Source organism: Arthrobacter sp. APC 3897 (genome assembly GCF_030407495.1).
In the GTDB taxonomy this organism is placed as follows: Bacteria; Actinomycetota; Actinomycetes; order Actinomycetales; family Micrococcaceae; genus Arthrobacter_B.
Genome location: NZ_JASDDG010000027.1, coordinates 1 through 57,671, shown reverse-complemented (window position 1 = coordinate 57,671; position 57,671 = coordinate 1). Strand labels below are relative to the sequence as shown.

The 57,671-nt window shown below is 65.6% G+C and carries 53 protein-coding genes and 1 riboswitch (1 of these 54 running past the window's edge); of the genes, 34 read left to right on the top strand and 19 right to left on the bottom strand.

The annotated features are described in order from the left end of the window. Together argE and QMA10_RS13520 are read left to right on the top strand one after the other, a co-directional pair. Positions 1-170: the 3' portion of an acetylornithine deacetylase gene (gene argE, locus QMA10_RS13525; RefSeq protein ID WP_290169127.1), read on the top strand. It extends 1,003 nt beyond the left edge of the window; 170 of the gene's 1,173 nt are visible here — the last part of the coding sequence; the start codon falls outside the window, past its left edge; the stop codon is at positions 168-170. A gap of 38 nt (positions 171-208) precedes the next feature. After that, on the top strand, positions 209-1,483 hold the full coding sequence (locus QMA10_RS13520) for an MFS transporter (protein WP_290169126.1): 1,275 nt from the start codon (positions 209-211) through the stop codon (positions 1,481-1,483). Positions 1,484-1,594: 111 nt separating this feature from the next. Here QMA10_RS13520 and QMA10_RS13515 read toward each other — a convergent pair whose 3' ends face one another. The 5 genes from QMA10_RS13515 to QMA10_RS13495 all read right to left on the bottom strand — a co-directional run bounded on the left by QMA10_RS13515 (position 1,595) and on the right by QMA10_RS13495 (position 6,091). Then, a complete protein-coding gene (locus QMA10_RS13515; protein ID WP_290169124.1) occupies positions 1,595-2,935 on the bottom strand; it encodes an APC family permease in 1,341 nt (446 codons plus the stop codon). 214 nt (positions 2,936-3,149) lie between these two features. After that, a complete protein-coding gene (locus tag QMA10_RS13510) occupies positions 3,150-3,848 on the bottom strand; it encodes a GNAT family N-acetyltransferase (protein WP_290169123.1) in 699 nt (232 codons plus the stop codon). After that, positions 3,827-4,474, bottom strand: a complete 648-nt coding sequence (locus QMA10_RS13505; protein WP_290169121.1) for an MBL fold metallo-hydrolase — start codon at positions 4,472-4,474, stop codon at positions 3,827-3,829. The genes QMA10_RS13510 and QMA10_RS13505 overlap by 22 nt, the downstream gene beginning before the upstream one ends. Then, complete coding sequence (locus QMA10_RS13500) at positions 4,475-5,560, bottom strand: S-(hydroxymethyl)mycothiol dehydrogenase (protein WP_290169119.1); 1,086 nt, start codon at positions 5,558-5,560, stop codon at positions 4,475-4,477. It lies immediately after the preceding gene. Positions 5,561-5,818: 258 nt separating this feature from the next. Continuing rightward, positions 5,819-6,091 (bottom strand): mycoredoxin, encoded by a 273-nt coding sequence (locus QMA10_RS13495; protein WP_227890054.1) that lies wholly within the window; start codon positions 6,089-6,091, stop codon positions 5,819-5,821. A 128-nt stretch (positions 6,092-6,219) separates the two neighbouring features. Between QMA10_RS13495 and QMA10_RS13490 the strand changes: the two genes are divergently transcribed. Further along, on the top strand, positions 6,220-7,017 hold the full coding sequence (locus tag QMA10_RS13490; protein ID WP_290169116.1) for an SOS response-associated peptidase: 798 nt from the start codon (positions 6,220-6,222) through the stop codon (positions 7,015-7,017). Here QMA10_RS13490 and QMA10_RS13485 read toward each other — a convergent pair. Beyond that, positions 7,014-7,496 (bottom strand): VOC family protein, encoded by a 483-nt coding sequence (locus tag QMA10_RS13485; RefSeq protein ID WP_290169114.1) that lies wholly within the window; start codon positions 7,494-7,496, stop codon positions 7,014-7,016. The two genes, QMA10_RS13490 and QMA10_RS13485, sit on opposite strands and share 4 nt — an antisense overlap. Before the next feature lie 134 nt (positions 7,497-7,630). Here QMA10_RS13485 and QMA10_RS13480 point away from each other — a divergent pair, with 134 nt between their 5' ends. The 12 genes from QMA10_RS13480 to pdxS all read left to right on the top strand — a co-directional run bounded on the left by QMA10_RS13480 (position 7,631) and on the right by pdxS (position 23,505). Continuing rightward, the gene (locus QMA10_RS13480; protein WP_290169113.1) at positions 7,631-9,934 is read left to right on the top strand and encodes an efflux RND transporter permease subunit; all 2,304 of its coding nucleotides are present in this window, start codon (positions 7,631-7,633) and stop codon (positions 9,932-9,934) included. A 4-nt stretch (positions 9,935-9,938) separates the two neighbouring features. Further along, positions 9,939-10,280, top strand: a complete 342-nt coding sequence (locus QMA10_RS13475) for a chorismate mutase (RefSeq protein WP_290169112.1) — start codon at positions 9,939-9,941, stop codon at positions 10,278-10,280. Between the two features lie 181 nt (positions 10,281-10,461). Then, complete coding sequence (locus tag QMA10_RS13470) at positions 10,462-10,977, top strand: DUF1269 domain-containing protein (RefSeq protein WP_290169110.1); 516 nt, start codon at positions 10,462-10,464, stop codon at positions 10,975-10,977. Positions 10,978-11,101: 124 nt separating this feature from the next. Beyond that, on the top strand, positions 11,102-11,665 hold the full coding sequence (locus QMA10_RS13465) for a DUF2087 domain-containing protein (protein WP_290169109.1): 564 nt from the start codon (positions 11,102-11,104) through the stop codon (positions 11,663-11,665). A 136-nt stretch (positions 11,666-11,801) separates the two neighbouring features. Continuing rightward, positions 11,802-13,499 carry an MDR family MFS transporter gene (locus QMA10_RS13460; RefSeq protein WP_290169108.1) on the top strand — a complete coding sequence of 566 codons (1,698 nt, stop codon included), beginning with the start codon at positions 11,802-11,804 and terminating at the stop codon, positions 13,497-13,499. A gap of 45 nt (positions 13,500-13,544) precedes the next feature. After that, positions 13,545-15,113, top strand: coding sequence for an MDR family MFS transporter (locus QMA10_RS13455; RefSeq protein ID WP_290169106.1), 1,569 nt, complete (start codon positions 13,545-13,547; stop codon positions 15,111-15,113). A 170-nt stretch (positions 15,114-15,283) separates the two neighbouring features. Next, complete coding sequence (locus QMA10_RS13450) at positions 15,284-15,595, top strand: DUF6504 family protein (RefSeq protein ID WP_290169104.1); 312 nt, start codon at positions 15,284-15,286, stop codon at positions 15,593-15,595. Positions 15,596-15,607: 12 nt separating this feature from the next. After that, positions 15,608-19,066: a DNA polymerase III subunit alpha gene (gene dnaE / locus QMA10_RS13445; protein ID WP_290169102.1), complete on the top strand. Its 3,459-nt coding sequence runs from the start codon at positions 15,608-15,610 to the stop codon at positions 19,064-19,066. 78 nt (positions 19,067-19,144) lie between these two features. Further along, a complete protein-coding gene (thrS, locus tag QMA10_RS13440; RefSeq protein ID WP_290169099.1) occupies positions 19,145-21,157 on the top strand; it encodes a threonine--tRNA ligase in 2,013 nt (670 codons plus the stop codon). 22 nt (positions 21,158-21,179) lie between these two features. Further along, the gene (locus QMA10_RS13435) at positions 21,180-21,791 is read left to right on the top strand and encodes an HIT domain-containing protein (protein WP_290169097.1); all 612 of its coding nucleotides are present in this window, start codon (positions 21,180-21,182) and stop codon (positions 21,789-21,791) included. A 3-nt stretch (positions 21,792-21,794) separates the two neighbouring features. Further along, positions 21,795-22,400 carry a phosphatidylinositol phosphate synthase gene (pgsA, locus tag QMA10_RS13430; RefSeq protein ID WP_290169095.1) on the top strand — a complete coding sequence of 202 codons (606 nt, stop codon included), beginning with the start codon at positions 21,795-21,797 and terminating at the stop codon, positions 22,398-22,400. Positions 22,401-22,563: 163 nt separating this feature from the next. Then, positions 22,564-23,505 (top strand): pyridoxal 5'-phosphate synthase lyase subunit PdxS, encoded by a 942-nt coding sequence (gene pdxS, locus QMA10_RS13425; protein WP_290169094.1) that lies wholly within the window; start codon positions 22,564-22,566, stop codon positions 23,503-23,505. A gap of 49 nt (positions 23,506-23,554) precedes the next feature. Here pdxS and QMA10_RS13420 read toward each other — a convergent pair whose 3' ends face one another. The 3 genes from QMA10_RS13420 to QMA10_RS13410 form a co-directional block, all read right to left on the bottom strand. Beyond that, complete coding sequence (locus tag QMA10_RS13420) at positions 23,555-24,337, bottom strand: GNAT family N-acetyltransferase (protein ID WP_290169093.1); 783 nt, start codon at positions 24,335-24,337, stop codon at positions 23,555-23,557. A gap of 6 nt (positions 24,338-24,343) precedes the next feature. After that, positions 24,344-26,362, bottom strand: a complete 2,019-nt coding sequence (locus QMA10_RS13415) for a M3 family metallopeptidase (protein ID WP_290169091.1) — start codon at positions 26,360-26,362, stop codon at positions 24,344-24,346. Between the two features lie 96 nt (positions 26,363-26,458). Further along, entirely contained in the window at positions 26,459-26,737 is a 279-nt protein-coding gene (locus QMA10_RS13410) for a hypothetical protein (RefSeq protein ID WP_290169089.1), read from the bottom strand. A 28-nt stretch (positions 26,738-26,765) separates the two neighbouring features. Here QMA10_RS13410 and QMA10_RS13405 point away from each other — a divergent pair, with 28 nt between their 5' ends. The 3 genes from QMA10_RS13405 (at position 26,766) to QMA10_RS13395 (ending at position 28,798) form a co-directional block, all read left to right on the top strand. Beyond that, positions 26,766-27,803, top strand: a complete 1,038-nt coding sequence (locus QMA10_RS13405) for a CapA family protein (RefSeq protein ID WP_290169087.1) — start codon at positions 26,766-26,768, stop codon at positions 27,801-27,803. A gap of 225 nt (positions 27,804-28,028) precedes the next feature. Then, positions 28,029-28,508, top strand: coding sequence for a hypothetical protein (locus QMA10_RS13400; protein ID WP_290169086.1), 480 nt, complete (start codon positions 28,029-28,031; stop codon positions 28,506-28,508). Between the two features lie 92 nt (positions 28,509-28,600). Continuing rightward, complete coding sequence (locus QMA10_RS13395; RefSeq protein WP_290169085.1) at positions 28,601-28,798, top strand: hypothetical protein; 198 nt, start codon at positions 28,601-28,603, stop codon at positions 28,796-28,798. A gap of 29 nt (positions 28,799-28,827) precedes the next feature. Here QMA10_RS13395 and QMA10_RS13390 read toward each other — a convergent pair whose 3' ends face one another. Then, positions 28,828-29,598, bottom strand: coding sequence for a glutamine amidotransferase (locus QMA10_RS13390; RefSeq protein ID WP_290169084.1), 771 nt, complete (start codon positions 29,596-29,598; stop codon positions 28,828-28,830). After that, positions 29,595-30,866 (bottom strand): Mur ligase family protein, encoded by a 1,272-nt coding sequence (locus QMA10_RS13385; RefSeq protein WP_290169082.1) that lies wholly within the window; start codon positions 30,864-30,866, stop codon positions 29,595-29,597. Before QMA10_RS13385 ends, QMA10_RS13390 begins: the two co-directional genes overlap by 4 nt. 83 nt (positions 30,867-30,949) lie before the next feature. On the opposite strand from QMA10_RS13385, the gene pdxT reads away from it, so the two are divergent. From pdxT to QMA10_RS13340, 9 genes are all read left to right on the top strand, one after another. Then, positions 30,950-31,633 carry a pyridoxal 5'-phosphate synthase glutaminase subunit PdxT gene (gene pdxT / locus QMA10_RS13380; RefSeq protein ID WP_290169080.1) on the top strand — a complete coding sequence of 228 codons (684 nt, stop codon included), beginning with the start codon at positions 30,950-30,952 and terminating at the stop codon, positions 31,631-31,633. Continuing rightward, a complete protein-coding gene (locus tag QMA10_RS13375; protein WP_290169078.1) occupies positions 31,634-32,389 on the top strand; it encodes a YebC/PmpR family DNA-binding transcriptional regulator in 756 nt (251 codons plus the stop codon). Between the two features lie 7 nt (positions 32,390-32,396). Then, on the top strand, positions 32,397-33,002 hold the full coding sequence (gene ruvC, locus QMA10_RS13370; protein ID WP_290169077.1) for a crossover junction endodeoxyribonuclease RuvC: 606 nt from the start codon (positions 32,397-32,399) through the stop codon (positions 33,000-33,002). An 84-nt stretch (positions 33,003-33,086) separates the two neighbouring features. Then, positions 33,087-33,716, top strand: coding sequence for a Holliday junction branch migration protein RuvA (gene ruvA, locus QMA10_RS13365; RefSeq protein WP_290169076.1), 630 nt, complete (start codon positions 33,087-33,089; stop codon positions 33,714-33,716). A gap of 1 nt (position 33,717) precedes the next feature. Beyond that, a complete protein-coding gene (gene ruvB / locus QMA10_RS13360) occupies positions 33,718-34,809 on the top strand; it encodes a Holliday junction branch migration DNA helicase RuvB (protein WP_290169075.1) in 1,092 nt (363 codons plus the stop codon). Between the two features lie 210 nt (positions 34,810-35,019). Continuing rightward, the gene (gene yajC / locus QMA10_RS13355; protein WP_290169074.1) at positions 35,020-35,502 is read left to right on the top strand and encodes a preprotein translocase subunit YajC; all 483 of its coding nucleotides are present in this window, start codon (positions 35,020-35,022) and stop codon (positions 35,500-35,502) included. 92 nt (positions 35,503-35,594) lie between these two features. Next, on the top strand, positions 35,595-37,310 hold the full coding sequence (gene secD, locus QMA10_RS13350) for a protein translocase subunit SecD (protein ID WP_290169072.1): 1,716 nt from the start codon (positions 35,595-35,597) through the stop codon (positions 37,308-37,310). Positions 37,311-37,312: 2 nt separating this feature from the next. Further along, positions 37,313-38,356, top strand: coding sequence for a protein translocase subunit SecF (gene secF, locus QMA10_RS13345; RefSeq protein WP_290169071.1), 1,044 nt, complete (start codon positions 37,313-37,315; stop codon positions 38,354-38,356). Between the two features lie 570 nt (positions 38,357-38,926). Next, positions 38,927-41,095 (top strand): bifunctional (p)ppGpp synthetase/guanosine-3',5'-bis(diphosphate) 3'-pyrophosphohydrolase, encoded by a 2,169-nt coding sequence (locus tag QMA10_RS13340; RefSeq protein ID WP_290169139.1) that lies wholly within the window; start codon positions 38,927-38,929, stop codon positions 41,093-41,095. Here QMA10_RS13340 and QMA10_RS13335 read toward each other — a convergent pair. The 3 genes from QMA10_RS13335 to QMA10_RS13325 form a co-directional block, all read right to left on the bottom strand. Continuing rightward, complete coding sequence (locus QMA10_RS13335) at positions 41,062-41,742, bottom strand: hypothetical protein (protein WP_290169069.1); 681 nt, start codon at positions 41,740-41,742, stop codon at positions 41,062-41,064. The two genes, QMA10_RS13340 and QMA10_RS13335, sit on opposite strands and share 34 nt — an antisense overlap. A gap of 87 nt (positions 41,743-41,829) precedes the next feature. Then, a complete protein-coding gene (locus QMA10_RS13330; RefSeq protein WP_290169068.1) occupies positions 41,830-43,260 on the bottom strand; it encodes a DUF349 domain-containing protein in 1,431 nt (476 codons plus the stop codon). Between the two features lie 51 nt (positions 43,261-43,311). Then, complete coding sequence (locus QMA10_RS13325) at positions 43,312-44,094, bottom strand: peptidylprolyl isomerase (RefSeq protein ID WP_290169066.1); 783 nt, start codon at positions 44,092-44,094, stop codon at positions 43,312-43,314. Between the two features lie 189 nt (positions 44,095-44,283). Between QMA10_RS13325 and hisS the strand changes: the two genes are divergently transcribed. Further along, complete coding sequence (gene hisS / locus QMA10_RS13320) at positions 44,284-45,624, top strand: histidine--tRNA ligase (RefSeq protein WP_290169064.1); 1,341 nt, start codon at positions 44,284-44,286, stop codon at positions 45,622-45,624. Here the strand turns inward: hisS and QMA10_RS13315 are convergent. Together QMA10_RS13315 and QMA10_RS13310 are read right to left on the bottom strand one after the other, a co-directional pair. Further along, positions 45,621-46,352: a response regulator transcription factor gene (locus QMA10_RS13315; RefSeq protein ID WP_290169063.1), complete on the bottom strand. Its 732-nt coding sequence runs from the start codon at positions 46,350-46,352 to the stop codon at positions 45,621-45,623. The genes hisS and QMA10_RS13315 overlap by 4 nt on opposite strands. Then, positions 46,349-47,668: a histidine kinase gene (locus QMA10_RS13310; RefSeq protein WP_290169061.1), complete on the bottom strand. Its 1,320-nt coding sequence runs from the start codon at positions 47,666-47,668 to the stop codon at positions 46,349-46,351. Before QMA10_RS13310 ends, QMA10_RS13315 begins: the two co-directional genes overlap by 4 nt. A 134-nt stretch (positions 47,669-47,802) precedes the next feature. Here QMA10_RS13310 and QMA10_RS13305 point away from each other — a divergent pair, with 134 nt between their 5' ends. Then, positions 47,803-48,381 carry a hypothetical protein gene (locus QMA10_RS13305; RefSeq protein WP_290169059.1) on the top strand — a complete coding sequence of 193 codons (579 nt, stop codon included), beginning with the start codon at positions 47,803-47,805 and terminating at the stop codon, positions 48,379-48,381. 47 nt (positions 48,382-48,428) lie between these two features. Further along, on the top strand, positions 48,429-49,442 hold the full coding sequence (locus QMA10_RS13300) for an adenosine deaminase (RefSeq protein WP_290169056.1): 1,014 nt from the start codon (positions 48,429-48,431) through the stop codon (positions 49,440-49,442). A 6-nt stretch (positions 49,443-49,448) separates the two neighbouring features. On the opposite strand, the gene QMA10_RS13295 is transcribed toward QMA10_RS13300, so the two are convergent. Continuing rightward, positions 49,449-50,753 (bottom strand): amino acid permease, encoded by a 1,305-nt coding sequence (locus QMA10_RS13295; protein WP_290169055.1) that lies wholly within the window; start codon positions 50,751-50,753, stop codon positions 49,449-49,451. A 166-nt stretch (positions 50,754-50,919) separates the two neighbouring features. On the opposite strand from QMA10_RS13295, the gene aspS reads away from it, so the two are divergent. After that, on the top strand, positions 50,920-52,704 hold the full coding sequence (gene aspS / locus QMA10_RS13290) for an aspartate--tRNA ligase (RefSeq protein WP_290169054.1): 1,785 nt from the start codon (positions 50,920-50,922) through the stop codon (positions 52,702-52,704). Between the two features lie 280 nt (positions 52,705-52,984). Here aspS and QMA10_RS13285 read toward each other — a convergent pair whose 3' ends face one another. Continuing rightward, positions 52,985-53,491, bottom strand: a complete 507-nt coding sequence (locus tag QMA10_RS13285; protein ID WP_290169053.1) for a flavin reductase family protein — start codon at positions 53,489-53,491, stop codon at positions 52,985-52,987. 54 nt (positions 53,492-53,545) lie between these two features. Then, positions 53,546-53,663, bottom strand: a riboswitch (SAM riboswitch). A gap of 104 nt (positions 53,664-53,767) precedes the next feature. On the opposite strand from QMA10_RS13285, the gene QMA10_RS13280 reads away from it, so the two are divergent. Continuing rightward, the gene (locus tag QMA10_RS13280; protein WP_290169052.1) at positions 53,768-54,604 is read left to right on the top strand and encodes a PhzF family phenazine biosynthesis protein; all 837 of its coding nucleotides are present in this window, start codon (positions 53,768-53,770) and stop codon (positions 54,602-54,604) included. 10 nt (positions 54,605-54,614) lie between these two features. After that, entirely contained in the window at positions 54,615-55,715 is a 1,101-nt protein-coding gene (locus QMA10_RS13275; RefSeq protein ID WP_290169050.1) for a nitronate monooxygenase, read from the top strand. 61 nt (positions 55,716-55,776) lie between these two features. Here QMA10_RS13275 and QMA10_RS13270 read toward each other — a convergent pair whose 3' ends face one another. Next, a complete protein-coding gene (locus tag QMA10_RS13270; RefSeq protein WP_290169047.1) occupies positions 55,777-56,412 on the bottom strand; it encodes an acVLRF1 family peptidyl-tRNA hydrolase in 636 nt (211 codons plus the stop codon). 130 nt (positions 56,413-56,542) lie between these two features. Between QMA10_RS13270 and QMA10_RS13265 the strand changes: the two genes are divergently transcribed. Beyond that, positions 56,543-57,671 (top strand): replication-associated recombination protein A (locus tag QMA10_RS13265; protein WP_290169137.1); only part of this gene is annotated, 1,129 nt, incomplete at its 3' end.

Below are 57,671 nucleotides of genomic sequence, written 5' to 3'. Positions count from 1 at the left end.
TGACCTACGGCACCGAGGCCGGACTGTTCTCCAATGCGGGCATTCCCACGGTGGTTTGCGGTCCCGGCGACATTGCCCAGGCGCATGCACCTGACGAATTCATTGCCTTGGAGCAGATTGCCGCGTGCGAAGCATTCATCGACAATCTTGTGGAATCACTCACCGCCTAGTCTGCCAACCCTCAGCCCACGCCCGCTTGGAGCCTCTTATGAGCGAAGCAACAACGATTACTCCGAAGCAATTCAAAGATGCCAGGAAGGCGGTGATCAGCAGCTCGATTGGTGCCGCCCTTGAATGGTTCGACATCATCGTCTACGCAACCTTCGCAACCGTCATTGCCAGGAACTTCTACCCGGATTCAGACCCGGTCTTTGCGCTGATTCTCACGTTTGCCACTTTTGCGATTTCCTACCTCATCCGCCCGCTGGGCGGCCTGGTGCTCGGTAGCTACGCGGACCGCAAGGGACGCAAGAGTGCACTCTCACTGACCCTGCTGCTGATGATGGTCGGCACGCTGATCATGGCACTGGCACCCACCTACGCCCAGGTTGGCATGTGGGCCGGGATCATTATCCTGCTCTCACGCCTCATCCAGGGCTTCTCCGCAGGCGGCGAATTCGGCACTGCTACTGCATTCCTGATCGAGACGGCACCGCACAAGAAAGCGTTTTATTCGTCCTGGCAGGTGGCAAGCCAGGGTGCCTCAATGCTGCTGGCCTCAGCTTTCGGCTTCGCGCTGACCGAAGGACTCTCCGAAGAGGCGCTGAACAGCTGGGGCTGGCGCGTGCCGTTTTTCGTCGGCCTGCTCATCGGTCCGGTGGGACTCTACATCCGCGCCAGGCTCTCGGAGACCGACGCATTCATCCACAGTGAAAAGGAATCCTCTCCGGTCAAGACTTTGATCGTGAACCATTACGGGCGCCTGCTTGCCGGTTCGGCCGTCATTGGTGTGGCGACAATCTCCGTTTACATGATTCTCTACATGCCCACGTTTGCCGTGACAAACCTGGAAATCCCCGCAACTGCGGCGTACCTCGGCGGCGTGGTTGCCGGTGTGGTTACCCTCGTGGGCGTGCCGTTTGTTGGCCATCTGGCGGACCGGGTGGGACCCGCAAAGGTGATGACCTATGCGGCAGTCGGTGCGCTGCTCCTGGCGTGGCCGCTGTTCCAGCTCCTGGTCACCAATCCAACGGTGCCGACACTTGTCATGGTCATCGGCATACTCGGTGTGATCATGGCGTTCTACTTCGGACCGCTTCCCGCCCTGCTCTCCTCAATGTTTCCGGCAGCGGTTCGGGGAACCGGGCTGGCAGTCACCTATAACGTCGGCGTCACACTGCTGGGGGGCATTGCACCGCTGGTGCTGACCTGGCTGCTGAGTGCCACCGGGTCCTTGAGCGCACCGGGATTGTACTACATGGCCATCGCCGTCATTTCGCTTGTTGGCCTGTACTTCGTGCGAACACGTTACATCCGGCACTAAGCGTCGGGGGATGGTTCGCCAATCCCCGAAAGGCCCCGTTTGTCTGCCCAGGAGCAGGGAAACGGGGCCTTTGCCGTAGTCGGCTCGGGGTACACGGCAATGACGCCCGGCTCAGCGGGCGTCCACCCGCTCCTGGTGCTTGCGCCCGGCCCGGGCCGCGAGGAACAGCAGGGATCCGATCACTACATACACGGCCGCACTGAGCCAGATGGTTGCGGATTGCTGGGTGAGAAGTGCGACGCTCGCAATGATGGCCAGGACCGGCAGGGCCCGCGGGGCTGCGAAGTGGCTGTGCTCGACTTTGTCCTTCTTGAGGACGAGAACGCTGATGTTGGCAGAGAGGAACACCAGGAGCAGGAGCAGCACCGTGGTTTCTGCCAGCGTGGCGAGATTTCCGGTAAGGGTCAGGATTATCGTCAATCCGGCAATGACAACGATGGAGACCCATGGCGTTTGGCGGCCCGGCAGCACACGGCTGAAGGCCCGGGGGAGCAGCTCTGCTTCTGCCAGTCCGTAGCCGACACGGCTGGCCATGACCATAAACAGCAGAGCTCCGTTGGAGATGGCGATCAGGGCGATGATGCTGAAGACTCCCGGCGGGATTCCGACACCGCTGGCGGCGACAACATCGAGCAGAGGACCGGTGGATTCGGCGAGGTCAGCCGGCGGCAGGACGATCACCGCCCCGATGGCGATGAGGAGATAGACGACGCCCGCGGTGCTGATGGCGCCGAACAAAGCGCGGGGGTAGGCCTTGGACGGGTTGCGTACTTCTTCGGCCATGTTGGCTGCGGCCTCGAAGCCGAGGAATGAGAAGAAAGCCACGATCGATGCGGCGAAGGCACCCTGGAGGGGCGGCACATCCGGTGCAAACTCAAGCAGGCGGGACGGCTCCCCGTTGCCGGAGGTAAAGACGATGGCCGCGACGACGATGACGATGACGAGACCGGTTACCTCGATAATGGAGGCGACGAGGTTCGCCCCAAGGGACTCACGCACGCCGCGAAGGTTGATCAGTGTCAGCAGAATGATGAACACGATTGCTGCGGGGGCGGCCGGAACATCGATGATCGCCGTCAGATAATCGCCTGCGAAAGCGTTCGCGAGGGCAGCGGCTGTGGTGATGCCCGAGGCCATCATCAGGAAGCCGACGAGGAATGACACATAAGGGATGCCGAAAGCACGGTCGGCGTAACGCGCGGCACCGCCGGCGTGGGGATATTTGGTGATCAGCTCCGCGTACGTCGCGGCAGTGAGCAAGGCGACGACAAGCGCAATCAGCAGGGGTATCCAGATCGCGCCGCCAACATCAGCGGCCATGGTACCGACCAGGGTATAGATGCCGGCGCCGAGGGTGTCGCCCACGATGAACGCGAACAACAGCGGCGCACCGATTGCACGCTTCAATCCGGTGGGTGTTTTCGATGCGGTGGTGCCGGGTTCGTTGGTCACGGCACTATTTGAGTCCCTTTGCTGTCCCAGCACAACTACTTGGAGTGGAATTCGGGTACCAAAATCGTCGAGGTTGGCAGAGGAATACCATCCACAGAGTCCGCCGGACGGAAATTGTGGGAGAAATCAGCCGCTCCGCTTCGCTGCGCTTTAGGCAGGCGGTTACATAATTGCCGAGCTGTTCAACGCCCCCGGCTGCCCACAACCGGGGCGGTCAGCGGGTCAGCGCCAAAACCTGAGCATCGGACAACGTCCGGTCGGCGTAGAGCAACATCACCGAAGCGGGATCAGGGTCATGGTTATCCGGTCCCTCCCACTCTTTCCGAAGCCCCGCTCTTTCGACGGCGCGCCGGGAACGGGTGTTGTGCTTCGCGACGACGGCGGTGACGGGCAACCCGGGGCGGGACGCCCCGGCATATTCGATACCTGCCGCCGCAACTTCCCTGGCGTAGCCGCACCCCCAGCTCCGGGGGCGCAGGCTAAAGGACAGATTCCACGCGGTGTCTGCCAGAAGCCGGCATCCTCCGATTCCCACCAGCTCGCCGGCGGAACCGCATTCGGAGCTCTCCAGCACCCAGAGTCCGTGCCCGTGCTGCTGCCACTCCGAAATCCTGCGTTCAAGGACCGCTTGGGTATGGGCAATGGAGCTGTGGGCGAGTGTTGGGTCGCATTCAATGAGGCGGGGATCCGAATACATTCGGAACAACCCATCCAGGTCGCCGGGAACAGGCCGACGCAGGATCAACCGGCCGCTGGGGGTTTTTATTTGCTGTTCGATAACGGCTCGACTCCTAAGAGCGGCCCCATGAAACGCCGGCAGCGCCCGGGCCGGGACGGAATTCGGGGGCTGATGCTCCTCGGAAGGATAACACCAGCCCCCGGGGCAGCGGATTAATGGCCGCGGGCGATCCATTCCTCCAGATGCGGCGCCTCGGCACCGATCGTGGTGGAATCACCGTGCCCGGTCAGCACCCGGGTCTCCGACGGCAGGGTCAGGAGCTGCTCACGGATGGACTTGATGATGGTGGGGAAATCGCTGTATGAGCGTCCCGTGGCGCCGGGTCCGCCGCTGAACAGCGTGTCACCGCTGAACACCACAGGTGAGCCGTCGCCGGGTGCGTCGGCTGCCAGCAGGAAGCACACGGAACCGGGGGAGTGCCCCGGAGTGTGCAGGGCCTGCAGGGTAATGCCGGCCACCTCGAAGATGTCGCCGTCCTCGATGTCGTCGTCGGGTCCCTCGTCAGGGAACACCGCGTCCCAGAGCATCCGGTCCGCGGGGTGCATGAACACAGGGGCGCTGAAGCGGTCCCGGGCCTCGCCCACGGCGCGGATGTGGTCATCGTGTCCGTGTGTGAGCAGGATCCCCTGGACCTCACGGTCGCCGACAGCGGCAGCCACGGCGTCGACGTCGTGCGCGGGGTCGATGATGATCACCTGCGCGTCGTCACCGACGATCCACACGTTGTTATCCACGTCCCAGGTGCCGCCGTCCAGCGAAAATGTGCCGGAGGTGACGACCTTGTCGATGTTCGCGCCCATCTAGAGGACCACCACCGAACGCAGGACCTTGCCGTCATGCATCTTGGTGAAGGCTTCCTCGATGTCGTTCAGGCCGATGCGCTCGGACACAAAAGCGTCCAGGTCCAGGCGGCCAAGCTTGTACTGCTCCACCAGCATCGGGAAATCGCGCGACGGCAGGCAGTCTCCGTACCAGGAGGACTTCAGCGATCCGCCGCGGCCAAAGACATCGGCCAGGGGCAGCTCGATCTTCATCTCCGGGTTGGGCACACCAACCAGGACCACGCGGCCGGCAAGGTCACGTGCGTAGAAGGCCTGCTTGTAGGTTTCAGGGCGGCCGACGGCGTCAATCACCACGTCTGCGCCGTTGCCTTCGGTGAGGGCGCGGATGGCCTCGACCGGGTCTTCTTCCTTGGAATTGATGACGTGGGTTGCGCCCTGGGCCTTCGCCAGTTCCAGCTTCTTGGCATCGATGTCCACGGCAATGATGGTGGTGGCTCCGGCCAGCTGCGCTCCGGCAACAGCGGCAATGCCCACGCCGCCGCAGCCGATCACGGCTACGGACTCGCCGCGCCGGACCTCGCCGGTGTTGATGGCGGCACCGATGCCGGCCATGACGCCGCAGCCGAGCAGGCCCACCGCGGCGGCGTCGACGTCGTCGTCCACCTTGGTGCACTGTCCGGCGGCCACGAGGGTCTTCTCCGCGAAGGCGCCGATGCCCAGGGCCGCGGTCAGCTCCGTGCCGTCCTCCAGAGTCATCTTCTGGGTGGCGTTGTGCGTGTTGAAGCAGTACTGCGGCTCGCCCTTGCGGCACGCCCGGCATTCACCGCAGACGGCACGCCAGTTCAGGACTACGCGGTCACCGGGGGCAACCTCGGTGACATCGGGGCCGACGGCGGAAACCACGCCGGTGGCCTCGTGCCCGAGCAGGAACGGGTAATCGTCATTGATGGCGCCCTGCTTGTAGTGCAGGTCGGTATGGCAGACGCCGCAGGTAAGGATGTCCACCAGGGCTTCTCCGGGGCCGGGATCCGGAACCAGTATGGTCTCCAGCGAAACGGGGGCGTTCTTTTCCTTGACGACTACGGCCTGAACCTTATGAACCATGAGTGTGCTGCCTCTCGGGGGTGTCCGGGCGGACGCCGATGTCCGGCGCTCCGCCTTCCATCCTATGAAGCGGGACGGATGTGCGCGAAGTTGACGTAAGTGAATGAATCAGTGAAGAAGAACCGGCATGCGGAAGGAGGGACGCCGACAGGTGGTTCACGGGGTTACCGCTTCCGTTGTACAGATAACGGGCCTAAGAGCTGCTTTTGGGGCCGTTATCTGCACAACCGAGGGAAAGGGGCGGGCGGCAGTGCCGGGTTAGAGGCCCAGGCGGGCCTTGACCTCTGCTGCGGAGGGGTTGGTGGCCGAGGAGCCGTCCGGGAAGATCACGGTGGGCACGGTCTGGTTGCCGCCGTTGATTTCGGCCACGAGTTCGGCGGTGCCGTCCACGTTCTCGATGTTCACTTCGTTGTAGCCGATGCCCGCTGCGTCCAGCTGGGACTTCAGCCGGCGGCAGTAACCGCACCAGGAGGTGGAGAACATGGTGATGGAACCGGCGTCGGGGGTGAATGCTTCTGCTGTGGCGGCCATGGAAGGCTCCTTCTATGCACGGGAACAGGGGGACTGCACCGTACAACCTCGGGGACACCGGTTCAATTCCCGCGGGCAGCCGGGCAGCCGGGCAGCCGGGCAGCCGGGCGGACTGGCAGACTGGAGGCATGTGCGGACGTTACGTAATGGCGAAGACGACGGCGGACCTGGTCGCGGAGGCTGAGGCGGAGGCCGATGCGTACCTGGAGCTGCGCTCGTCCTGGAACGTGGCGCCGACGTCGGACGTGCCGGTGGTGCTGGAACGGTATGTTGGCGGGCCGCAGCAGGAACGCCGCCTGGTGCGCCAGGTGCACGTGGCGAGGTGGGGACTGGTGCCGGGCTGGGCGAAGGATGTTTCGGCAGGTGCCCGTGCCTTCAATGCGCGGAGCGAAACGGTGCTGGAGAAGCCGACCTTCCGAGATGCCGTGCTCTCGCGCCGCTGCGCGGTGCCGGTGCAGGGCTATTACGAGTGGAAAGCCGGGCCCGGGAAGGCCAAGCGCCCCCACTATGTGCAGCGTGCGGACGGGGCGCTGACCTTTTTTGCCGGTCTCTACGAATGGTGGCGCGATCCGGCGAAAGCGCCCGGGGAGCCGGGCAGCTGGCTGCTTTCGACGTCCATTCTCACTGCCGCAGCTCCGGATCCGGCGGAAGTCCGCAGCGGCGGGCAACCCGATTTTCTCGCAGCGCTGGGGGAGCTGCACGACCGTATTCCGGTTCCGCTGTCCCGGCAGTCCATGGCCGCGTGGCTGGATCCGGCTGCCCGGGATGCGGGGGCACTGGTTCAACGGGTCGTCGCGGAGGCGCACGGCGAAGCTGCACGCTGGACACTGCGGGAAGTGGGACCGGCGGTGGGAAGCGTGCGCAACGACGGGCCGGAGCTGCTGGCTGCCCCCGCTCCCGGAGCGGCGGAGCCGGCCCTGTTCTAGCCGGTCAGACCGGAGAGGGCAGCCTGCCCCTGGCCGGTGTCATTGGACTCGATGACCTTGAGGGTTACCTTGCCGTCCGCGTCGACGCTCAGGCCCGGGTTATGGCACACTTCCCAGCGGTAGCCGTCGGGGTCGGTGAAGTAACCGGAGTAGCCGCCCCAGCTCATCTGGGTTCCCGGAGCGGTGATCAGCCCGCCGGCCGCAGCGGCGTCGGAAAGGACGGCGTCAACTTCGGCCGCTGAACCCACGTTGTGGCCCAGGGTGACCGGAGCGGAGGCTGCGTCCCCCATGGGGCCGGCTTCGGCCGCCAGATGGTCCCGCCGGAAGAACGCCAGCAGCAGCCCCGGCCCCACCTGGTAGAAGATGACTTCCTCGGGGACATGCTGGACAGCCTCCCAGCCAAGCCGGGACGTATAGAACGCGTAGGTTACCTCGAGATCCCGCACGCCTGCGGTGATCACGGACAAAGAAGGCTTCACCCTCATGATCTTGCCACTGCAGGGGAAAAAAGTTGATGTCTTACGCCCGGTATTTTCCGGTGATCCGGCGGGCGGAAGAGCTCAGGCTCCCCGGAGGCGTTGACGCTGCCGAGGTGCGGGGCTGTCATGGGGTTATGGGACGGAATTCTCCACCACACAGCCCGGCCGGCAGCCACGCAGCGGACGCGGACGGTGATCCGGACTCCGCGAACCGGACCCGGCAGCGCACCGGATGGGTCCGCTTCCTCATTCCGGTCATTCTGATCGCGGTCTGGTTCGGTGTGGGAGGCGTTGGCGGCCCGTACTTCGGCAAGATCGGCGAAGTGGCCGACAACAACCAAACCTCGTATCTGCCGGCCAGTTCGGCGTCCACCCGGGTGGCTGAGCTGCAGCAGAAGTTCAAGGACAGCGACGCGATCCCCGCCGTCGTCGTCTACGTGAACGACGGCGGCCTGACGGAAGCGGACCGGACCTTTGTCACCGCCCGGGCGTCCGAGCTTGCGAAGGTTGGGGGCGTGGCCGGCGGGGTGTCCCCGCCGCAGTTCTCCACTGACGGCAAGGCCGCGGAAATCTTTGTTCCGGTGCAGGACAATGACAGCGCGTCGGCGACCGTCGAGGACCTCGGCAGCGCGGTGCGGGAGGGCATTCCGCCGGGCCTGAACGGCTATGTCACCGGACCCGCCGGACAACTGGCGGACATCACCGAAGCCTTCGGCGGCATTGACACCTCGCTGCTGCTGGTGGCGGCGCTGGCGGTGCTGGTCATCCTGGTAGTGGTGTACCGTTCACCGCTGCTGCCGTTCCTGGTCCTGCTCACCTCCATCTTTGCCCTGTCGGCAGCCATCCTCGTGGTGTTCTATCTCGCCAAAGCAGGAACGCTGACGCTGAACGGCCAGGTGCAGGGAATCCTCTTTATCCTGGGCATCGGGGCGGCAACGGATTATTCCCTGCTCTATGTCTCCCGGTACCGGGAATCCCTTCGCGATTATGAGGGGCGGTGGGAGGCCACGAAGGCGGCACTGAAGGGAACCTTCGAGCCTGTGCTGGCGTCAGCTGCTACGGTGACGGCCGGACTGCTCTGCCTGCTGCTCAGCGACCTGAACTCCAATAAGGCCCTGGGCCCGGTGGCGGCCATCGGTATTGGCTTTGCGTTCCTGGCAGCCATGACACTGCTGCCGGCACTGCTGATGCTGACCGGCAGGGCGGCCTTTTGGCCGCGCCGGCCAAAGTTTGGTTCTGAGCATCCGGACCGGGACGGGAACTCTCCCAAAGGGTTCTGGCCGCGCGTGGCCCGGACCGTCAAGAGCCATCCGCGCCGTACCTGGGTGATTCCCTCCCTGGTGCTCCTGATTGCGGCGGCAGGGCTGCTGCAGCTGCGGGCCTCCGGGGTACCGCAGAGTGATTTTGTGCTGGGGCAGACAGCAACCAAAGAAGGGCAGCAGATCCTGGGTGAGCACTTTCCCTCCGGCTCGGGCAGCCCGGTGCTGATTGTGGCCCCTGACGGGGAACTGAATGCCGTTGCCCGGGAGGTGCTCTCTGTTCCGGAGGTGGATGCCCTGGCCGTGAATGCCACCGGAACACCTGCCGGCACGCTGCCGGTGACGGCCGACGGCGTGCAGGCCTCTCCGGTGCCGGGAACCTCGGGTGCGCCGCGGGTTGTGGACGGCAAAGTCCTGCTGGAGGCCACACTGAAGGATGCTGCGGAGTCCGACGCCGCCGAACAGGCAGTAACTGCCATGAGGGAGAAAGTATCCGGGATCGGGGATGTCCTGATCGGCGGAGTCACAGCCACCACCATCGACACCAACGCGGCGGCGGCCCATGACCGGAACCTGATCATTCCGGTGGTGCTGGTGGTCATCCTGTTCCTGCTGATGCTGCTGCTGCGGTCGCTGCTGGCCCCGTTCCTGCTGATCCTGACCGTGCTGCTGTCTTTCGGAGCGACCATGGGTGTCTCGGCGCTGATGTTCAACCATGTCTTCCGTTTCCCCGGAGCCGATCCGGCCGTCCCGCTGTTCGGGTTCATCTTCCTGGTGGCACTGGGTGTTGACTACAACATTTTCCTGATGACCCGCGTCCGCGAGGAGAGTCTGCTGCACGGCACCCGGGAGGGAGTGGTCCGCGGGCTGATGATCACCGGCAGTGTCATTACCAGTGCGGGCATTGTCCTGGCAGCCACCTTCGCGGCGCTGGGCGTGATTCCCGTTTTGTTCCTGGCGCAGCTGGCCTTCATTGTGGCCTTTGGGGTCCTGCTCGACACGCTGGTGGTGCGCTCGCTTCTGGTGCCGGCCCTGTCCTATGATCTGGGGCGCAGGATCTGGTGGCCTTCCAAACTCTCGCGCCAGGCTGCCGGACAGCACCGGGAAGGATTTCCCGGGCATGCGGGGCCCGGACCTCTGGGCTCCTTCAGACGCCGGGGCAGCGGCCCGCTAGTCTGAAGTCATGGAAAGCTCCGATCCTCAACGATCCATGACCTCCCAGCTGGACGATATCCGAACCGCCATCGACGAAATCGATGAAGAAATTGTGGCGCTCATTTGGCGCCGGGAGCGGCTCGTGCGACTGGCAGGTCCCCTGAAGGACAACGACGCCGAAGTCAAAGCTCCCGGGCGCGTCGAGGAAGTCCTCGAACACGTACGGGCAACCGCCGAAGCGCAGGACGGTGACCCCACAGTGGTGGAGGCCACGTACCGGGCCATGATTGACGCGTTCATGGATTATGAGCTGAAAGTGCGGCATGAGGCTGAAGCCCAGGCCAAACTGGACGCGTTCTCGCGCAGCTAGCTAACGGGCAGGATACCGGACGCTTAGCCCCCCGTCCTCCTGCCGGACAATCTTCCCCTGCAAGCAGCTGTTGAGCCTGCCGGTACGCACGGGACAGGAATAGGTTCATCCCGTGGGGCGATGGCTGTGCCCCGCGACAGGCGGCCGCCAGCGCAGGCCGCAACCAACGGGAAGGTTCAACATGTCAGAACACAATTACACCTTGTTCGTGTCCTCATACTCCGACGCAGGGTTGGCCGCGGACGACTTCAAGACGATCAAAGGCATGGACGAAGGCGTGGTGGCTGCGGTTGTCCTGTCACGCGATGATTCCGGCCGCATCGAGGTGAAAGAGCACGGTGGCCGGCTGATTGGCGGCGGTACAGCCGCCGGTGCCGTTGCCGGACTCGTGGTCGGATTGTTCGCTCCGCCGCTGCTGCTGTCCGGAGTGATCGGCGCTGCGATCGGCGCCGGAGCGGGTGCCATTGCAAAGCGGCACGAGGAGAAGAAGATTGGCGTCGAAGCGGACGAATGGCTGCCGCCGGGCTCCTCGGCGCTCGTGGCCGTTGTGGAGGACCATTATTTGGACCGCATCGACAAGGCCGTCGGCAAGGCCACCAAGAAGATCAGCAAGGCTGTCGACAAGGGTGATTACGACGCCGTGGTAAAGGCTGTCAACGAAGGCGACGAGAAGATCATCGAGGCCGTCGGGTCCTGACCGGCGCAGCGGCCGGCGTCCGGTCCGCCGCTGGAGCGGTGGACCGGACGTGTCTGACGGTGTGGGGTACGGTACTCACACGTCATAGATGCTGTGTACCGGGACAGCAGCCAGGGGGACAGGTATGGATCAGGAAGAGGGCGCGCCCGAGCAGTGGAGGGCCGTCGCGGCTGCGCTCGCCGATGAGCGCAGGCTGAGGCTGTATGCACGGATCATTACAGCTGCGGAGCGGGGGACGCCGCTGGACGGCCAGGCCATGGACTCCAGGGAACGCAAATCACTGGCCGCACTGCAGAAGGCCGGCCTGGTCACCTCGGGTGCCTGTGATGTCCAGCCTGCGGGCGGGGTGTTTGCCCGGCTCCTGGCCAGCGGCAGGGGAGCGCCGGACACCTCGGTGCGCAGGTTCCTCGTGAACGGCAAAATCTCCTCCTATCCCCGTAAGCAGGCCGACCGGCTGGAATTGCTCCACTACGTTGCCGGGCACGTCTTCGAATCTGCCCCGGCGGCTCCGGGAGAAGTTCCAACCCTGACCGAACGCGAGATTACCGGCCGCTTGGACAGCTATTCCACTGACCCCGCGGCCGTCCGCCGTTATTTGGTGGATGAGGGAATCGTGGCCCGCAGTACGGATGGATCCCGGTACTGGCTCACGGCTCCGCGCCCGGCGGACGGCATGGAATTTGCCTAGCGTTTGATGCCGGTTAGGTCCCGGCCGCGCGGCGCCCCTCTGCACGAAGCGTTGACTTGGCAGGCCCTCGGGCGTCGAATGGAAAGTGCTGTCTGGTCCGGCACCATTTCAGGGACGACCCCTCCAAGGAGCGTCAATGGCCGCAAAGTTCACCGCCCACGGCGCAGAAGCCACCCACCCGGGAGCACGCGCCGCAACAGACCTCGGTTCACCGGCCGCGTCCCATCTGCTGGCGTCCCCCGCAAAGTCAGCTCTCCAAGGAGGCAGCGAGCCACCCTCCCGGCACAGCGGCGGCGCTCCGGCGCCGCACTCGCGGCGGCAAATTGCGCTGGTGTTTGCCGGATTGATCCTGGCGGTGCTGATTTCCGCATTGGACCAGACCATTGTGTCCACCGCGCTTCCCACCATCGTGGGAGACCTCCAGGGCCTGGACCATCTGTCCTGGGTAATTACCGCTTACCTGCTGACCTCCACGATCGGACTGCCGATCTACGGCAAGCTCGGTGACCTGCTGGGGCGAAAGAACATATTTGTGTTCGCCATTGCCGTTTTCCTGCTCGGCTCCGCCTTGTCCGGACAGGCGCACAGCATGGCTGAGCTGATCGCCTACCGTGCGATCCAGGGCGTGGGCGGCGGCGGGCTGATCATCGGCGCGCAGGCCATTATCGGAGACATTGTCTCCGCCCGCGAGCGCGGCCGGTACATGGGGCTGATCGGCGCGGCTTTCGGACTGGCATCGGTGAGCGGACCGCTGCTGGGCGGCTATTTGACCGAATACTGGTCCTGGCGGTGGGTGTTTTACATCAACCTTCCGCTGGGCGTTCTGGCCCTGGCCGTCATCATCACGTCACTGCATCTTCCTGTACGCTCCGGACCGCGGCCTCCGCTGGACTACGCAGGGGCGGCTTTGCTGGCACTGGTCAGCGCCGCGCTGGTGATGCTCACGAGCTGGGGCGGAACCACCTATGCCTGGACGTCCCCAACCATCCTGGGGCTGGGTGCCGCCGCCGCCGTCGGCATTGCCGTTTTCATTCCGGTGGAGCTGCGCGCGGCTGAACCGATGCTGCCGCTGCGATTGTTCCGCAACCGCAATTTCCTGGTCTGCACCTTGGTGGGCCTGTCCGTGGGACTGGCGATGTTCGGCAGCATCTCCTACCTGCCCACCTTCCTGCAGATGGTCAATGACGCCTCGGCCACCATGTCCGGGCTGATGATGCTGCCGATGACGGCCGGCCTGCTGATCACCTCGATCGGCACCGGACAGCTGATTTCCCGCACCGGCAAGTACAAGATCTATCCCGTCCTGGGGGCGGCAGTGATGATTGCGGGGCTGCTGCTGCTTTCCCGGATCTCCAACACCACGCCGTACTGGTTCACGGCCGTGGGTATGTTTGTGCTGGGCCTGGGCATCGGAGCGCTGATGCAGAACCTGGTGCTGATTGTGCAGAACAGTGTTCCCGCCAAGGACATGGGCACCGGCGTCTCCTCCGCCAATTACTTCCGGCAGATGGGCGGTTCACTGGGAATTGCAGTCTATGGTTCCTTCTTTATCAAACGGCTGAACGACCAGGTGGCCGACGCCCCGCCGGAGGCCTCCGGCGTGCTCCGCAACGGAGTGAACTCGATCAGTCCGTCCGAACTGAAGGTGCTGCCTGAGCCGGTGCGGGAGTTCATTGCCCAGGCCTTCGGAGATGCCCTGCCGCCAATCTTCCTGCTCGGTATCCCGGCGCTGGGCGCTGGCCTGATCCTGACCCTGTTCATCAAGCAGACTCCGCTGTCCGAGACCGCCCGGGTGCGCCTCGGCAACGAGGAACAGGAAACTCCCGCCGCCTAGGTATCAACCAATAACCCGGCACCACCGGCCAGGAGGCCGCTCCACATGTCCCGCAAAGCACTTTCACCGCGTACTACTGCAGGCACGGCGGCAGCTCCGCAACAACGCAACCTTCCCCTGGTATTCACCGGACTGGTGCTGTCCGTTCTGCTGGCAGCACTTGACCAGACCATTGTTGCCACCGCGCTGCCCACCATTGTGGGAGACCTCAACGGGCTGGAGCATCTGTCCTGGGTGGTCACCGCCTACATCCTGGCCGCAACCATCGGCCTGCCGATCTACGGAAAGCTCGGTGACCTGTTTGGCCGCAAAAGCATCTTCATCTTTGCGATCGTGGTGTTCCTGATCGGCTCCGTCCTGTCCGGACTCGCGCAGAACATGGGCCAGCTGATTGGCTTCCGTGCACTGCAGGGCCTGGGCGGCGGCGGACTGATGATCGGCGCCCAGGCCATTCTGGGAGACCTCGTCTCTCCGCGTGAACGCGGCAAGTACATGGGACTGATCGGCGCAGCCTTTGGACTGGCCTCCGTGTGCGGTCCGCTGCTGGGCGGCTGGATCACCGATGCCTGGTCCTGGCGCTGGGTGTTCTACATCAACCTGCCCATCGGCGCGGTGGCGCTCGCCGTCGTCGTTACCTCCCTTCACCTGCCCAAGCCGCAGGGGCTCCGCCCCAGGCTTGACTACGCCGGTGCCGCGCTGCTGGCCGTCACGAGCGCCGCGCTGATCATGCTGACCACGTGGGCGGGCACCACGTACGCCTGGTCAAGTCCGCAGATTCTGGCTCTTGCGGCACTAACCCTGGCTGCGGGCACGGCCTTTGTCCGGGTGGAGCTGAAGGCTGCCGAGCCGATTATGCCGCTGGGGCTGTTCCGCAACCGGAATTTCCTGCTGCCCGTGCTGGTGGGCATCTCCGTGGGCATCGCCATGTTCTCTACCATCTCCTACCTGCCCACGTTCCTGCAGATGGTCAACCGGGCCACCGCCACCGAATCCGGACTGATGATGCTGCCGATGATGGGCGGGCTGCTGCTGACGTCCATCGGCACCGGACAGCTGATTTCCCGTACGGGAAAGTACAAGATCTACCCCGTGCTGGGCTGCGCGGTGATCATTGCCGGGCTGGTGCTGCTGTCCCGGATCTCCGACACCACCCCCTACAGCTTTACGGCGCTCGGGATGCTGGTGATGGGGCTGGGAATCGGCATGCTGATGCAGAACCTGGTGCTGATTGTGCAGAACAGCGTGCCGGTCCGGGACATGGGGGCGGCAATTTCGGCGGCGAACTATTTCCGCCAGATCGGGGCATCTTTTGGCATTGCGCTGTTCGGATCGATTTTCATTCATCGGCTGGGCAGCGAGATCGCCGCGGCGCCGGCAGGTTCGGGAGGGGCGGGAGAAGCCCTCGGGGGCGACATCAATTCGCTGAGCCCCGCGATGCTGCGCGGACTGCCCGCGCCGGTGCAGGATTTCGTAGCCGCGGCGTTCGGCCATGCCCTGCCGCCGATCTTCCTGCTGAGCGTGCCTGTGGTGGCGGCAGCGCTGGTGCTGTGCCTGTTCATCAGGGAAACGCCGCTGTCCACCGCGGTGCGGACGGAAGCCGGAGAAGAAGTGTGAGCAGTCCAGGGCAGACAATCCGGGAGCGGGAGTGCCTTTTGTCGGATGCTGGCCGTACACTGGATGTTGTTAGAACATATGTTCGAATTAGTTGATGTCCACAAACCAATTTTGGCCGCTGCGTGTGCCGGCTTGGGTGCGGGCACGCCTGCGGCTGGGAGGAAGCTGGAATGGGTGTCTTCAGTGAAGCGGTAGAGGTGGTGTGCTCACCCGCCGGCCAGCCGCTTCGGCTCATCTGGAGCGGCCGTACCTACAAGGTGGCAGCGGATCCCGTGCGCTGGTATGAACGCCGGAACTGGTGGGACGAGGAAGCCCGGGCGGAACGCGGGCGCGGCCCGGGGCTGGTGGATTCGGAGATCTGGCGGGTGCAGGCCCGGCTGACCCCGCGGTCGCCGCTGCGCACTTTGGATCTCTCGCATGACATCCGCTCCGGCCGCTGGCGTGTCGTCCGTATCCATGACGCCCTGCGGGAAAGTGCCTAGGAACCGCCGGTTATGAGCTTCACCCATCTGCATGCCGCCACCGCCTTCAGCGCACACTACGGAGTGTCCTGGCCGGAGGAAATGGCGCAGGCCGCTGCGGCTGACGGTGCAGACGCGCTCGCCTGCACCGACCGCGACGGACTGTACGGCACGGTCAAACACCTGCGCGCCTGCATGGACGCCGGCATTGATCCGATCGTCGGGGTGGATTTGGCGGTACTGGGGGAACCGGATGACGCCGGCGTCCGGCCGGTCACCGGAAGGGTAGTGGTCCTGGCCCGCGGCCGTCGCCGGGGGGCCGGCTACCGCGCGCTGTGCCGGCTGATTTCCGACGCCCATGCCGGAACCTCACCGTCCGCGGCACGCAAAGACAGCAAGCCGGTGGGGGTAACCATGGCGCAGCTGGCCTCACGGGCGGCGGACGACGGCGGCGGGGACGCCGAGCCGCTCCTGACCGTCCTGGTGGGGCCGCATTCCGACGTCGGCGCCGCCATGCGCAGCCGCAGCTACGCCGTCGCCCGTACGCTCTTTCGCCGCTGGCAGGAGAGCATGCCGCGCGCAGCGCTTGCCGTGGAAGTGGTGGCCCACCTCAGCGCCCCGGGATCCAATCTCAGCCTGGCGCACGCCGTGCGCATGCTCCGGCTGGCCGATGAAATGCAGCTGCCTGCCATCCTCACCAACGCTGTGCGCTACGTGGACGCCGACGGCGCCGCCACCGCCGACGTCCTGGACGCAGCCCGGGCGCTGACCTCCATGGGACGGCTTCCTGATCTGCAGCCCAACGGGCAGGGCTGGCTGAAGAGCGCCGCGCAGATGACGTCCCTGGCCCGTGAGATCAGCCGTGAAGCCGGTTACGGAACCGCCGGAGCGTCCCGGATGCTCCGCGACACCGAAGCGCTCGCCGATGCCTGCCGGATGGATCCGGTGCAGGACATGGGGTTCAAGCAGCCGGTGGTTCCGGAGGCCTCGGTGATCGGCATCAACACCGAACCCATGACAGAGCTGGTGGCCCGCTGCGAAGCAGGCATCGGCCGCCGGTTCCCCGCACAGGATCCGGCCGCAGAAGCCCGGCTGCGCAACCGGCTGACCCATGAACTGGGCATCATTGAACGGCTTGGGTTCGCCTCCTACTTCCTGACGGTCGCCGAAGTTTCCGCCATGATCACCGGCATGGGCGTACGTGCCGCCGCCCGGGGATCGGGAGCCTCTTCGCTGGTGAACTATCTGCTCGGCATCAGCCACGTGAACCCGCTGGCCCATGACCTGATTTTTGAACGGTTCCTCTCCCGTGACCGTTCCACGCTTCCGGACATCGACATAGACGTTGAAAGCGCCCAGCGGCACAACGTCTATCACCGCATCTTCGAACGCTTCGGCGCTGAACGGGTCACCCTGATGAGCATGCAGAACGGTTACCGGGCACGCGGGGCGGTGCGCGACGCCGGCATGGCCCTCGGTCTGGCCGACGAGGACATCGGGGCAGTGGCCAAACAGCTGTGGCGCTTCTCCGCACGAAAGTTCCGGGAAGCGCTCGCGGAAAAGCCGGAGCTGCGGGACATCGCTGAACGGGTCCAGGGCAACCGGCAGCTGGATTTGCTGGTGGACCTGACCGAACGCCTGGACCGGCTGCCGCGGCACATTTCCATGCATCCGTGCGGCGTGATCCTGGGGGACACCTCGCTGCTGGACCGCACCCCGGTGCAGCCCTCCGGCCTGGGCCTGCCCATGTCCCAGTTCGACAAACATGACATGGACCCCATGGGCATGCTCAAACTCGACGTCCTGGGCGTGCGGATGCAAAGCGCCATGGCCTATGCGCTGCAGGAAGTGCGCCGGCTGCATCCCACCAAGGAGGACACCGTCCGCGCCGGAGCACATCCCGCCGGACCCGCGGGGCAGGGGCCGGACTATGTCCTGGCTGACGGTTCCATTGACCTTGACGCCGTGCCCCTGGATGACCCGGCCACGTATGACCTGATCTGCAGTACCTACACGCTCGGGTGCTTCCAGATTGAGTCCCCTGGCCAGCGGGAACTGATCGGCAAGATGGCTCCGCGGGAGTTCAATGATCTGATCATCGACATTTCGCTGTTCCGGCCCGGGCCCATGAAATCCGACATGGTGCGTCCCTTCCTGGAGCACCGGCACGGCTGGGCCCCGGAGGTGTATCCGCACGAGGCCCTGCGGCCGGTCCTCGCGGAAACGCACGGGGTGACGGTGTTCCATGAACAGGTGCTGCGCACCTTTGACGTGTTCACCGGCTGCGGACTGGCCAAGGCCGATGAGCTGCGCCGGCTGCTGGGCAACGAGGACGCCGAACCGTCAGTGGAGGACTTCTTCCGCACCGAAGCTGCCAAGCGCGGATACGGCGCCGGTGTCATCGACAAAGTCTGGGGCACGCTGAAGGCCTTCGGCAGCTTCGGCTTCTGCAAGGCGCACGGAGCAGCCTTCGCGGTGCCCACCTACCAGTCCGCCTGGCTGAAGACCCACCATCCCGAAGCCTTCCTGGCGGGGATCTTTGAGCACGATCCGGGCATGTATCCGCGGCGTCTCCTGGTGGCGGAGGCACGGCGGATGGGGATCCCCATTCTGCCGCTGGATATTAACCGCAGCGGTGCGCAGTACCGGGTGGAGCGCGTGCCGGCGGTTCCGGCAACACCCGGGCATCCGGCCCGGCCGGAGAAGCTGGGCATCAGGCTGAGCCTGGCCGGGATCTACGGACTGTCGGCGGCCGAGCTGCGGCGCATCACCGCCGGCCAGCCCTATGACTCCCTGGCCGATCTGCGGGCCCGCGCCCGGGTGGGACGGGGCACGCTGATGCGGCTGGCCTCCCTGGGAGCATTCGATTCGCTGGCCCGCGACACCGGAACCGGCGCCTCCCGCGCCGATCTGCTGCACCATCTGGACACTGCGCCGCCGCGCCCGGCCCCGCGGAAATACGATCCGATTCCCGGGCAGCTGGCGCTGCCGCTGGGGGACACCGAACTGGAGAACCTGCGGCCGGAGCTGCCCGAACCAACGCTGCGCGAGAAGGTGCGCACTGAACTGGACCTATTGTCCGTGGACGTCAGCGCCCACCTGATCGACAGCTACGGCCCGCTGCTGGCCGAGCTGGGAGTCACCAAAGCCCGCGACCTGATCGGGCTGCGCAACGGCTCCGAGGTGCTCGTGGCCGGGATCCGGGTGGCCACCCAGACGCCGCCCATGCGCGGCGGCCGCCGGGTGGTGTTCATCAGCCTCGACGACGGCACCGGGTGCGTGGACTGCACGTTCTTCACCGAGGCGCAGGAGAAAACCGGGCCGCTGCTTTTCGGCACCGAGCTGATGCTGATCCGGGGGCTGACCCGCCGCACAGGGGAGCGCGGCATGAGCCTGCAGGCCCTTGAAGCGTGGAACCTGGCGGACACTGCATCGCTTCCGCTGCCCCGTCCCCAGCGCGGCAGGTTGGTGGGGCCCAACTCCAGCGGATAACATCAAAGAGGCGCAGAAGGAGCCGGCCGTATCCTGGCCGTGCCGCAGACGCCAAACAACGAAATCTAGGAGACAACCGTGTCAGTGCCAGAGAAGTTCACCCTCATCGTCAACGACGAGGAGACCACGGTGGATACTGGCACCACAGGTGCGCAGCTGTTCTTCGACCGCCGCGACGTCGTCGTGATGCGCGTGGACGGTGTCCTGAAGGACCTGGATACCGAGCTTGCCCCGGGCCAGGCCGTTGAAGCCGTGACCATCGATTCCGAAGACGGCCTGAACGTGCTGCGCCACTCCACGGCCCATGTCATGGCCCAGGCTGTGCAGCAGCTGCGCCCGGACGCCAAGCTGGGCATTGGCCCGTACATCAAGGACGGCTTCTACTTCGACTTCGATGTTGCCGAGCCGTTCACCCCCGAGGACCTGAAGACCCTCGAGAAGATGATGCAGAAGATCGTCAACTCGAACCAGAAGTTTGCCCGCCGCGTGGTCACTGAAGAAGAAGCCCGCGAGGCCATGGCCAACGAGCCCTACAAGCTGGAACTGCTCGGCAAGAAGGACGGCGCTGATGAAGCCGGCGAGGGCGCGAACATCGAGGTTGGCGCCGGCGAAATCACCATCTACGACAACGTGGACCGCAAGTCCGGCGACGTTGTGTGGTGCGACCTGTGCCGCGGCCCGCACCTGCCGAACACCAAGCTGATCTCCAACGCCTTTGCGCTGACGCGTTCCTCCGCCGCCTACTGGCTCGGCGACCAGAAGAACCAGCAGCTGCAGCGCATCTACGGCACCGCCTGGCCCACCAAGGACGCCCTGAAGGCGTACCAGGAACGTCTGGCCGAAGCCGAGCGCCGCGACCACCGCAAGCTGGGCACCGAGCTGGACCTGTTCTCCTTCCCGGATGAGCTGGGCTCGGGCCTGCCGGTGTTCCACCCCAAGGGCGGCATTATCCGCAAGGCCATGGAGGACTACTCCCGCCAGCGCCACACCGAGGCCGGCTACGAGTTTGTCTACACCCCGCACATCACCAAGGGCCACCTATACGAGGTCTCCGGCCACCTGGACTGGTACCGCGACGGCATGTTCCCTCCCATGCATGTGGATGAGGTGACCGACCCGGAGACCGGCGAGGTCACCAAGCCCGGCCAGGACTACTACCTGAAGCCGATGAACTGCCCCATGCACAATCTGATCTTCCGCTCCCGCGGACGGTCCTACCGTGAACTGCCGCTGCGCCTGTTCGAATTCGGCTCGGTCTACCGCTACGAGAAGTCCGGCGTGATCCACGGCCTGACGCGCGTGCGGGGCATGACCCAGGATGACGCCCACATCTACTGCACCCGCGAGCAGATGAAGGACGAGCTGACCACCACGCTGAATTTCGTCCTGGACCTGCTCAAGGACTACGGCCTGGATGACTTCTACCTGGAACTGTCCACCAAGGACCCGGAGAAGTACGTCGGCTCCGACGACGTGTGGGAGGAAGCCACCCGCACCCTGGCCGAGGTGGCCGAAGAGTCCGGACTGGACCTGGTTCCGGATCCCGGCGGGGCCGCGTTCTACGGCCCCAAGATCTCCGTCCAGGCCCGCGACGCCATCGGCCGCACCTGGCAGATGTCCACCATCCAGCTGGACTTCAACCTGCCCGAGCGCTTTGAACTTGAATACCAGGCTGCCGACGGCACCCGCCAGCGCCCGGTCATGATCCACCGTGCCCTGTTCGGCTCAGTGGAACGCTTCATGGCCGTGCTCACCGAGCACTACGCCGGTGCGTTCCCGGCCTGGCTGGCACCGGTCCAGGTAGTCGGCATCCCCGTGGCCGAGGCGTTCAACGACTACATGTTCGACGTCGTCGATAAGCTCAAGGCGCACGGCATCCGCGCCCAGGTGGACACCGGCACCGACCGTTTCCCGAAGAAGATCCGCACCGCCTCCAAGGACAAGATCCCGTTTGTCCTGATCGCCGGCGGTGACGACGCCGAGGCCGGAGCGGTGTCCTTCCGCTTCCGGGACGGCAGCCAGGACAACGGCGTGCCCGTGGAAGAGGCAGTGAAGCGGATTGTCGAAGCCGTCCGGAACCGGGACAAATAGGACGGCGGCGGCAGGAGTGCAGATGGAAAACAGCAGCCAGGACGACGGCGGCAGTCCCTACCCCGGGGATGCCGCGGTCACCGACTCATTCGAGCTTGCAGGCGTGCCGGATTCATTTGCACGCCTGTGGACGCCGCACCGCCTGGCGTATATCAAGGGCGGGCAGGAACAGGTCTCCTCGGAGCACAACTGCCCGTTCTGTGCCGCGCCGGGCCGCTCCGACGAAGAATCACTGATTGTCCACCGCGGCAGCTACGCCTTCGTGATCCTGAACCTGTTTCCGTACAACGCCGGACACCTGCTCGTCTGCCCGTACCGGCATGTGCCGGACTACACGGACATTGATGAGCAGGAAACGGCCGAAATTGCGGCGCTGACCCAGACCGCCATGCGCGTGCTGCGGAAAGTCTCCAATCCCAGCGGCTTCAACCTGGGGATGAACCAGGGCGTAACCGGGGGTGCGGGGATTGCCGCCCACCTGCACCAGCACATTGTTCCGCGCTGGGGCGGGGACGGGAACTTCCTGCCGATCATCGCGCAGACGAAGGCCATTACCCAGACGCTGGGCGATGTCCGTCAGCAGGTGGCCGACGCCTGGCCGGCCAGCGGCTCCGGCCGGGACAGCGAGGACTGATCCGTGCTCAATAAATACGCGCGGGGATTCTTTACTGCCGTTTTCACCCCGCTGGCCGGCTGGCTGCTGCGCCGGGGGATCACACCGGACATGGTCACCATTGCCGGAACCCTGGGCGTGATGATCGGCGGGCTGGTGTTCTATCCGCTCGGACAGCTGTTCTGGGGAACCCTGTTCATCACGGCGTTCATCTTTTCCGACGTCATTGACGGCATCATGGCCCGCCAGCAGGCCCGGACCGGAAAATGGGGCGGCTTCCTGGACTCAACCCTGGACCGCTTCGCCGACGGAGCACTCTTCGCCGGTGTGAGCATCTGGTTCTTCACCGGAGGCGGCAACGATGCGATTGGCACCGCCGCCATTATTGCCCTGGTGCTGGGCATGCTGGTGTCCTACATCCGGGCCAAAGCGGAGTCGCTGGGGTTCAACGCCAACGTGGGTATTGCCGAGCGTGCCGAACGCCTGGTTTCCCTGCTGGTGGCCACCGGCCTGGTGGGTCTGGGGGTTCCCGAAATCCTGCTCCTGGTGGTCCTGGTGCTGCTGTGTGCAGCCAGCTGCGTCACGATCGTGCAGCGGATGCTCACGGTCCGGCGGCAGGCAACCGCCTAGGCCGGGTTAGCCCCGGCATCCTCTTCAGCCATACAGTCAATTCCCAGTGGCCCGTCACCGGAGGCAATCCGGCGGCGGGCTGTCTGTTTATCAGCAGGCTGACCGCTAGGCTTGGGAGCAGCAGTGATCGCTGCACCGGTTTTTCGCGAAGGTGAGAAGTTTCATGAGCATTTCAGATCCCCAGGGCACGCCCGTGCCTGTTTCCACGTCCGGTTCCCCGTCTCCGGTTACCGGCAGCAGCCGGGTTAAGCGCGGCATCGCCGAGATGCTGAAGGGCGGTGTGATCATGGACGTGGTCACCGCCGAGCAGGCACGAATTGCCGAGGATGCAGGCGCCGTGGCCGTCATGGCGCTGGAGCGGGTGCCTGCTGATATTCGCGCGCAGGGCGGTGTCTCCCGGATGAGTGATCCGGACATGATCGACAGCATCATTGATTCCGTTTCCATCCCGGTCATGGCCAAAGCGCGCATCGGGCACTTTGTGGAAGCCCAGGTGCTGCAGTCCCTCGGCGTCGACTACATTGACGAATCAGAGGTCCTGACCCCGGCCGACTATGCCAACCACATCGACAAGTGGAAGTTCACGGTTCCCTTTGTCTGCGGCGCCACGAACCTCGGCGAAGCTCTGCGGCGCATCAACGAGGGCGCGGCCATGATCCGGTCCAAGGGCGAGGCCGGCACGGGAGACGTTTCCAACGCCACCATGCACATGCGCACCATCCGTTCCGAGATTGCCCGGCTGTCCTCGCTGCCCGAGGACGAACTGTACGTAGCCGCCAAGGAACTGCAGGCCCCTTATGAGCTCGTCAAGGAGGTGGCTGCGGCCGGCAAGCTTCCGGTGGTGCTGTTTACCGCCGGCGGCATAGCTACTCCCGCTGACGCGGCCATGATGATGCAGCTGGGCGCAGACGGCGTGTTTGTGGGCTCAGGCATCTTCAAGTCCGGCAACCCGGCGCAGCGTGCGGCAGCCATCGTCAAGGCCACCACCTTCTTCGACGACGCCGATGAGGTTGCCAAGGCCTCGCGCGGCCTCGGCGAGGCCATGGTGGGCATCAACGTGGACGAGATTGCGCAGCCCCACCGTCTGGCAGAACGCGGCTGGTAACGGCTGCCGGGCGGACTCCCGGCCGGGTGCTGCCCGGCCGGGAGTTCGTCTAGCGCATATCGAGGAACAGGTACTGTCCGCGGCCAATCAGGTCGAATCCCCGGGCCGAGCACAGCTCGTAGCCGCCCGGCGCAGCATTGATGGCCAGCCGGTCGGCGCCGGCGGCTGCTGCCACTGATGCAGCGCGGCTCAGCAGAGCCGTGCCGTAGCCGTTGCGCCGGCTGGACGGTCCCACAGTCAAACCGAAAATTCCGGCCAGGGATCCTTTTCCGGGTTTCCGGGCCGGAGCCGCAGGAATGGTTGGCCTGCCCGTAATCGGATCCGGTGGGTTGGACTGCTGGTCGGCGGCGGAGGGATCATACACCCAGGCACGGCCCGTCAGCTTCCCGTCCCCGCGTGTGGTCAGGTGCCAGGCAGTGCGCGGATGGCTCCGGCCGGCGGCGAGCTCGACGGCGTCGGGCCCGGTGACCTCAGGAGGATCCTGGTCGATCGACGCCGCGTCCGCACTGTACTGCTGCGGAGCCGTCACGGGGGCACTCATCCATATCGGCTGGGGCCCCCTGCGGAACCCGAACGCCTCCAAGGGCGCATAGTTGACCGCGTTGTTCATCCATACGGAAACACTTTGGGCCCCGAGCCGTATGCCTTCGGACAGGCCGGGACGGATACCGGCGGGCGAAATACGCTGCGGGTACAGCAGCACAAGCTGCCGTCTGGCCGGCAGCCACGCCCACTCCGACTCATCGGTGGCGAACGTGCGGCCGCGGGTAACACCGGCCAGATTCCTCAGCCAGTCCTCATGCAGTTCCTGGCAGGCAGCAATGGTTACCATGGCGGATCAGGCCAGTCCGCGGCGGTGCAGCAGCGGCTCAATGGCTGCGTCACGGCCCCTGAAGTTCCGGAACGCCTGCAGCGGATCGATGCTGTTGCCCCTGGAGAGGAGCTCGCGGCGGAAACGGTCTCCGTTCTCCCGGGTCAGTCCACCGTTTTCCCGGAACCATTCCACCGTGTCCGCGTCCAAGACTTCACTCCAAATGTAGGCGTAGTAAGCAGCGGCGTAACCGCCGGCAAAAATGTGTTTGAAATAGCCGGAGCGGTACCGCGGGGGCACCAGGGCCAGGGCAACGCCGGCACGTTCCAAAGCCTCGGCCTCGAACGCTTCGGGGTCCTGCACTGTTTCGCCCGTCGCCAGCTCGTGCCAGGCAAGGTCAAGGAGCGTGGCACCCAGGTACTCCGTCGTGCCGAAGCCTTCACCCCAGGTGGATGCTGCCTCGATCCGGTCGACGGCGTCCTGGGGGAGAGGCTCGCCGGTGGCGTAATGCTTCGCGAAGTTCGCCACCACCTCGGGCCACAGCATCCACATCTCGTTGACCTGGGAGGGATACTCCACGAAGTCACGGGGAACGGCGGTGCCGGAGAACTGCGGATAGGTGACATCCGAGAACAGGCCGTGCAGGGCATGCCCGAATTCGTGGAAAGCCGTTACCACTTCGTCGAAGGACAGCAGAGTGGGCTCTCCGGCGGCCGGCTTGGCGATGTTGAGGTTGTTGATGACCACCGAGGCGGTGCCCAGCAGCGAAGACTGGTGCACGAGCGAGTTCATCCACGCACCGCCGGCCTTGGTGTCCCGGGTGTAATAGTCACCCAGGAACAGTCCCAGTCCCGAACCGTCCTCGTTTGTTACTTCCCAGACGCGGACGTCCGGGTGGTATCCCGCCAAGTCCGTGCGTTCGGTGAACGTCACGCCGTACAAACGGTTGGCAGCGTAGAAAATGCCGTCCTTCAGGACCCGCTCCAGCTCGAAGTAGGGCCGCAGCGCCGCACGGTCCACACTGAACTTTTCACGCCGCACCTGCTCGGAGTAGTAGGACCAGTCCCAGGCCTGCAGGTCCTCGACGCCGTCCCTGGCCGCTGCCTCGCGCAGCAGTTCCGCCTCGGCCTGTGCGTTGCGGACCGCGGGCGCGGCCAGCTTCCCGAGCATCGCGTGGATGGCTTCCAGGGACGGAGCCGTCTGGTTGTCGGTGGCGAACTCCGCGTGGTTGGCGAATCCGAGCAGTTCGGCCCGTTCGGCACGCAGGGCCGCCATTTCGGCGGCAAGGCCGAGCGTGTTCTCGCCGTTGTTCCGGAAACCCCGGTTCAGGGAAGCCTCAAGGAGCCGCCGGCGGGTTTCGCGGTTGGTGAGCGAGGCCAGCGCCGGCTGCGAGGTGGGCAGAACCAGGGAGAGCAGGTAACCCTCCTGACCCGCCTCTGCGGCTGCCGCTGCCGCCGCGGCGACGTCGTCGTCGGACAGGCCGTCCAGATCCGCAGCATCGGTCACCAGCAGCGCCGACTCATTGGTGTCCTTCAGCAGCTTCTGCGCGTATTCGGTGCCCAGGACGGACAGGCGGGCATTCAGCTTCCGCATCTTCGCCTGGCCTTCGTCGTCAAGCCGGGCTCCGGCACGGATGAAGCTGCGGCGGTACTCGGACACCAGGCGGGCCGATTCCGCATCCAATCCGTCGGTGGAGACGCCGCTGACCCGCTGGAAGAGGGCCTTGTTGAGATAGATGCTGTCCTCGTGCTCAGCCAGCTGCGGTCCTGCCTCCTGCTGGATCGCCTGGATCTGCTCGGTCGCATCCGCTGCCGTGAACGTGAAGAAGACATTTGCCGTGCGGGCCAGAGTCTGGCCGGCACGCTCCATGGCTGCAATGGTGTTCTCAAAATCCGGCGCATCGCTGTTTGCGGTGATGGCGTCGATTTCCATGAGGTGTTCCTCGAAGCCGGACTTGAAAGCCGGAAGGAAATCCTCAGGGGTGATCTGTTCAAACGGCGGGAGCTGATAGGGCAGGGCGCTGGTGTGCAGGAAAGGGTTACTCATAAGGGTTAAGACTCGCACACGCTCAGTAACGCGAACAGCTGAAACGCCGTCGTACGCTTGGCGGGACTGCGCGGGGCGGTCTTTGGGCTGAATATGTCACACGGGGGAGCACTTTATGGGTACGCGCAGCTTCGGATTTGGGGTGGTGGCCGGGGCGAAGGGCCGGATGGCTGCCCGGGGCAGGGCCGCTGCGGTGCTGCTCCTGGCTGCGGCAGCTGCCGGCTGTGCGCCGGTGGCACCGTCTCCGGAGGCTGAGGCGCCGGCGTCGAGTTCCGCGCCGGCGTCGAGTTCCGCGCCGGCCTCGCCTTCCGGCCCGGCCACGGCACCTGCGCCGGGGTCATCCGGGACAGCTGCTGCCGCCGTTCCAACTCCCACTCCCGGACTGGGCGCGGAGTGTGCGGCGGTGCGGTGCTTTTCGATGATGGTGGCCGGTGATTTGCTGGTGCACCCGCAGCTCTGGACGCAGGCCGGTGACGACGCCGCAGCCTCCGGGAAGCTGCCGTTGGACTTCACACCGTTGCTCGAGGGGAAACGGGCTTACCTGGATTCCGCTGATCTGGGCATCTGCCACATGGAAACACCGGTTGCGGAGGCGGACGGCCCCTACACCGGCTATCCGCTGTTCAACGTTCCGCCGCAGATCCTGACCGCGGCCAAGGCGGTGGGCTACGACGCCTGCACCACCGCCAGCAACCACACCGTGGACGCGGGAACCGCCGGACTCAACCGCACGCTCGGGGTCCTCGATGCTCTGGGCCTGCCGCACACCGGATCCTATGCCGCGGAGGCGGACGCCGCGAAACCCTTCATCCTGCAGACTCCCGCCGCCGGGGTTTCGGTAGTGGAGGCCACCTATGGATTGAACGGCATGACCGCGGACTTCGACTGGCAGGTGGACCTGCTGGATCCTGAGGTGATGATCGCCAAAGCCAGGGCTGCCCGCGCTGCCGGTGCCGACGTCGTGGTGGGAGCCATCCACGCCGGTGACGAATACGCTTCCGTTCCCAATGCGCAGCAGATCGAAGTGGCACACGCCCTGGCCGACAGCGGCGAGTTCGATTTCCTTTACGGCCATCACAGCCACTCCGTACTGCCCATCGAAAACTACAACGGAACCTGGATTGCCTACGGCCTGGGTAACTCCGTCACCGAGCTGTCACCCTGGTACGACGTCAACAATGAGGGCCTGATCCTGCGCGCCCAGTTCGGCCAGGACAGCGGCGGCGCCTGGTCCGTCACGGACCTGGCGTGGGCTCCGTCGGTGATTGTCCGGGATCCGTACCGCTGGTGCTCCGTCGCCGCGGACCTGCCCCAGGGCGCCTGTGCAACGCCCGAACACCAGGCTGCGGTGCGGGCACGGACCATTCCCGTGGTCGAGTCCATGGGCGCTGCCGACGCAGGAGCCCATGAATGGCTGGTCTCCGCGGATCCGGTGCGCTGACTCCTTCGACCGGGCACTCCGGTGATCCGCTGTGGGATCCTACGTGCAGGCCCCGGTCCAAAACCTCATCTCAGGATTCCTTCGTGCAGCTGACGGGCCCAAAGGGGCGGAATCCGCTGTTTTGAGCCCTTGATCTGCACGAAGGATTAATGCGGGCCCCGTTATCTGCACGAAGGATCCGGGCAGCCGATCGGGTTATGGTGGCCGCATGGGGAAGGCGGAGACATGAGGGTGGGAAAGCTGTTGGGTCTGCTCTGTCTCCTTCTGCTGTTGCTCGGCGCCGGATGCGGCGGGCTGGCGGGAGCAGCAGCGAGCATCGCCTCGGAAATCCAGGCACGTTCGGATCCGGACTTCGCGGGCTGGAGTTCGGGGACCTCGTGGCCGGGAGTGACGGTGGTCTACACCGTAGCGGGCGCCCTCGTGGGTGCCGGTGCCGGTCTGGTCAGCTTTCTCGGCGCAGCCGCCGGGCTGCTGGTGCAGGAAAGGGCACAACCGGGACAGTCGCGCCGGTCCGCCGCGGCGGCCGGGACGGGTGCAGGTATCTTCACTGCCGCTGCAGCCGCCCTGCTGCTTTCGGGCCAAGGAGCGGATATCGCGCTCCTCTTCAGCGGTCTCGGCCTTGTCCTGCTGAGCGGCACCCTGGCGGCGCTCCTGGCCGGTTATGTCAGGAGACACCTGGAACGCAGGTCTGCCGCCGGATACTGAAACGGCAGCTGCGCCCGGGTACCGGCAGCAGAAGGCACGCCCCGGCGAAGGCAGATTCGCCGGGTGCTCCGACGGCGGGTAGGGTCCGTGGCATGAACATAAACCGTGAGTACCGCCCGGCGTTCTTCATTATTGGTGCAGCGCTGCTCGGAGCGCTGGCCGTCATCCTGACGCCGGGACTGTTCGATGAGTTCGGGACCGCCCGGCTCGCAGCCGTCCTGGCGCTGACGGCAGGTGCAGTGTGTTGTGCCGTTGCAGCGGGGCGGGTCCGGCGCGCAGGAACAGAGTAGAAAGTCAGGAGCCGCTTCCGGATGCCGATCTACCGGGGGCGCTGCGAGGCGTGCTGCCGGGCCAGCTCCGAGAGCTTCGCCAGCTCCTGCAGATCCTTGGCTGACGACGGACGCGGCTCAAAGGAACCGAACTTGCGGATCACCGCCTGCTCGAGCAGGAAATCGGCAATGGCAGGGTTCTTCGGCAGCAGGGAGCCGTGCAGGTAGCTGGCCACCACATTGCGGTAGCGGGCACCCTCCCAGTTGTCCTTGGAGTTGTTGCCCTCGCCCTTGCGGACCTCGGCCAGCGGACGCACGCCCGAGCCCAGGAACGTCTGGCCGGAGTGGTTCTCGTAGCCGTGGATTTCGCCGAATTCCTCGCTGACGGAAAGCACGTTGCCGATCAGCCGTTCGGTGCCGCCGTGGGTTTCCAGGTCCAGCAGCCCGATGCCGGGAATCACCGTCCCGGTGTGCGTCTTGAAGAAGTTGCCGAACAGCTGGTACAGCCCGCAGATGGCCAGCATCGGCAGGTCGTCTTCGGCCATGGCGCGCAGGGTGGGAGCAATCGACTGCAGGTCATCCTGAATGACCACCTGCCCGCTGTCCTGTCCGCCGCCGCCCACCAGCAGGTCAACATCCGCCGGGAACTCGTCGCCCACGTTGTATTCCAGGACGTTGGCGGTGTAGCCGTGCCACTTCAGGCGCTGCTTCAGGACCAGGACGTTGCCCCAGTCACCGTAGATGTTCATTTCCCGCGGGTACAGCTGCAGGATGTTGATGGTCCGGTCTTCGCCGGCCACGGGATTCAGCGCCTCGCTCATGAGACCACCTCTACTGTCGTGATCTTGGAAAGTTCGCGCCGGACGGCCAGCATGGCCGTGTACGTGCAGAAAATGCGCTTGGGGGAGGACCCGGAGGACGCGATGAACTTCTTCAGGGCATCGGTAATGTCCGGATCAATGGCGGCCACCGGCACGTCGTCGTACTTCAGCCGCAGCGCCATGTCATAGGCACGCACGCCGGTAACCATGTCCACACCGTTTTCGGCCAGGGTCTCGAAATCCACGTCCCACAGCCACGACATGTCCCGGCCGTCGGCGTAGTTGTCATTGATCGCGATCATGGTCGAGTAGCCGTGGGCGGCGAAGGACTTCAGGCCCAGCCGGAAACCGCTGGGGTTCTTTACCAGCACCAGTTCCAGCGGCTGGCCGTTGACCACCAGCGACTCGCCGCGGCCAAACGCAGGTTCCACGTTGGACAGGGCGGTGAACAGCGCCTCCGAATCGGCCTGCGGGCCGGCGATCACGCGGGCCAGCGTCAGCGCAGCGGCGGCGTTGAAGATGTTGTAGACCCCGCGCAGCTTCAGCCCGGTGGTCACCACGGTGTCATCCACGCGGAAGTCCGCGTCGGTTTCGGCAACGCGTTCCAGCACGACGTCGGCGGGCAGCACGGCGGCGGCGGCTTCGGCCGAGGAGCCGCGCATCTCGTCGTCGTTCGGGAAAGTGCTGCGCAGGGACTCGTGGAGGCCGAAGTAACGGACCTCCTGCTTGTCCAGGGAGGCGGCAATGCCGGCCACGCGGGGATCTTCGCGGTTCAGTACCACGGTGCCGGTGGTGGCCAGGGCAATGGACTCCAGCAGGCGGGTGGTCTTGTCGATTTCCCCGAAGCGGTCCAGCTGGTCCCGGAGGACGTTCAGCAGCAGTGAATAACGCGGCTGGATCAATTTCACGAAGTGCACGGCATGGGCTTCATCCAGTTCCAGGACGGCGACGTCGGCATCCAGGCGCCCGCGCCAGTCCACCTCGCCGAGCAGGGCTGCGGCAACACCGCGGGTGAAGTTGCTGCCCGTGCGGTTGGTGAAGACCTTTAGGCCCTGGCTTTCGAGCAGCTCAACCACCATTTTGGTGGTGGTGGTTTTGCCGTTGGTGCCGGAAACCACGGCAACGCCGAGGGGAAGGTCAGCGAGCGTGCGGCGGATGAAATCAGGATCGATTTTCTCCACCACCAGGCCGGGCAGTGCGGAGCCGCCGCCGCGCAGTTTGGAGGCACTGCGGACCAGCTTGCCTGTCAGGACGGAGAAAGAACTCATGGTTTATGAATATATCGCAAGGAGTACCCCCGGCCTTCTTCCGGATGCCCTGCGCCGGGGATTTTGAACCGTAGACTGGCCCGATGACAAATAAGGGTTCCCTGAGGGTGGGTGTGCTGGCGCTGCAGGGTGGTGTCCGCGAACATGTGGCCGCACTGGAGGCAGCCGGGGCAGCTGCCGTTCCCGTCCGGCGCCCTGCGGAACTGGACGGACTCCACGGGCTGGTGCTGCCGGGCGGCGAGTCCACCACCATCGACAAACTGATGCGGACCTTCGGCGTTTATGAACCGCTGCAGGAACGGATCCGCAACGGGTTTCCGGTCTACGGCTCCTGCGCCGGAATGATCCTGCTCGCAGACCGTATTTCGGATCCGGCACGCAGCGGAACGGGCGAACCGCAGCAAACCCTGGGCGGGCTGGACATGGATGTGCGCCGTAATGCGTTTGGCCGCCAACGCGAGTCTTTCGAGACACTGCTCGATGTCAAGGGTTTGGAAAAGCTGCCGTCCGCAAATACGGGCCTTTCCGTACCTCCGGTGCACGCTGTTTTCATTCGTGCACCCTGGGTGGAAAAGACCGGCAATTCCGTTGATGTCCTGGCCCGGGTTCCCCCGCAGGGCCACGGTCATGCGTCTGCTGAGGAATTCGTCGCTAGAATTGTGGCAGTGCGTTCTGGAAACCTGCTGGCCACCTCGTTCCATCCGGAGGTAACGGGGGAGAGCCGGATCCATGAACTTTTTATCCAGATCATCAGAGGAGAAGCGTAGATGTCGGGCCACTCTAAATGGGCAACCACCAAGCACAAGAAGGCCGTCATTGACGCCAAGCGTGCAAAGTCGTTTGCCAAGCTGATCAAGAACATCGAAGTTGCTGCCCGTGCGGGCGGCGCCGATATGGCCGGAAACCCCGGCCTGGAACTCGCGGTCTCCAAGGCCAAGAAGACCTCTGTGCCCATCGACAACATCAACCGCGCCGTCAAGCGCGGTGCCGGCCTGCTCGGTGACGCCGTCGATTACCAGACCATCATGTACGAGGGTTACGGCCCCCAGGGCACCGCCCTGCTGATTGAGTGCCTGACGGACAACAAGAACCGTGCAGCCTCTGAGGTGCGCCTGGCCGTCACCCGAAACGGCGGCAACATGGGCGATCCCGGGTCGGTGGCCTACATGTTCACCCGCAAGGGCGTTGTCACGCTGCCGAAGAAGGATCTCACCGAAGATGACCTGCTGATGGCCGTGCTGGACGCCGGCGCCGATGAGGTCAAGGAATCCGGCGACAACTTCGAGATCATCTCCGAAGCTGCGGACCTGCGTGCAGTGGTGGCTGCCCTGGAGGAAGCCGGCATTGAGTACGACACGGACGAGGCGGAGTTCCTGCCCTCCATGCACGTGGAGCTGGACGCCGACAATGCACGGAAGTTCCTCAAGCTCGTTGACGCCGTGGAGGACCTGGACGACGTGCAGAACGTGTACTCCAACGCGGACATCCCCGCCGAGGTCTTTGCCCAGCTCGAAGACGACTGAGCAGTAGGTGAGCCTGCGCGTCCTGGGTGTTGACCCGGGCCTGACCCGCTGCGGGCTGGGAGTTGTTGAAGTTGAGCGCAACCGCCGCGCCACCCTGGTGGCGGTGGGTGTGGTGGGAACTGAAGCCGGAACGGCCCTGGACGCGCGGCTGCTGGTGATTTCCAACGCCATCGAGCTGTGGCTGGACACCCACACGCCGGATGTCCTGGCCGTGGAGCGCGTCTTCAGTCAGCTCAACGTCAGCACCGTCATGGGCACTGCGCAGGCCTCCGGCGTCGTTATTGCAGCGGCGGCGCGGCGCGGAATCCCCGTTGCCCTGCACACGCCCACCGAGGTCAAGGCGGCGGTCACGGGTTCCGGCTCGGCCAATAAGGATGCGGTGGGCAGGATGGTCACCAAAATCCTGCGGCTGGATGCCCCGCCCAGGCCCGCCGACGCCGCCGACGCCCTGGCGCTGGCCATCACCCACGCCTGGCGGCGCTCGGTGGCCGGCCCGGGACAAACGACGGCGGGGTCGGCCTCCGGGGCGCGGGCCGCTGCGAAGCCGCCGACTCAGGGACTGACACCGGCCCAGCGGCTCTGGGCCGAGGCGGAGGCCCGTGCCCGGCGCTGAGCGCAGCGCGCCGGAACCGGGATCAACGCCGGCACACAGTAGGCTATTCGTAGATATGTTCTACACAGCCCCTGGAGTTTTGTCATGATTGCATCCCTGCGCGGAACAGTAACGCACGTCGGCCTGCATTCGGCGGTGATCGACGTCAACGGCATGGGCATGCTGGTCCAGGCCACGCCGCAAACACTGAGCTCCCTGCACGCGGGACGCGAAGCAACGATCCAGACAGCCATGATTGTCCGCGAGGACTCCATGACCCTTTACGGTTTCACCGACGCGGACCAGCGCGAAGTCTTCGAAACGCTGCTGGGCGTCAGCGGTGTCGGCCCGCGCATCGCCCTCGCGGTTCTGGCGGTCCACACTCCCGAAGCCATCCGGGTGGCCGCCTCGACCGGCGATGACAAGGCCTTCAGTAAGGTCTCCGGCATCGGACCCAAGGGCGCCCGCCGGATTGTGCTGGAGCTGGCGGACAAGCTCGTGCCGCTGGGAACGGCTGACAGTCCGGCGGCGGCGCGCTGGCAGGATCAGGTCCTGGCTGCGATGACCGGCCTGGGCTGGTCCGAGAAGGATGCCAATGCGGCGATCGACGCCGCCGTGGCTGAGGCACCGGAGATTGCCGCCGGCGGCAACGTGGGGGAGATCCTGAAACTGACGCTCCGCCGGCTGGGCACCGACGGCGCCCGGGCACGCGCTCCCCGTCAGCAGGTGGGCTGACATGTCCATCCTGCCCGGAGACGGACTGGTTGCTCCCACCGGAGACCCGGACGACAAGGCAATAGAGGCAGCCCTCCGGCCCAAGAACCTGGACGATTTCGTGGGCCAGAAGCGGGTGCGTGAACAGCTCTCCCTGGTGCTGGAGGCCTCCCGGCTGCGCGGGCGCAGCGCCGACCATGTACTGCTGTCCGGCCCGCCCGGGCTCGGCAAGACCACCCTGTCCATGATTATTGCGGCGGAAATGAACGCACCGCTGCGCATTTCCTCCGGTCCGGCCATCCAGCACGCCGGGGACCTGGCTGCCATCCTGTCCTCCCTCACCGAGGGAGAGGTGCTGTTCCTGGACGAGATCCACCGTATGTCCCGGCCCGCCGAAGAGATGCTCTACATGGCCATGGAGGATTTCCGCGTGGACATCATCGTGGGCAAAGGCGCCGGAGCCACCGCCATCCCGCTGGACCTGCCGCCCTTCACCCTCGTGGGCGCCACCACGCGCGCCGGACTGCTGCCCGGTCCGCTGCGGGACCGCTTCGGTTTCACCGGCCATCTGGAGTTCTATTCGACCGACGAACTGGAACTGGTGCTGCGCCGCTCCGCCATGCTGATGGACATGAAGGTCAACTCCGCCGGCTTCGCCGAAGTAGCCGGGCGTTCCCGCGGCACCCCCCGCATCGCCAACCGGCTGCTGCGGCGGGTGCGTGACTGGGCGCTGGTGCACGGAGTGGACCAGATCGACGCGCGGACCGCCGGAGCAGCCCTGGACATGTATGAGGTGGATGCCCGCGGCCTGGACCGGCTGGACCGCTCGGTGCTGCGCGCGCTGGTGACCAAATTCAACGGCGGTCCGGTGGGCCTGTCTACCCTGGCCATCGCCGTCGGCGAAGAACCGGAAACGGTGGAAACCGTCGCTGAACCCTATCTGGTGCGTGAAGGCCTTCTGGGGCGGACACCGCGCGGACGTGTTGCCACCCGTGCAGCCTGGGACCACCTTGGGCTGGAGATGCCCGAAAATGTTGCCGCCGGCCTGCCGGAGAACATGTTCTCCGGACCCGGGACCAATACGTCCGGGGAAGCGGGGACTGAAGAGTCCTAGCGTGCAGGCCGCAGCGGATGCGCACTCTGCGCAGACCGGTTGAGGATACCGGCCGGGGGAGGGAAAATGCAGTAGAGGAAGAAACTTTTCCGCCGCCGCGGACGTTTTACCTCTAGACTGGTCATTCGTTGACCGGGGCCGCTTGCCCCGCAAATACCTGCACACCATCTCCACAACAGAAACGGTAACCACTCTGTGTTCTTAAACGTCATGGCCCAAAACACCGCCGAGCAGACCACCGGCGGCTTCAGCTTCGGCAGCCTGCTGCTGCCCATCCTGCTGGCACTGTTCATCTTCATGATGTTCCGCAAGCAGAAGAAGACGCAGCAGACGGTTCAGCAGCAGCGGACCCAGATGGTTCCCGGAACCGAAGTAATGACCCAGTTCGGTCTGTTCGGGACCATCCTGTCGATCAACAACGAAGAGAACAAAGCGGTCCTGGAGCTTTCGCCCGGCAACACCGCCACCGTTCACCTGCAGGCGCTGACCAAGGTTGTCACCCAGGAGCCCGCCGTTGAGGAAGAAGCTCCCGTAGTCCCCGATGACGCGTCCTCGCTCACGGCTGCGGACCAGACCGACGCCGCCGGCCGCACCGCAGAGCCGGCCCGCCGCGACGACTCGGCTGCGCATCCGGATGAGACTCCCGAGGAAACGATCGAACGCCTCAACCGCGAAAACAAAAAAGAGAACTAGACTCACCACGGGCCTGCGGGTGAAGACTCTCCGCGGGCCCATCCGGAGTCAACCGTGCCTCCGGTGTGTCTCACCCTAAAGGACTATCCTCTATGCCTCGTACCGGCCCCGGCTCGGCCGCCAAAAAGACGCTCCTCTGGTTGGGCGTCATTTTTGCTGCTCTGGCCCTTTTGCTTGGCGGTGGTTCCATGTGGAGCAACGCCAGTTGGACCCCCAAACTCGCCCTCGACCTAGAGGGCGGAACCGAAATGATCCTTGCGCCCAAGGTGCAGGGCGGTTCTGAAATCACGCAGGAACAGCTGGACCAGGCAGTGGAAATCATCCGGCAGCGCGTGGACGGCAGCGGCGTGTCCGAAGCCGAAATCACCACGCAGTCCGGCCGCAACGTTGTGGTCTCCCTGCCCGGCGTCCCCTCGGCTGAGACCCGCCAGCTGATCCAGGCCTCCGCGCAGATGGAATTCCGCCCGGTGCTGGCCATTGCCGCCGGTACCCCCGTTGAAACACCGCTTCCGGAAGAGCAGCTGCCCAAGCCTGCCGGCGAGCCGGCCAATGCCTCGGATGACAACTGGATCACCCCCGAGCTCTACCGGGAATTCGAGAGCACGGACTGCACGGATCCGGCAACGCTTGAAGCCTCCACGGAAGCGGCCCCGGCCGACCAGCCGCTGATCACCTGTGAGCCGGGCACCGGAGCCAAGTACATCCTCGGCCCGGTGGAAGTTCCGGGCTCCAACATTGCCGATGCCACCTTCGGCCTCTCCACCAGCAGCCAGGGTGCCTCGATCAACGAGTGGGGCGTGAACATTGAGTTCAACGGTGAAGGTACCGAAGTCTTCAAGAGCGTGACCGAGCGCCTCTTTGCCTTCCAGCAGGGTGACCCCCACAATCAGTTCGCCATCGTGCTGGACGGGCAGGTCATCTCCGCTCCCACGGTGCAGGGCGTCATTACCGACGGAAAGCCCCGCATCACCGGCAACTTCACGCAGGAGTCAGCACAGGCGCTGTCCGAGCAGCTGAAGTACGGTGCGCTGCCGATCAGCTTCGACATCCAGAGCGAACAGCAGGTCTCCGCCACCCTCGGCGCCGATCAGCTCAAGATGGGTCTCATTGCGGGCGTCATCGGCCTGGTCCTTGTGGCGGTGTACTCGCTCTTCCAGTACCGCGCCCTGGGCTTCGTCACCATCATCTCCCTGGTGGTTGCCGGCCTCCTGACCTACCTCGCCATCTGCCTGCTGGGCTGGTCGCAGAACTACCGCCTGTCCCTGGCCGGCGTGGCGGGTCTGATCGTGGCCATCGGCCAGACGGCAGACTCCTTCATTGTCTACTTCGAACGAATACGTGATGAACTGCGCGACGGGCGCGGGCTGGTCTCCGCTGTCGACAACGGCTGGAAGCGGGCCAAGCGCACCGTGCTGGCGTCCAAGGCAGTGAACGTGCTTGCCGCCGTCGTGCTGTATTTCGTAGCCGTGGGCAACGTCCGCGGATTCGCCTTCACCCTGGGCCTGACCGCTATTGCCGACCTCATTGTGGTGTTCCTGTTCACGCATCCCACTATGGTGCTGCTGGCCCGCACCAAGTTCTTCGGCGAAGGCCACAAGTGGTCCGGCCTGGACACCACCCGCCTGGGTGCCGTTCCGCTGTACCGCGGAGCGGGCCGTATCCGTGAACCCGGCACAGCACCGGTGCGCACCAAGAACAAGGCCGCTTCCAAGGAAGCTGAGCGCCGGATGACCATTGCCGAGCGCCGGGCAGCCGAAAAACAGGAATCAATGGCCGGAACCGGCCCCAGCACAGAGAAGGAGGGCTAGGAATGAGCAAGCTCCCTCGCTTTGCCACTTTCGGCAACGAGCTTTACACCGGCAAGCGCTCCTACCCGTTTGTGCCCAAGGCCAAGCTCTGGTTCCTGATTGCGGCAGTGGCAGTCATCGTCTCCATCCTCATCCCGGTTGCCAAGGGCGGATTCAACCTGGGCATCGATTTCCGCGGCGGTTCCGAGTTCACCGTGTCCGGCGCAGCCAACACCGACATCTCCGCCGGTGAAGAAGCCGTTGGCGACGTGGCCAGCGAGGCGCGCATCACCAACATCGCCCCCGGTACCGTGCGGGTGCAGACCGAGCAGCTCAGCGATGACCAGACCCTTGAAATCAAGGACAATCTTGCGCAGGCCTATGACGTCGAAGAAGACCAGGTGACGTCAACGTTCATCGGCCCCACCTGGGGCCAGGATGTGAGCCGGCAGGCACTGATCGGCCTTATCGTCTTCGTGGCCCTGGCTGCGGTGCTGATGGCCCTGTATTTCCGCACCTGGAAGATGTCGCTGGCTGCCATTACCGCGCTGCTGGTGGTCATGGTGACCACTGCCGGCCTTTACTCGCTCAGCGGTTTCGAAGTGACGCCGTCGGCCATCATCGGGTTCCTGACGGTGCTTAGCTACTCGCTCTATGACACGGTGGTGGTCTTCGATAAAGTCCGGGAGAACACCAAGAACCTGGACAAGAGCACCAAGCGCACCTTCATGGAGCAGGTGAACCTGGCCGTGAACCAAACCCTGGTCCGGTCCATCAACACCTCCGTGGTGGCAGTGCTTCCGGTGGCGTCCGTGCTGTTCATCGGCGCCTTCCTGCTCGGAGCCGGAACGCTGAAGGACCTGTCGCTGGCACTGTTCATCGGAATCATCCTGGGCACCGTGGCCACGGTGTTCGTTGCGGCCCCGATGTACGCCTGGCTGCGCCGCAACGAGCCGGAGATCGTCCGGCAGGCCAAGCGGGTCAAGGAACGCCGCGCGCAGGAAGCCAAGGAAGCCGCCGCGGCAGCAGCTCCGGCCGCCGCCGCGGAAGTCTCCACCGGGCGCTAAGGCCGCCGGGCGCTGCGGGGACGTACCGCAACCGGTACAGGACCTCCGGGGCGGTGCATCTCTTGCGTGATGCACCGCCCCGGAGGTCTTCTGTATACGGGGGCGCAGAGGGGTATCTGCCGGTGGTTCAGCCGTCTGTATGCACGGGCATAGACTTGATCCGAAGACTCCTTCGCTTCGGCGGCGCCGTGACGTGGGGGAACGGCACCGCATAAGGTGGAAAAGGTCATAACCGTCGCAGAGAGGGCACCAGTGGGCGAGAGCGAGAAACCGGCCGACAAGGCGGGTGCAAACAGGGCCGCGGGTACACCTGTAAAGGCGAATCCCGCTGCCCCGGTTCCTGCTGCGCCGCAGCTGGCCCAGGCACCGCGCCCTGCCCAGGCGGGCGCGCCCGCCCCGGCGTCCGCATCGGCCGCCCGCGCAGACGGACAGGCAGCGGAGGCACTGCCACCCGGAGCCGGGGCAGCGGCTCCCAAGCCCGTACCCGCACGTCCTGCGCCCGGCCGCAGGGCATCCACCCGGGCCCGGCTGGCCCGGCTGGCAGGGCGTGGCAGTTCCGGCTACTCACCCATGCTGGAACCGCTGCTCCGCACTGTTCGCGTTAACAATCCCAAAGAGGACCTGGACCTGATCCAGCGGGCCTATGTGGTTGCTGAGCGCAGCCATGAGGGACAGAAGCGCAAGAGCGGCGATCCGTACATCACGCATCCGGTGGCGGTGGCTACCATCCTCGCGGAGCTGGGCATGACCGGCACCACGCTGGCGGCGGCCCTGCTGCATGACACCGTTGAAGACACCAGCTACACCCTCGATGAGCTGCGCCGCGAGTTCGGCCCTGAAGTGGCCATGCTGGTGGACGGCGTCACGAAGCTGGACAAGGTCACCTTTGGTGATGCCGCGCAGTCCGAAACGGTGCGCAAAATGGTGGTGGCCATGGCCAAGGACATCCGCGTCCTGGTCATCAAGCTTGCCGACCGGCTGCATAACGCCCGCACCTGGCGGTTCGTGTCGCAGGAGTCTTCCGCCCGGAAGGCCCGCGAAACTCTGGAGATTTTTGCTCCGCTGGCCCACCGTCTGGGTATGAACACCATCAAGTGGGAGCTGGAAGACCTGTCCTTCGCGGCCCTGCATCCGAAGGTGTACGACGAAATTGTGCGTATGGTCGGTGACCGCACTCCCGAGCGGGAAAAGTACCTGTCCACCGTGCGGACGCAGATCGCCGATGACCTGCACGCGGTGAAGATCAAGGCCACCATCACCGGGCGGCCCAAGCACTATTACTCGATCTACCAGAAGATGATCGTTCGCGGCAAAGACTTCGACGACATCCATGACCTGATGGGCGTGCGCGTTCTCGTGGACTCCGTGCGGGACTGTTATGCCACCCTTGGAGCTCTGCATGCGCGCTGGAATCCGCTGCCCGGGCGGTTCAAGGATTACATCGCCATGCCAAAATTCAACATGTACCAGTCACTGCACACCACGGTGATCGGTCCCGGCGGCAAGCCCGTGGAAATCCAGATCCGGACCCATGACATGCACCGGCGCGCCGAGTACGGCGTGGCCGCGCACTGGAAGTACAAGGACGGCTCCAAGACACCCGTCGCCGACAACAATGACATGGGCTGGCTGCGTTCCCTGGTCGACTGGCAGCAGGAAACCTCTGATCCGGATGAGTTCCTGGATTCGCTGCGCTTCGAAATCAACGCCCGTGAGGTGTTCGTCTTCACCCCCAAGGGTGAGGTCATGGCCCTGCCGGCCGGTTCCACCCCGGTGGACTTTGCCTACGCCGTGCACACCGAAGTGGGCCACCGGACCATCGGCGCCCGTGTCAACGGCAAGCTGGTGCCGCTGAACAGCGAGCTTGAACACGGCGACTGGGTGGAGATCTTCACCTCCAAAGCCGAAGGCGCCGGTCCCAGCCAGGACTGGCAGGGCTTCGTCAAAAGCCCCCGTGCCCGCAACAAGATCCGGCAGTGGTTCACCAAGGAACGCCGGGAAGAGGCGATCGACAAGGGCAAGGATCTGCTGACGCGGGGGATGCGCAAGCAGAATCTCCCGCTGCAGCGCCTCATGACCCACGACGCGCTGGTGACGGTGGCGCAGGAACTGCACCACCAGGACATCTCGGCACTGTACGCCGCCGTCGGGGACGGGCACACCTCCGCGCAGAACGTCATCGAGCACCTGGTTGCCCTGATGGGCGGTCATCAGGGTGCGGAGGAGGACCTGGCGGAAACACCGGCTTCCACCGCGGCCCGCCGGCCCAAATTTACTGATTCGGGCGTGACCGTCCGCGGAGTCGGCGACGTCTGGGTCAAGCTGGCCCGCTGCTGTACCCCGGTCCCTCCGGATCCCATCATCGGTTTTGTCACCCGGGGGTCGGGTGTTTCAGTGCACCGCAGCGACTGCCGCAACGTGTCCGAACTCCGGGACCAGCCGGACCGCATTGTGCCGGTGGAGTGGGCACCCACCCAGTCTTCGGTCTTCCTGGTGGAGATCCAGGTGGAGGCGCTGGACCGCAAGAGCCTGCTGTCCGACGTCACCCGGGTGCTGTCGGAAAACCACGTGAACATCCTCTCGGCCAGCGTGAACACCTCCAGTGACCGCGTGGCGATGTCCAAGTTTGTTTTCGAAATGGGCGATCCGAAGTACCTTGACCACATCCTGAGCGCGGTCCGGAGAATCGACGGCGTGTTCGATGTCTACCGCACTACGGGTTCCCGGCGGCGCGTCTGATCAGGCGGTTCCGCCGCGGCCACGTGGTCCCGCCGCGCCTGCTCGATCGCGAGGTCCACGCGGCGCAGGGCAGCTGATTTCCCCGGCTGCCGGGGTCCGTCTTCCACCGCGCAGCGGATCTCAGCCAGGGGACAGCGGAGCACCGGATTCGCGGAGATTGCCAGCAGTGCCTGAACTGCCTCCTCCTCCGGGCCGTGCCTGGCCAGGTCCGCGGCGGTGCGCAGGGGAGTGGTGACGGCAATGCCGGCAATGTCCATGCCGTCTTCGCTGCCCAGCTGCACCTCGTGCAGAACGGCGGCGCTGAACGGCGGCAGGGCCGTGGTGCGGCTGCGGTGGTCCACCAGCAGCTGCAGCTTCCTCGGGGCCGGGGCGCAGCCGTAAATCCAGGCCGCCGTGAACCGTCCCAGCATGATTTTCCCGCGGAGCCGTGCGGGCAGCGCATGGGCGGCCGCCAGCGCCCGGCACACCGGGTCCGGCTCAATGTCCCAGCGAACGTAGCTGTCCGTATAGAGCCAGCGCACCAGTCCGTCCCGCTCCATGGCCTGCAGTTCGACACTGGAAAAGTGACCGTCCGCGAAGAAGAGGGCACCGCCCGTGGAAGTGAAGGCCGGCAGCACACCGGGGTAGGGAAACAGTGTGGCGGGCATGGCCCAACCTTTGCGGACTGCGGCCAAAACAGAAAGGCCCGGCTCCTGCGTTGTGGACAACGCAGGAGCCGGGCCTTTCAGGAACCGCTAGGAGAAGTCCTGTGCCGACTTCTGCAGCATGGCCAGCCACTGCTGGCGGGCTTCCAGGGCTTCGCGGGCATCGGCGATCTTCTTCGCGTTGCCGTTCTTCTCAGCTGCTGCCAGTTCTTCCTCGAGTGAGGCGATGGTGGCTTCGAGCTGGCTCAGGGCACTGTTGGTGCGTGCCTTGGTTTCCGGATTGCTCTTCTGCCAGTGCTCGTCCTCGGCAGCCTTGACGGCTTCCTCGATGCGGCGGATGCCGGCTTCCATCCGGCCCATATCGGCACGGGGAACCTTTCCGGCTTCTTCCCACCGGTCTCGGATGGAGTTCAGCGCCTTGCGGGCTGCCGTCAGGTCCCTGACGGGGAGGATGCCCTGGGCTTCCTTGAGCAGTTCCTCCTTGACCATGAGGTTGGCGGCAAACTCTTCGTCGATGACCTCGTTGGCAGCCTGGCGGGCGGCAAAGAAGGTGTCCTGAGCAGCGCGGAAACGGGCCCACAGGGCATCGTCGTCCTTCCGGCTGGCACGCTTGGAAGCCTTCCACTCGTCCATCAGCTGCCGGTACTCAGCGGCCGTGTTGCCCCAGTCAGTGGAGGTTGCAAGCTCCTCGGCACGGGCAATCAGGGCTTCCTTGGCGCGCTTTGCCGCAGTGTTCTCACTGTCCAGCTGCGAGAAGTAGGCACGGCGGTGACGGTCAAAGACGGTGCGGGCGGAACGGAAACGCTTCCACAGGCTGTCCTCGTTGCTGCGGCCAAGCCGGGGACCGTTCTTCTGGGCCGTCTTCCAGGCTTCGAAGAGCTCGTTCATCCGGTTGCTGCTGGTCTTCCACTGGATGGTGGCCGGATCCTTGGCGGCAATCTCCTCGGCCTCGGCCACAATGGCTTCGCGGGCGGCAAGCTCGCGGGCCCTAACGGCTTCGGCTTCGGCACGTTCAGCGGCTTCGGCTTCCTTGATGCTGCTGCGCAGGGATTCGATCCGGGCGTCGAGGGCCAGGACATCACCCACCATCTTGCGCTCAGCGACCTGCTCGCCAAGGTGCTTCAGGGTCTTCAGCATGTCCGCGGCGGGAGCCTTGGCCTGCAGCCGAGCCTCCAGCAGCGCAAGCTGGCTGGCGACGTCGTCGTACTTGCGCACGAAGTAGGCCAGCGCTTCATCGCGGCTGGCGTCCGGATACTGGCCCACCGGGAATTCTTCCCCGTCAACAATCAGGAAGACGTGGCCGTCCTCCTCGACGCGGGCGAAGCGGGCGGCTTCCTCCAATGACGTGGAGTGAACCGGAGGTGCGGCGATGACCGGCTTGGGGGTTACCGAGGGGCCAGCTGCAGGCGCCGGGTGCCGGGCTGCGAAAGCTGCCGGGCTGGGCGTTGCGGGCCGCGGGGTTTCGGGCGCCTCCGGAGTAGTCCCGGAAACTGTTTCGTCGGATTTCTGACTGTCTGTCACCGCTAAAAGTCTTTCACTCGAGGTTTGGCAGTACGGAGCCCGCGCTGCCATTTACTTCAGGGTAAACGAGTCTATCGTCACCGGGGTTTTCGGCGTTCCGTCCTGGACTTCAGCGCCGTCCTTCACAGCTCCCTGCGCGGCAACTGCTTCCAAAACATCCAGGCCTGAGGTTAGCTTACCCATGATCGTGTAACCGCCCGTATCCTGCGGGATAAGTGAGTCTTTGTAAACGATGAAGAACTGCGTGCCGTTGCTGTCCGTGGAGGCACCGCGGGCCACCGCAATGGAACCCGCCGGATACACTCCGTCCGCGGGCGTGTTCTCCACCGGACCCCACTGATAGGCCGGATCTCCGGCCCCGTCTCCGTTCAGGGAACCGCACTGCAGCACGCCCATGGTCTCGCCCGTGGTGAGGCGGTGGCACGTTTTGCCGGCAAAGAAACCGGACTCCGCCAGGGAAGAAAACACTGCGGCGGCCTGCGGTGCAACATTTCCGTCCAGCTCCACGCCCAGGTCCCCGGCGCTGGTGGAAAGCGTCCCGGAGAACACTTTTCCCTCCGCAGCGGATTTGTCCGGAACCGTCCCGGCCGCGGCACCGTTTGTTTCGCCGGCGGCAGCCTGCTCCTCAATGAGCCGGGTCTCCTCCGGTGTCGGATTCGAGGAAAACCAGGCCACCTGCAGGGCCAGCGCCAGAGCCAGCGCCAGGGCACCCGCCGTGCCGGCAAAAAGATTGTCCCGCTTCCGGCGTTTGGCCTGGCTCTGCCGCAGATCCCGCTTGGCCTGCATCCGGGCAATGCGCCGGCGGGTTTCACGGTCCTGGCGGGGAGCGGCCACGGTGTCTCCTGGGTCTTGAACTGGCATGGGCGGCAGGACAACGGCGTCCTTCCGGGGCGGTGCAGGTCCCTCCGGTTCGCCTTGGCGCGCGCGGACAACCTAAAATGAGTGCCGCACATAGTTTAGGCATGCCGTCAGGCGATTTCCCTGCAGCAGACTGCCCATATCCCCAGAAGGAGCTCGCCCCGCATGGCACGCAAGGCCTCACTGTCAGGTTTCCCCGAATGGCTGCCGCAGGAGCGTCTGGTTGAACTCCATGTGCTGGACGTCCTGCGGCGCACTTTTGAACTGCACGGTTTCACCAACATCGAGACGCGCGCAGTGGAAACCGTGGGACAGCTGCTGCGCAAGGGTGAAATCGACAAGGAAGTTTACGCCCTGAGCCGGCTGCAGGCCGAGGAGGGTGAATCCTCCGGCAAGGAGGACCCCAACCAGCTGGCGCTCCACTTTGACCTGACCGTCCCCTTTGCCCGCTACGTGGTGGAAAACGCCGGACACCTGGCGTTCCCGTTCCGCCGCTACCAGATTCAGAAGGTGTGGCGCGGAGAACGCCCGCAGGAGGGCCGCGCCCGCGAATTCACGCAGGCGGACATTGACGTGGTGGGCGACGGCGATTTGCCCTTCCGGTACGACGTCGAGCTGGCGCTGGTCATCGCCGAGGCGCTGGGCGCGCTGCCCATCCCGGACTTCCTGATCCGGGTGAACAACCGCAAGCTGGCTGAGGGCTTTTACCGCGGCATCGGGCTGGAGGACACCGCCGGTGTGCTGCGCAGCATCGACAAGCTGGAAAAGATCGGTGCCGCACGGGTGGCTGAGCTGCTGCAGGAAGAACTAGGCGCCACCGCCGAGCAGGCAGACGCTGCCCTGAAGCTGGCGTCCATCCGCACCGGGGACATGTCCTTCGTGGAGCAGGTCCGGGCCCTCGGCGTGACCAACGAGCTGCTTGAAGAAGGCCTGGATGAACTGTCCCAGGTCATTGCCGAAGCCGTTCGGCGAGCTCCCGGACGGGTGGTTGCGGACCTGAGCATTGCCCGGGGCCTGGACTATTACACGGGCACCGTCTACGAAACCGTCCTGGTGGGGCACGAGTCCCTGGGCTCCATCTGCTCCGGCGGCCGCTACGATTCCCTGGCCGCCAAGGGCAACCGGAAGTTCCCCGGCGTTGGTCTGTCCATCGGGGTGACCCGCCTGGTGATGCGCATTCTGAGCCAGGAGTTTGCTGCAGCGAACCGCAGCGTCCCCACCGCCGTCCTGGTGGCGCTGACCAATGACGGGTCCTGGTCCGCCGCGCAGGACATTGCCGGCAACCTGCGGGCCCGCGGCATCCCGGTGGAAGTGGCAGCCAAGGCGGAGAAGTTCGGCAAGCAGATCAAGTATGCGGACCGCCGCGGCATTCCGTTTGTCTGGTTCACGTCCGAGGACGGCAGCCATGAGGTCAAGGACATCCGCTCCGGCGAACAGGTGCCTGCTGATCCGCAGACCTGGACTCCGCCGGCCGAGGACCTGTTTGTCCAGGTGAACCCCGCCTAGGTTTCGGGCTGACTGCGGCCGCCGGCGCTCTCCAGGCCGGCGGCCGTTCCGCGGTATGAAGCCCGCTCCCGGCAGGCGATGGCGGCCTGCACCCGTGAGGTGACCCCGAGCTTGGCCAGCACCCGGGAGACATGGGTCTTCACGGTGGTTTCAGCGATGCCCAGCCGCCGGGTGATCTGCTGGTTGGACAGCCCCTCGCCCAGGCAGGCCAGGACCATTTCCTCGCGTGCGGTCAGCGGCTCGGCCGGCCGGCCGGAGCCCGGTGCCGGCAACCGGGGGCCGGCGGCGGGCTGCTGTGCCTGCACAAATGCCGCAATCACCGTTCGGGTAACGGCGGGCGAGAGGACGCTGTCGCCGTCGGCCACGCTGGAGACCGCACGGACCAGTTCGGCCGGTTCCACCGACTTCAGCAGGAACCCGGCTGCTCCGGCCCGCAGGGCGGCGTGCACATAGTCGTCAATGTCAAAGGTGGTCAGCACCAGCACCGCGGAGAGCCCCTGGCCTGTGATCTCAGCCGTGGCTGCAATGCCGTCCATCCCGGGCATTCGCAGGTCCATGAGGACGACGTCGGGACGCAATGCCCGCGCCATCCGCACCGCCGCAGCGCCGTCGGCCGCCTCGCCCACCACCGTAAAGCCGCCGAGTGATTCCAGGATCATCCGCAGGCCGGCGCGGATGGCAGCGTGGTCATCCGCCAGCAGAACGGTGACCGGCTTATTGGCGCTCAATGGATCTCCTGAATTCTCGACGTGGCCTGAACCGGAGGCTGGCCGGCGGGACGGCTGACCGGCAGCTGGGCATGGACCAGCCATTCGGCACCGTTGTCCGTGTCGGTGATTCCTGCGCTGAACGTGCCCTCCAGCTGCCCGGCACGCAGGGACATGTTCCGCAGGCCGGAGCCGTTTCCGCTGCGGCAGGGGTCGGTCCCTGCACCGGGCGCGTCTTCGGAGGGCGAATCTTTCCGGGATTCATCCGCCCGGTTGAGGGCATTGCGGATCCTGATGTCCAGGAATCCGTCTGTCTCCCGCACCCGGACGGCGACGGGGCAACCGGGCGCGTGCCGGACGGCATTGGAGAGGGCCTCCTGGACAATCCGGTAGCTGGTGCTGCCCACGAGCACCGGAACCTCCAGGCCGGGCTGAATGTCCAGATCCACGGGATTGCCGGCTAGCCGGGCTGAACCGGCCAACGCCGCCAACTGGTCCAAACCGCCCGCAGCGGTGTCCGCCTGCGCGGTTTCCGGTCCGCCGTCGGCCTCGAGCAGGTCAATCAGCGAACGCATCTCCTGCAGCGCCTGCACGCTCTCTGTCCGCACCTGCGCCAGCACCCTGCGGTCCAAATCGGGACTGCCCGCTGCCAGGGCCGCCGCGGATTGCAGCGCAACAGCGGAAAGATGTCCGGCAATGGCATCGTGAAGCTCCCTGGCCATGGCGCTGCGCTCGGCGGTGACGGCCATCCGAAGGTTCAGTGCTGCCAGTTCTTCGGTGCGCTCGGCGCGCAGACGCTCCGTCTCCGCCCGCTGCCGTTCTTGTTCCGCGCGGTCGCTTTGCTGCCGCACGGAACCGGCCCACCAGAGCGGAATCAGGCAGATGAGGAAGGCCTGAAACAGCCCGAATACTGTGGCCTCCCAGCCTCCGTAGCTCAATCCCACCACCACGGGCAGGATCACGACGCCGGCAACTGCCGCCGTTTGCACGGCACGGCTTACCCGCGGTGAGCCGTAGAGGATTCCGGCGTAGAAGAGTTCAAACAAGAGCAGGTAGGTGATGATGCCGCCGCCCAGCGGCAGGCCGGCCACAACGGCGGTGCCGGTTACCGCCAGCATTGCCGGAACACTTCGGCGCCGGAACACCAGGCCCAGGCAACCGAGCAGCAGGACAGGGACCCAGGCCCAGTCCGGAGCGACGGGCAGCGGCGGAACCAGATTCGCCCCGTTCACGCCAAGCAGCATGAGGACGGAGCCGACCAGCAGGTATCCCAGCGCGGAGGCTGCACCTGAGCCCCAGATTCCGTCCGGGGAATTGCGGCTGTTGGGTGCGGACATGCCTCCAGAGTAGCCACCGGGATGGACGAAAGGCCTCCCCGGTACTGACTGTCCTCCGAAGGGATGACGGGACCGGACCCCCAATGGCACCAAAAGCCGACGACGCGGCGGGCAGCCCCCGCTTAGCTGGAGCCATGGACTTCTTGGTATATCTCATCATTGGCTGCGAAATTGGGTTCTGGGTTCTTCTCGCGGCAGGACTGTGCACCCGTTACCTGCTGCACCGGAAGCGGCTGGGGCTGGCGCTGCTGGCGGGTGTTCCGCTTCTGGACGCGGTGCTTCTGGCCGCGGCGGGCGCTGATCTGGCGCGGGGCGGCAGCGCCGGGAGCGTCCACGGACTGGCGGCGTTCTACCTGGGCTTCAGCGTGGCCTTTGGCCATACCCTGATCCGCTGGGCCGATGTCCGGTTTGCCCACCGTTTCGCGGGCGGACCGGCTCCGGTCAAAGCCGTCAAAGGCACGCCACCTTACCGCCGCGGCCTCTGGATCGAATACGGCCGGGTCCTGATTGCCATGGGCATTGCGGTTTCCGTGCTGCTGGCAATGATCGTGTTCCTGGCAGCTCCGGGCGAAACGGACGAACTCTGGGCCTGGGTAAAGCGGGCCGGCCTGGTGGCCGGAATCTGGCTGGTTGCGGGTCCGGTCTACGGGATGTTCGAACAACCGGCACCGGAACGGCCAGCGGGGAACACCCCTGAGCCAACCCGGAGGTGAAGCAGCTCCGGCGCCGGGACACCCCGGATATCGCCTAGGCTTAAATCATGTCCACTGCACCAAATGAACTCCAGCTTCCCTGCGCCGAACTGCACCTGCACATCGAAGGCACCCTCGAACCCGAGCTGATCTTCAAACTTGCGGCACGGAACGGAATCACACTTCCCTACGCCAACATCGAGGAGTTGCGCAGCCGGTACGAATTCACCGATCTGCAGTCCTTCCTGGACCTTTACTACGCCAACATGGAAGTGCTGCGGACCGAAGCGGACTTCGCCGACATGACCCGCGCATACCTGCAGCGGGCCGCCGCCGCAGGGGTGCGGCACGTCGAAATGATGGTTGACCCGCAGGCCCACCTGCTCCGCGGAGTGCCGCTGGAGGCATGCATCAACGGGGTTTCCTCAGTCCTGGCCACCAGCCTGGAAGAGTTCGGCATCTCCACAGAATTGATCGCGGCGTTCCTCCGGGACCGCCCTGCGGCCGAAGCCGAAGACGTCCTGGCACAGCTGATTGCCTCCAAGGCGCCCATCGTGGGGATTGGCCTGGACTCCGCTGAGACGGGGAACCCGCCCGAAGGCTTCGTGGACCTGTACCGGATGGCCCGCGGCGCCGGCCTGAAATGCGTTGCCCACGCCGGAGAAGAAGGCCCCTCCCACTACATTGAGCAGGCGCTGGACCTGCTGCTGGTGGACCGGATCGACCACGGCGTCCGCTGCCTGGATGACACCGGGTTGGTGGACCGCCTGGTGCGGGAGAGGGTTCCCCTCACCATCTGCCCGCTGTCCAATGTCCGGCTCCGTTCGGTGGAGACCCTGGCCGATCATCCGCTGCCGCAGATGCTGGCCCGCGGGCTGAACGTATCGGTGAACTCCGATGACCCGGCCTACTTTGGCGGTTACGTGGATGACAACTTTGCGCTGCTGCGGGACACCTTCGACCTGAGTGCTGATCAGCTGGCTGAGCTTGCGGTCAACTCCGTGGAGGCTTCCTTTGCGCAGCCGTCCCGTCGTGCCGAGCTGCTGGAAATGATCAGCTCCTGGCGGGCGGCGCAGGACTAGTGCGGGTCAGGGCGGAGGCTGTGATGCCCCGCCCGCCGGGGGAGCTGCCCCGGGCCGGCGGAAGGTCAGCCGCACCACCAGCCCGAACACCAGCACGAGCAGCATCAGCACAATCGGCAGCGGCGGCAGGCTCAGCGCGGTGATCAGTGCTCCGGCCAATCCCGCCAAATTCACGGCCCGGGGCGTGTACCAGCGCCGGTGTTCCAGCGAATAGCCGCACAGATTGGTGATGGCGGCGTGCAGCAGCAGGGCAAAGCAGGCCAGGCCCAGCAGGGTGCCCAGACTCACCGTCAGTACCAGGATGACGACGGCGGCACCTGCCGCGGCCACCGCCGGCCACGGCACGGGGCCTTTCCGGCCGGCAGGTGCAAAGACCCGGGGAAGGTCGCCGTCGCCGGCCATCGCGGCAGCGGTGCGGGCGCTTCCCTCCACCAGGACCCAGACCCCGCACAGACTTGCGGCGCCGGCGGCAATCGCCACGGCGCCGGTGCCGATGCCCAGCCCCACGGCAGCCACCGGGTCCCGAAGCGGGGTTACCGACGCCGCCAAACCGGCCGGACCCTGAAACCATGTCACCAGTGACAGGGCAACCAGCAGGTACAGGACAAGGGCCGCGAGGATGGACGCCGGAATGACCCGGGGGAGGTTGCGCTCCGGTGCGCGGACCCGAAAGCCGCCGGCCGCAAGGCGGGCGTATCCGGCAAAGGCAAAAAAGGCGAAGGCCGCACCCTGAAGCAACCCGGCGGTCGACTGCGCCTCCTCCAGCACTCCCGGCTGCGGCGGCGGTCCGCCGGCCTCATTGAAGGCGACCACAATCCCGAAACCCAGCACGCCGATGACGAAAGCCAGCACAAAACGGATGACCCAGGTGCTGCGCCGGAGGCCGAACAGGTTCAGGGCGGTCGCAGCCAGGGCTGCTCCTGCGGCTGCGGGCCGGGCCTGGTCCGGAAGGACATACAAGCCGAAGGCCAGTGCAAGCACCGCCGCGGAAGTCACCAGCGCGCACACCATGGTCCAACCGGTGAAGAATCCCATAGACGGCCCCATCAGGACCCTCGCCGCAGAACGAGCAGTTCCGCCGGCGTTGCGGTGGCCGCTGATGCGCAGTCCGGCACTGAGCAGGAAGGTTGATGCTGCGGTGCAGTAGGCCACGAGGGCGGCGAGGGCCAGAGAAGCTGCAAGGGAGAAACCGGCAGCGTTCGCGACCGGAGGCAGGACCACAAAGATCCCGCCGCCCACCATGCAGCCGATGCCCGCGGTGGTGGCGTCGAAACCGCCCAGCGGGAGTTTCGCTGCGGAGCTTCCGGACACGTGCCCCTCCATTCAGTCGGGCCCGGGCGGTGCCGCGCCCGCACCGGGCTGCGCAGCGGTGCCCTTGGCGGGGAAAGGATGTGAACACCGGTAAACTCATGAAGAGAACTTGTATTCACAATGAGCGGGAACAGCGGTTTCCGCAAGCAATCTTGAAAGGACTGCTGTGCTGCGCACTCATGCCCTTGGTTCCCTGAGGGCCGAGCATATTGGACAGACCGTCACCCTCGCTGGCTGGGTGGCCCGACGCCGGGACCACGGCGGCGTGGCCTTCCTTGACCTCCGGGATGCCTCCGGAGTGGCCCAGGTGGTGGTTCGCGAAGAGGACGTCTTCCACGGACTGCGCAACGAATACGTTCTCCAGATCACCGGCACCGTGCAGAAGCGTCCGGAAGGCAATGAAAACCCTTCACTGGCCACCGGTGAAGTGGAAATCATCGCTGACGACGTGGTGGTCCTGAACACCTCCGACCCGCTGCCGTTCCAGATTGACGAGCACGTGGAGGTTGGCGAAGAAGCCCGCCTGAAGCACCGCTACCTGGACCTGCGCCGTCCTGCACCCGCACGGAACATGCGCCTGCGCTCCGAAGCCAACCGCGTGGCCCGCAACCTGCTGCACGACGAAGGCTACGTGGAAATTGAGACGCCCACGCTGACGCGTTCCACCCCCGAGGGCGCCCGCGACTTCGTGGTTCCCGCGCGTCTGGCTCCGGGCTCCTGGTACGCCCTGCCGCAGTCACCCCAGCTGTTCAAGCAGCTGCTGCAGGTGGGCGGATTCGAAAAGTACTACCAGATTGCCCGCTGCTACCGCGACGAAGACTTCCGCGCGGACCGCCAGCCGGAGTTCACCCAGCTGGACATCGAAGCCAGCTTCGTCGAGGAAGATGACATCATCGCGCTCGGCGAGGCCGTGGTGAAGGCGCTGTGGAAACTGATCGACGTCGACATCACCACGCCGATCCCGCGCATGACCTACGCGGATGCCATGGCCCGCTACGGCTCAGACAAGCCGGATCTGCGTTTCGGCCTGGAACTGACCGAACTCACCGAGTTCTTCAAGGACACCACCTTCCGCGTGTTCCAGGCACCCTACGTGGGCGCCGTCGTCATGCCCGGTGGTGCCTCGCAGGCGCGCCGCACCCTCGATGCCTGGCAGGAATGGGCCAAGCAGCGCGGTGCCAAGGGCCTGGCCTACGTGCTGGTGCAGGAAGACGGCACCCTGACCGGTCCCGTTGCCAAGAACCTCACCGACTTCGAGCGCGAAAACCTTGCTGACAAGGTAGGCGCCAACCCCGGCGACTGCATCTTCTTCGGTGCAGGCGAAAAGACCGAGGCACGCGCACTTCTCGGCGCAGCCCGCGTGGAGATCGGCCACCGCACGGGCCTGATCGATCCGAACGACTGGGCGTTTGTCTGGGTTGTTGACGCCCCCATGTTCGAGCCGGCTTCCGCAGCTGTTGCCGCGGGCGACGTAGCTGTGGGCGGCGGTGCCTGGACCGCGGTTCACCACGCCTTCACCTCGCCGAAGCCCGAGTTCATGGACACCTTCGACACGGATCCCGCATCGGCCCTGGCCTACGCGTACGACATTGTCTGCAACGGCAACGAAATCGGCGGCGGCTCCATCCGTATCCACCAGCGCGATGTGCAGGAACGCGTCTTCAAGGTGATGGGCCTTTCACAGGAAGACGCACAGGAGAAGTTCGGCTTCCTGCTTGAAGGATTCAAGTACGGCGCACCGCCCCACGGCGGCATCGCCTTTGGCTGGGACCGCGTGGTGGCACTGCTCGCCGGCAGCGATTCCATCCGCGACGTCATTGCCTTCCCGAAGTCCGGCGGCGGCTACGACCCGCTGACCGCCGCACCGGCTCCGATCACGGCCCAGCAGCGCAAGGAAGCCGGCGTTGACTTCAAGCCGGAGAAGAAGCAGGACAAGCCGCAGGAAAGCTAAGCGTCCCGGCGGGCACACAGCCCGGCGGGTCCCTGACACAGGTTCACCGGCACCACCGGAAACGGAGGAAACGGGACGGGAAACACCGGAGGTAAACCCGGACAGCACGAAGCCCGGCCGCCATAGTGACGGCCGGGCTTCCCCGGTTCATATCTTCCGTTTTGTCCCCGATTGTCCGGTTCGCTCCGTTGTGGGAAAAAGACCGGTTCGCCACGGCAGGGATTTCCCAAAGCGGAGGGAACCGGCGGGGGAGGAACCCGGGCTGGGCCGGGCCCGCGGGTCAGGCGAACTCGGGGACGCTCAGGTGCCGGAAAGCCGAGCCGTGGAAGACCAGCGGTTCATGCGCGTCGTCATGCGAAGCGTGCCCGTGAACGCGGAGCAGCACCACGCAGTGGTCGCCCGCGGGCACCTCATTCTCCACTGAGCATTCAAGCCAGAGGGCGGCCCGGTCCAGGAACAGTGATCCGGACTCGTCGGTGTGCAGCTCCAGGCCGGTAAAGCGGTCCCCGTCCTTGGACGCAATCTGCCTGCAGACGCCCTCATGACCGGAGCCCAGCACCGACACGCCAATCCGGGCTGCGCTCCGCAGTACCGGCCAGGTGCGGGACGTGTTCTGCACGGCAAACATCACCAGCGGCGGATCCATGGAGACGCCCACGGTGAAAGACGAAGCCACGAGACCCTGCGGCTGCCCGTCAATGACCGCGCACAGGGCGGCTACGCCGGACGGAAAGCGGGAGAAGGCCTGCCGCAGTGCAGCGGGCTGAAGGTCGGTCAAAAGTGCCATGCTCAAATAGATCCTCTGCCTCAAGCGCCCGCAACCCAAAAGTGCGGAAGCGAAGCGCGGTACTTGCCGGACCGGGTGGAATACGGACGGCCGAATCGTCACCTGGAGCACCCCGCTACGGCGAGAGGGTTGCCGTCCAGCCGGCCAGGGCCCGTGGCTGGAACTCTTGATTCTTGCTCCAACCTAGGCGGGGAGGCATCGGGATACAAACCCCTGCCACAGTTCGTAAACTCCGCTTCATAAAACCCGCGCGTTTGACGCGATACAGTTTCCAGAATGAAACAGCGCTGGTTTAAGCAGGTAGACGTATTCGGCAGTGAGCCCTATTTGGGCAACCCACTGGCAGTGGTGCTCGAAGCGGAAGGGATGACGGACGCCGAGATGGCGTCGTATGCGCGGTGGACCAATCTTTCCGAGACGACCTTCGTCCTGCCGCCCACCGTGGACGGAGCCGACTACCGGGTCCGGATCTTCACTCCCGGCGGCGAGATTCCGTTTGCGGGACACCCCACGCTGGGAACGTGCCACGCCTGGCTGGAGTCCGGGGCCAAGCGCCGGTACCCCGACGTGGTTGTCCAGGAATGCGGGATCGGATTGGTGACGCTGCACGCCAATGCCGGCATTGCCGCGTTTGCCGCACCGCCCCTGCTGCGCTCCGGTGAGCTGGAGGACGACGTCCTGGACCAGGCTACGCGGGCGCTGGGCCTGGAGCCGGGGGAGGTCCTTGCCTCCAACTGGATCGACAACGGACCGGGCTGGCTGGGGCTGCTGCTGCCCGACGCCGCAACCGTTCTGGGGCTTAACCCGGACCCCGCGGTCATGGGCAAGCTGCGGGTCGGGGTTATTGGTGCGCAGCCCGCGGACGCGGAAACGGACTTTGAGGTGCGGGCCTTTGTGCCGGACCTCGGGGTCCGGGAGGATCCGGTCACCGGCAGCCTCAATGCCGGTCTGGCCCAGTGGCTGATCGGCGCCTCACTGGCGCCGGAGCGGTACGTGGTTACCCAGGGCACTGCCGTCCAGCGTTCCGGGCGGGTCCGTGTTTTCACCCGGGACGGCAAGATCTGGGTGGGCGGTTCCACCGTCACCTGCATTGACGGCACCGTCACACTGTAAAGCGGGCACTGTGTTCACCCTGGACTCCCTCGCCCTTCCGGTCATTGGCGCCCCCATGGCCGGAGGGCCTTCCACCCCGGAGCTGGCTGCCGCAGCAGGGGAGGCCGGCGGGCTCGGCTTCCTGGCCGCCGGCTACAAGGATGCCTCAGCCGTGGCGGACCAGATCACCCGGCTGCGCAGGCTCAGCGCGGGGCCCTTCGGCGTGAATCTCTTCGTTCCGGATGCTGCCGGCACCTACCCGGCGGCCGAGCAGAATCAGGCGGGGAAGGCCGCAGCCCGGGCCCGAAGAATCGAAGCGGCCCGGACTTTCCGTGACCGCCTGACTGCAGCGGAAGGGCCGGCTCCTGACGGAGCCACGATTACCGAACCCGGTATACCGGATCCAAACGACGACGACGGCTGGCAGGCCAAGCTGGCACTGATCCTTCGGGAGCGGGTCCCGGTAGTGTCTTTCACCTTTGGTCTGCCGGAACCGGCGATCTTTGCGGAGCTCGCCGCACAGGGAATCTGCAGCGTGGTGACGGTCACCGATGCCGGGGAGGCCCGCGCGGCGGCCGAGGCCGGAGCGGACATTCTGTGTGTACAGGGGCCTGAGGCGGGCGGACACCGGGGAACCCTCGACAGCGGAAAACCGCCGGGGGAGGCCCCGCTGGCTGATCTGTTGGTTCAGGTTCGGCAGGCCTGCCCGCTCCCGCTGGTTGCCGCAGGAGGGATTTCCACGCCGGAGGACGCTTCTGCCGCCCGGGCAGCCGGAGCAGATGCCGTCCAAGTGGGAACCCTGCTCCTGCTCAGCAACGAAGCCGGGACCAGCAGGGTGCACCGCTCCGCGTTGACGGATGCCGCGCAGGGCCGCAGGGATCCTGTCACATCGCTGACCCGGGCCTTCTCCGGCCGCCCGGCCAGGGGACTGACCAATGACTTCATGCGAGCTTATCCGGATGCCCCGGACGCCTACCCGTACGTCAACCACATCACCGGTCCGCTGCGGGCCGCCGCCGCAGCGGCGGGCAACCAGGAAGCCGTTAGCCTGTGGGCCGGCACAGGGTTCCGGCATGCTGCGCAAGAGCCGGCAGCGGTGATTCTCCGCCGCCTGTTCGGGCCGGCCGGCTGAGTTTCGTGCGGTTGCGCCACGGCAGGGTCCCGTCCCGGGAAAGCACTGTCCCGGAAAAGTACTAGGGCACGGTGATACGGATGAAAACGGAGCACGCGTCCTTCGCCGCGCGGGCCAGGACCGCCAGTTTGGGGTCCTGAATCTCGAGCGGACGCAGCCGGGTCAGCCCGCTCCACGGAGCAAAGACCTTCTCCCTCGCCAGCACCTCGATCAGGGCCCGGTCACCGCCGAACACCAGATACTCCGGGGGATGACCGGCGAAAATGCGGGCGGCCTGTTCGGCGGCGGTCTCCACCAGTGCGTCAGCCTGGTTGGCCCGCCGCCGGGCGAAACGCTGCTGCGACCCGCCGCCGGCAGCAGTGCGGGACTGCACGTAGCGGTTGCCGGCTTTGGACCCCAGCAGTTGCCCCTCCCGGGCAACGCCCGCCGCGTAGCCGCCGCGGCGCAGCAGTACAATCCCGAGCGTCCTGGACTGGCCGGCCAGCGAAATCAGACGCTCGACGTCGTTGGCGCCCCGTCCCGGACGCCCGTCGTCGGGCCATGGAGCAAACAGTTCAGCCTCGGTCCCGTTTGCCGCGGACACCCGAAGTCCGCCGTGTTCGGGGGCGATGTCCAGCGGTCCGGCTCCGGCGGCCAGGCGGTCCAGCCAGCCCGGCAGCCGCTGCGCTGAAACATAGGTGGTGCGTGTGGCGGGCATTGATTCTCCTGGTGAGGCTGCCCACCCGAGGTGAACAGCGCCCGGCGTCCGCCGGGCCAACCCCACGCTACGGCACGAGTAGCCTTGGGTGGTGAGTGATTTGTTCAGCAGCGACAGCGAGACCTCCGGCATGGACGACGACGGCACGGAATTCGGCGCCGCCGCGGACGACGGCGCCCCCAAGCGCCCGCGCAGCCCGCTGGCCGTGCGGATGCGGCCGCGCACCCTTGACGAAGTAGTGGGCCAGCAGCATCTGCTCGGGCCGGGATCTCCGCTGCGCACCCTGGCTGAATCGGCTGATGACCGTGGTCCGGCCGGGCCGTCTTCGGTCATGCTGTGGGGACCTCCGGGCACCGGAAAAACCACCCTGGCGCATGTGGTGGCGCGCGGCTCGGGCCGAAAGTTCGTTGAGCTCTCCGCCATCACCGCCGGTGTGAAGGACGTCCGGCGCGTCATGGAAGAGGCCCTCACCAACCGTGATTTGCACCGCATCACCACCGTCCTGTTCCTGGATGAGATCCACCGCTTCAACAAGGCCCAGCAGGACGCGCTGCTGCCCGGGGTGGAAAACCGGTGGGTGGTCCTCGTGGCGGCCACTACCGAAAATCCGTCGTTTTCCGTCGTCTCGCCGCTGCTGTCCCGGTCCCTGCTCCTTACCCTGAAGCCGCTCACCGAAGAGGATATTGCCGCGCTGCTGCAGCGTGCCGTAACGGATGAGCGGGGTCTGGCCGGCCGGGTCCGGCTCAGCGACGAAGCCCTGGAGCACCTGGTGCGGCTGGCCGCCGGGGACGCCCGGCGCGGCCTGACCGCGCTGGAAGCCGCCGCCGGCGTCGCCTATTCCGAACGCACCGGAGGCGGGGACATCCCCGAGGTCACCCTGAGCGACGCCGAAAAGGCACTGGACGTGGCGGCGCTGCGCTATGACCGTGCCGGGGACCAGCACTATGACGTCACCAGCGCCTTCATCAAGTCCCTGCGCGGCTCCGACGTGGACGCCGCCCTGCACTACCTGGCCAAGATGCTGGAAGCGGGGGAGGACCCGCGCTTCATTTCGCGCCGGCTGATGATTTCCGCGGCCGAAGACGTGGGCATGGCGGATCCCACCGCGCTGCAGACCGCCGTTGCCGCTGCCCAGGCAGTGCAGATGATCGGCATGCCGGAAGGCCGGATCATCCTGGCTGAAGCCGTGGTGCACATTGCCACCGCACCCAAGTCCAATGCGGCCTACAACGGGATCAACGCCGCCATTGCCGACGTGC

Coding starts and splice junctions, on each gene's coding strand:
- QMA10_RS13520 (WP_290169126.1), top strand. CDS start 209: ATGAGCGAAGCAACAACGATTACTCCGAAGCAATTCAAAGATGCCAGG.
- QMA10_RS13510 (WP_290169123.1), bottom strand. CDS start 3,848: ATGGATCGCCCGCGGCCATTAATCCGCTGCCCCGGGGGCTGGTGTTAT.
- QMA10_RS13505 (WP_290169121.1), bottom strand. CDS start 4,474: ATGGGCGCGAACATCGACAAGGTCGTCACCTCCGGCACATTTTCGCTG.
- QMA10_RS13500 (WP_290169119.1), bottom strand. CDS start 5,560: ATGGTTCATAAGGTTCAGGCCGTAGTCGTCAAGGAAAAGAACGCCCCC.
- QMA10_RS13495 (WP_227890054.1), bottom strand. CDS start 6,091: ATGGCCGCCACAGCAGAAGCATTCACCCCCGACGCCGGTTCCATCACC.
- QMA10_RS13490 (WP_290169116.1), top strand. CDS start 6,220: ATGTGCGGACGTTACGTAATGGCGAAGACGACGGCGGACCTGGTCGCG.
- QMA10_RS13480 (WP_290169113.1), top strand. CDS start 7,631: ATGGGACGGAATTCTCCACCACACAGCCCGGCCGGCAGCCACGCAGCG.
- QMA10_RS13475 (WP_290169112.1), top strand. CDS start 9,939: ATGGAAAGCTCCGATCCTCAACGATCCATGACCTCCCAGCTGGACGAT.
- QMA10_RS13470 (WP_290169110.1), top strand. CDS start 10,462: ATGTCAGAACACAATTACACCTTGTTCGTGTCCTCATACTCCGACGCA.
- QMA10_RS13465 (WP_290169109.1), top strand. CDS start 11,102: ATGGATCAGGAAGAGGGCGCGCCCGAGCAGTGGAGGGCCGTCGCGGCT.
- QMA10_RS13460 (WP_290169108.1), top strand. CDS start 11,802: ATGGCCGCAAAGTTCACCGCCCACGGCGCAGAAGCCACCCACCCGGGA.
- QMA10_RS13455 (WP_290169106.1), top strand. CDS start 13,545: ATGTCCCGCAAAGCACTTTCACCGCGTACTACTGCAGGCACGGCGGCA.
- QMA10_RS13450 (WP_290169104.1), top strand. CDS start 15,284: ATGGGTGTCTTCAGTGAAGCGGTAGAGGTGGTGTGCTCACCCGCCGGC.
- dnaE (WP_290169102.1), top strand. CDS start 15,608: ATGAGCTTCACCCATCTGCATGCCGCCACCGCCTTCAGCGCACACTAC.
- QMA10_RS13435 (WP_290169097.1), top strand. CDS start 21,180: ATGGAAAACAGCAGCCAGGACGACGGCGGCAGTCCCTACCCCGGGGAT.
- pdxS (WP_290169094.1), top strand. CDS start 22,564: ATGAGCATTTCAGATCCCCAGGGCACGCCCGTGCCTGTTTCCACGTCC.
- QMA10_RS13420 (WP_290169093.1), bottom strand. CDS start 24,337: ATGGTAACCATTGCTGCCTGCCAGGAACTGCATGAGGACTGGCTGAGG.
- QMA10_RS13415 (WP_290169091.1), bottom strand. CDS start 26,362: ATGAGTAACCCTTTCCTGCACACCAGCGCCCTGCCCTATCAGCTCCCG.
- QMA10_RS13400 (WP_290169086.1), top strand. CDS start 28,029: ATGAGGGTGGGAAAGCTGTTGGGTCTGCTCTGTCTCCTTCTGCTGTTG.
- QMA10_RS13395 (WP_290169085.1), top strand. CDS start 28,601: ATGAACATAAACCGTGAGTACCGCCCGGCGTTCTTCATTATTGGTGCA.
- QMA10_RS13390 (WP_290169084.1), bottom strand. CDS start 29,598: ATGAGCGAGGCGCTGAATCCCGTGGCCGGCGAAGACCGGACCATCAAC.
- QMA10_RS13385 (WP_290169082.1), bottom strand. CDS start 30,866: ATGAGTTCTTTCTCCGTCCTGACAGGCAAGCTGGTCCGCAGTGCCTCC.
- pdxT (WP_290169080.1), top strand. CDS start 30,950: ATGACAAATAAGGGTTCCCTGAGGGTGGGTGTGCTGGCGCTGCAGGGT.
- QMA10_RS13375 (WP_290169078.1), top strand. CDS start 31,634: ATGTCGGGCCACTCTAAATGGGCAACCACCAAGCACAAGAAGGCCGTC.
- ruvA (WP_290169076.1), top strand. CDS start 33,087: ATGATTGCATCCCTGCGCGGAACAGTAACGCACGTCGGCCTGCATTCG.
- ruvB (WP_290169075.1), top strand. CDS start 33,718: ATGTCCATCCTGCCCGGAGACGGACTGGTTGCTCCCACCGGAGACCCG.
- yajC (WP_290169074.1), top strand. CDS start 35,020: ATGGCCCAAAACACCGCCGAGCAGACCACCGGCGGCTTCAGCTTCGGC.
- secD (WP_290169072.1), top strand. CDS start 35,595: ATGCCTCGTACCGGCCCCGGCTCGGCCGCCAAAAAGACGCTCCTCTGG.
- secF (WP_290169071.1), top strand. CDS start 37,313: ATGAGCAAGCTCCCTCGCTTTGCCACTTTCGGCAACGAGCTTTACACC.
- QMA10_RS13340 (WP_290169139.1), top strand. CDS start 38,927: ATGCTGGAACCGCTGCTCCGCACTGTTCGCGTTAACAATCCCAAAGAG.
- QMA10_RS13335 (WP_290169069.1), bottom strand. CDS start 41,742: ATGCCCGCCACACTGTTTCCCTACCCCGGTGTGCTGCCGGCCTTCACT.
- hisS (WP_290169064.1), top strand. CDS start 44,284: ATGGCACGCAAGGCCTCACTGTCAGGTTTCCCCGAATGGCTGCCGCAG.
- QMA10_RS13310 (WP_290169061.1), bottom strand. CDS start 47,668: ATGTCCGCACCCAACAGCCGCAATTCCCCGGACGGAATCTGGGGCTCA.
- QMA10_RS13305 (WP_290169059.1), top strand. CDS start 47,803: ATGGACTTCTTGGTATATCTCATCATTGGCTGCGAAATTGGGTTCTGG.
- QMA10_RS13300 (WP_290169056.1), top strand. CDS start 48,429: ATGTCCACTGCACCAAATGAACTCCAGCTTCCCTGCGCCGAACTGCAC.
- QMA10_RS13285 (WP_290169053.1), bottom strand. CDS start 53,491: ATGGCACTTTTGACCGACCTTCAGCCCGCTGCACTGCGGCAGGCCTTC.
- QMA10_RS13280 (WP_290169052.1), top strand. CDS start 53,768: ATGAAACAGCGCTGGTTTAAGCAGGTAGACGTATTCGGCAGTGAGCCC.
- QMA10_RS13270 (WP_290169047.1), bottom strand. CDS start 56,412: ATGCCCGCCACACGCACCACCTATGTTTCAGCGCAGCGGCTGCCGGGC.